General features: G+C 71.9%; 53 protein-coding genes and 2 pseudogenes (1 of these 55 cut by a window edge). 36 read left to right on the forward strand and 19 right to left on the reverse strand.

The genetic code is table 11. The features are described 5' to 3' along the window. Positions 1-91: 91 nt before the first annotated feature. Genes CLV71_RS31675 through CLV71_RS31685 form a run of 3 tightly spaced genes read right to left on the reverse strand, consistent with a single transcriptional unit; the run spans position 92 to position 1,953 of the window. Positions 92-1,051 (reverse strand): Acg family FMN-binding oxidoreductase, encoded by a 960-nt coding sequence (locus CLV71_RS31675; protein ID WP_133906564.1) that lies wholly within the window; start codon positions 1,049-1,051, stop codon positions 92-94. A gap of 27 nt (positions 1,052-1,078) precedes the next feature. Next, positions 1,079-1,687 carry an Rv1733c family protein gene (locus CLV71_RS31680; RefSeq protein WP_133906565.1) on the reverse strand — a complete coding sequence of 203 codons (609 nt, stop codon included), beginning with the start codon at positions 1,685-1,687 and terminating at the stop codon, positions 1,079-1,081. Next, positions 1,684-1,953 (reverse strand): DUF1918 domain-containing protein, encoded by a 270-nt coding sequence (locus CLV71_RS31685; protein WP_133906566.1) that lies wholly within the window; start codon positions 1,951-1,953, stop codon positions 1,684-1,686. The genes CLV71_RS31680 and CLV71_RS31685 overlap by 4 nt, the downstream gene beginning before the upstream one ends. A 172-nt stretch (positions 1,954-2,125) precedes the next feature. Here CLV71_RS31685 and CLV71_RS31690 point away from each other — a divergent pair, with 172 nt between their 5' ends. Continuing rightward, positions 2,126-3,139, forward strand: coding sequence for an Acg family FMN-binding oxidoreductase (locus tag CLV71_RS31690; protein ID WP_133906567.1), 1,014 nt, complete (start codon positions 2,126-2,128; stop codon positions 3,137-3,139). Between the two features lie 4 nt (positions 3,140-3,143). Then, on the forward strand, positions 3,144-4,163 hold the full coding sequence (gene gap, locus CLV71_RS31695) for a type I glyceraldehyde-3-phosphate dehydrogenase (protein WP_133906568.1): 1,020 nt from the start codon (positions 3,144-3,146) through the stop codon (positions 4,161-4,163). Between the two features lie 88 nt (positions 4,164-4,251). Here the strand turns inward: gap and CLV71_RS31700 are convergent, their stop codons facing one another. The 3 genes from CLV71_RS31700 to CLV71_RS31710 form a co-directional block, all read right to left on the reverse strand. Continuing rightward, positions 4,252-6,123 carry a TIGR04190 family B12-binding domain/radical SAM domain protein gene (locus tag CLV71_RS31700; protein WP_166664330.1) on the reverse strand — a complete coding sequence of 624 codons (1,872 nt, stop codon included), beginning with the start codon at positions 6,121-6,123 and terminating at the stop codon, positions 4,252-4,254. Positions 6,124-6,273: 150 nt separating this feature from the next. Further along, complete coding sequence (locus CLV71_RS31705) at positions 6,274-6,912, reverse strand: CBS domain-containing protein (protein ID WP_243866880.1); 639 nt, start codon at positions 6,910-6,912, stop codon at positions 6,274-6,276. Positions 6,913-7,055: 143 nt separating this feature from the next. After that, positions 7,056-7,394 carry an HPF/RaiA family ribosome-associated protein gene (locus tag CLV71_RS31710; RefSeq protein ID WP_133906571.1) on the reverse strand — a complete coding sequence of 113 codons (339 nt, stop codon included), beginning with the start codon at positions 7,392-7,394 and terminating at the stop codon, positions 7,056-7,058. 152 nt (positions 7,395-7,546) lie between these two features. On the opposite strand from CLV71_RS31710, the gene CLV71_RS31715 reads away from it, so the two are divergent. From CLV71_RS31715 to CLV71_RS31735, 5 genes are all read left to right on the forward strand, one after another. Further along, a complete protein-coding gene (locus tag CLV71_RS31715; RefSeq protein WP_133906572.1) occupies positions 7,547-7,840 on the forward strand; it encodes a hypothetical protein in 294 nt (97 codons plus the stop codon). A 119-nt stretch (positions 7,841-7,959) separates the two neighbouring features. Beyond that, on the forward strand, positions 7,960-8,559 hold the full coding sequence (locus CLV71_RS31720) for a DoxX family membrane protein (protein ID WP_133906573.1): 600 nt from the start codon (positions 7,960-7,962) through the stop codon (positions 8,557-8,559). A gap of 88 nt (positions 8,560-8,647) precedes the next feature. Next, the gene (locus tag CLV71_RS31725) at positions 8,648-11,023 is read left to right on the forward strand and encodes a phosphoketolase family protein (RefSeq protein ID WP_243866834.1); all 2,376 of its coding nucleotides are present in this window, start codon (positions 8,648-8,650) and stop codon (positions 11,021-11,023) included. Then, positions 11,023-12,090, forward strand: a complete 1,068-nt coding sequence (locus CLV71_RS31730) for an acetate/propionate family kinase (protein ID WP_133906575.1) — start codon at positions 11,023-11,025, stop codon at positions 12,088-12,090. Before CLV71_RS31725 ends, CLV71_RS31730 begins: the two co-directional genes overlap by 1 nt. A gap of 97 nt (positions 12,091-12,187) precedes the next feature. Then, positions 12,188-12,844: a response regulator gene (locus tag CLV71_RS31735; protein ID WP_133906576.1), complete on the forward strand. Its 657-nt coding sequence runs from the start codon at positions 12,188-12,190 to the stop codon at positions 12,842-12,844. On the opposite strand, the gene CLV71_RS31740 is transcribed toward CLV71_RS31735, so the two are convergent. From CLV71_RS31740 to CLV71_RS31765, 6 genes are all read right to left on the reverse strand, one after another. After that, the gene (locus tag CLV71_RS31740; protein ID WP_133906577.1) at positions 12,835-14,562 is read right to left on the reverse strand and encodes a sensor histidine kinase; all 1,728 of its coding nucleotides are present in this window, start codon (positions 14,560-14,562) and stop codon (positions 12,835-12,837) included. The two genes, CLV71_RS31735 and CLV71_RS31740, sit on opposite strands and share 10 nt — an antisense overlap. Before the next feature lie 60 nt (positions 14,563-14,622). After that, positions 14,623-15,501 carry a universal stress protein gene (locus CLV71_RS31745; RefSeq protein WP_133906578.1) on the reverse strand — a complete coding sequence of 293 codons (879 nt, stop codon included), beginning with the start codon at positions 15,499-15,501 and terminating at the stop codon, positions 14,623-14,625. Next, a complete protein-coding gene (locus CLV71_RS31750) occupies positions 15,498-16,112 on the reverse strand; it encodes a CBS domain-containing protein (RefSeq protein ID WP_133906579.1) in 615 nt (204 codons plus the stop codon). Before CLV71_RS31750 ends, CLV71_RS31745 begins: the two co-directional genes overlap by 4 nt. 21 nt (positions 16,113-16,133) lie before the next feature. Then, the gene (locus CLV71_RS31755; protein ID WP_133906580.1) at positions 16,134-18,806 is read right to left on the reverse strand and encodes a bifunctional acetate--CoA ligase family protein/GNAT family N-acetyltransferase; all 2,673 of its coding nucleotides are present in this window, start codon (positions 18,804-18,806) and stop codon (positions 16,134-16,136) included. Continuing rightward, positions 18,803-19,420, reverse strand: a complete 618-nt coding sequence (locus CLV71_RS31760) for a CBS domain-containing protein (RefSeq protein WP_133906581.1) — start codon at positions 19,418-19,420, stop codon at positions 18,803-18,805. The genes CLV71_RS31755 and CLV71_RS31760 overlap by 4 nt, the downstream gene beginning before the upstream one ends. 142 nt (positions 19,421-19,562) lie before the next feature. Next, complete coding sequence (locus CLV71_RS31765) at positions 19,563-22,151, reverse strand: cation-translocating P-type ATPase (RefSeq protein ID WP_243866835.1); 2,589 nt, start codon at positions 22,149-22,151, stop codon at positions 19,563-19,565. Positions 22,152-22,299: 148 nt separating this feature from the next. Between CLV71_RS31765 and CLV71_RS50200 the strand changes: the two genes are divergently transcribed. From CLV71_RS50200 to cydD, 4 genes are all read left to right on the forward strand, one after another. Beyond that, complete coding sequence (locus CLV71_RS50200) at positions 22,300-23,019, forward strand: CBS domain-containing protein (protein ID WP_133906582.1); 720 nt, start codon at positions 22,300-22,302, stop codon at positions 23,017-23,019. A 105-nt stretch (positions 23,020-23,124) separates the two neighbouring features. Beyond that, complete coding sequence (locus CLV71_RS31775; RefSeq protein WP_133906583.1) at positions 23,125-24,516, forward strand: cytochrome ubiquinol oxidase subunit I; 1,392 nt, start codon at positions 23,125-23,127, stop codon at positions 24,514-24,516. 14 nt (positions 24,517-24,530) lie between these two features. Beyond that, complete coding sequence (gene cydB / locus CLV71_RS31780) at positions 24,531-25,553, forward strand: cytochrome d ubiquinol oxidase subunit II (protein WP_133906584.1); 1,023 nt, start codon at positions 24,531-24,533, stop codon at positions 25,551-25,553. Next, positions 25,550-28,969, forward strand: a complete 3,420-nt coding sequence (gene cydD / locus CLV71_RS31785) for a thiol reductant ABC exporter subunit CydD (RefSeq protein WP_133906585.1) — start codon at positions 25,550-25,552, stop codon at positions 28,967-28,969. The genes cydB and cydD overlap by 4 nt, the downstream gene beginning before the upstream one ends. Positions 28,970-29,024: 55 nt before the next feature. On the opposite strand, the gene CLV71_RS31790 is transcribed toward cydD, so the two are convergent. Then, positions 29,025-29,864 carry a universal stress protein gene (locus CLV71_RS31790; protein WP_133906586.1) on the reverse strand — a complete coding sequence of 280 codons (840 nt, stop codon included), beginning with the start codon at positions 29,862-29,864 and terminating at the stop codon, positions 29,025-29,027. A 191-nt stretch (positions 29,865-30,055) separates the two neighbouring features. Here CLV71_RS31790 and CLV71_RS31795 point away from each other — a divergent pair, with 191 nt between their 5' ends. The 8 genes and pseudogenes from CLV71_RS31795 to CLV71_RS31825 all read left to right on the forward strand — a co-directional run bounded on the left by CLV71_RS31795 (position 30,056) and on the right by CLV71_RS31825 (position 35,249). After that, complete coding sequence (locus CLV71_RS31795) at positions 30,056-30,412, forward strand: hypothetical protein (protein ID WP_133906587.1); 357 nt, start codon at positions 30,056-30,058, stop codon at positions 30,410-30,412. Next, entirely contained in the window at positions 30,409-30,873 is a 465-nt protein-coding gene (locus tag CLV71_RS31800) for a zinc metalloprotease (RefSeq protein WP_133906588.1), read from the forward strand. Before CLV71_RS31795 ends, CLV71_RS31800 begins: the two co-directional genes overlap by 4 nt. Positions 30,874-30,991: 118 nt before the next feature. Further along, positions 30,992-32,293, forward strand: a complete 1,302-nt coding sequence (locus tag CLV71_RS31805) for a ferredoxin reductase family protein (RefSeq protein ID WP_133906589.1) — start codon at positions 30,992-30,994, stop codon at positions 32,291-32,293. 12 nt (positions 32,294-32,305) lie between these two features. After that, a complete protein-coding gene (locus CLV71_RS31810) occupies positions 32,306-32,713 on the forward strand; it encodes an FMN-binding protein (RefSeq protein ID WP_133906590.1) in 408 nt (135 codons plus the stop codon). Position 32,714: 1 nt separating this feature from the next. Next, a complete protein-coding gene (locus CLV71_RS31815; RefSeq protein WP_133906591.1) occupies positions 32,715-33,404 on the forward strand; it encodes an FAD:protein FMN transferase in 690 nt (229 codons plus the stop codon). Between the two features lie 50 nt (positions 33,405-33,454). Continuing rightward, positions 33,455-33,688, forward strand: a pseudogene (locus CLV71_RS50475) (response regulator); the annotation flags it as partial. A gap of 176 nt (positions 33,689-33,864) precedes the next feature. Further along, positions 33,865-34,068 carry a winged helix-turn-helix domain-containing protein gene (locus CLV71_RS50480; RefSeq protein ID WP_341771684.1) on the forward strand — a complete coding sequence of 68 codons (204 nt, stop codon included), beginning with the start codon at positions 33,865-33,867 and terminating at the stop codon, positions 34,066-34,068. Further along, positions 34,065-35,249, forward strand: a complete 1,185-nt coding sequence (locus CLV71_RS31825; RefSeq protein ID WP_133906592.1) for a sensor histidine kinase — start codon at positions 34,065-34,067, stop codon at positions 35,247-35,249. The genes CLV71_RS50480 and CLV71_RS31825 overlap by 4 nt, the downstream gene beginning before the upstream one ends. 53 nt (positions 35,250-35,302) lie before the next feature. Here the strand turns inward: CLV71_RS31825 and CLV71_RS31830 are convergent, their stop codons facing one another. The 3 genes from CLV71_RS31830 to CLV71_RS31840 all read right to left on the reverse strand — a co-directional run bounded on the left by CLV71_RS31830 (position 35,303) and on the right by CLV71_RS31840 (position 37,158). After that, positions 35,303-35,497, reverse strand: a complete 195-nt coding sequence (locus CLV71_RS31830; RefSeq protein WP_133906593.1) for a hypothetical protein — start codon at positions 35,495-35,497, stop codon at positions 35,303-35,305. 270 nt (positions 35,498-35,767) lie between these two features. Further along, on the reverse strand, positions 35,768-36,250 hold the full coding sequence (locus tag CLV71_RS31835; RefSeq protein ID WP_166664332.1) for a pyridoxamine 5'-phosphate oxidase family protein: 483 nt from the start codon (positions 36,248-36,250) through the stop codon (positions 35,768-35,770). An 11-nt stretch (positions 36,251-36,261) separates the two neighbouring features. Beyond that, a complete protein-coding gene (locus CLV71_RS31840; RefSeq protein WP_133906595.1) occupies positions 36,262-37,158 on the reverse strand; it encodes a class I fructose-bisphosphate aldolase in 897 nt (298 codons plus the stop codon). 132 nt (positions 37,159-37,290) lie between these two features. Here CLV71_RS31840 and hypF point away from each other — a divergent pair, with 132 nt between their 5' ends. The 15 genes from hypF to CLV71_RS31915 all read left to right on the forward strand — a co-directional run bounded on the left by hypF (position 37,291) and on the right by CLV71_RS31915 (position 52,482). After that, the gene (gene hypF, locus CLV71_RS31845) at positions 37,291-39,606 is read left to right on the forward strand and encodes a carbamoyltransferase HypF (protein ID WP_133906596.1); all 2,316 of its coding nucleotides are present in this window, start codon (positions 37,291-37,293) and stop codon (positions 39,604-39,606) included. A 5-nt stretch (positions 39,607-39,611) separates the two neighbouring features. After that, a complete protein-coding gene (locus CLV71_RS31850) occupies positions 39,612-39,863 on the forward strand; it encodes a HypC/HybG/HupF family hydrogenase formation chaperone (protein ID WP_133906747.1) in 252 nt (83 codons plus the stop codon). Then, a complete protein-coding gene (hypD, locus tag CLV71_RS31855) occupies positions 39,860-40,963 on the forward strand; it encodes a hydrogenase formation protein HypD (RefSeq protein ID WP_133906597.1) in 1,104 nt (367 codons plus the stop codon). The genes CLV71_RS31850 and hypD overlap by 4 nt, the downstream gene beginning before the upstream one ends. Further along, positions 40,960-42,006: a hydrogenase expression/formation protein HypE gene (hypE, locus tag CLV71_RS31860; protein WP_133906598.1), complete on the forward strand. Its 1,047-nt coding sequence runs from the start codon at positions 40,960-40,962 to the stop codon at positions 42,004-42,006. The genes hypD and hypE overlap by 4 nt, the downstream gene beginning before the upstream one ends. A 12-nt stretch (positions 42,007-42,018) precedes the next feature. Next, entirely contained in the window at positions 42,019-43,143 is a 1,125-nt protein-coding gene (locus CLV71_RS31865; RefSeq protein ID WP_133906599.1) for a 4Fe-4S dicluster domain-containing protein, read from the forward strand. Next, entirely contained in the window at positions 43,136-43,990 is an 855-nt protein-coding gene (locus CLV71_RS31870) for an FAD/NAD(P)-binding protein (protein WP_133906600.1), read from the forward strand. The genes CLV71_RS31865 and CLV71_RS31870 overlap by 8 nt, the downstream gene beginning before the upstream one ends. Continuing rightward, a complete protein-coding gene (locus CLV71_RS31875; RefSeq protein WP_133906601.1) occupies positions 43,991-44,764 on the forward strand; it encodes an NADH-quinone oxidoreductase subunit B family protein in 774 nt (257 codons plus the stop codon). Beyond that, on the forward strand, positions 44,745-46,043 hold the full coding sequence (locus CLV71_RS31880; protein WP_133906602.1) for a Ni/Fe hydrogenase subunit alpha: 1,299 nt from the start codon (positions 44,745-44,747) through the stop codon (positions 46,041-46,043). Before CLV71_RS31875 ends, CLV71_RS31880 begins: the two co-directional genes overlap by 20 nt. Continuing rightward, positions 46,040-46,567 (forward strand): hydrogenase maturation protease, encoded by a 528-nt coding sequence (locus CLV71_RS31885; protein ID WP_133906603.1) that lies wholly within the window; start codon positions 46,040-46,042, stop codon positions 46,565-46,567. Before CLV71_RS31880 ends, CLV71_RS31885 begins: the two co-directional genes overlap by 4 nt. A gap of 21 nt (positions 46,568-46,588) precedes the next feature. Then, a complete protein-coding gene (locus tag CLV71_RS31890) occupies positions 46,589-47,953 on the forward strand; it encodes a wax ester/triacylglycerol synthase domain-containing protein (protein WP_133906604.1) in 1,365 nt (454 codons plus the stop codon). An 89-nt stretch (positions 47,954-48,042) separates the two neighbouring features. Then, positions 48,043-49,839 (forward strand): AMP-dependent synthetase/ligase, encoded by a 1,797-nt coding sequence (locus tag CLV71_RS31895; protein ID WP_133906605.1) that lies wholly within the window; start codon positions 48,043-48,045, stop codon positions 49,837-49,839. Further along, positions 49,836-50,360, forward strand: a complete 525-nt coding sequence (locus CLV71_RS31900; protein WP_133906606.1) for a flavodoxin family protein — start codon at positions 49,836-49,838, stop codon at positions 50,358-50,360. Before CLV71_RS31895 ends, CLV71_RS31900 begins: the two co-directional genes overlap by 4 nt. Before the next feature lie 151 nt (positions 50,361-50,511). Beyond that, on the forward strand, positions 50,512-50,805 hold the full coding sequence (locus CLV71_RS31905; RefSeq protein WP_133906607.1) for a 2TM domain-containing protein: 294 nt from the start codon (positions 50,512-50,514) through the stop codon (positions 50,803-50,805). A 75-nt stretch (positions 50,806-50,880) separates the two neighbouring features. Beyond that, entirely contained in the window at positions 50,881-51,855 is a 975-nt protein-coding gene (locus tag CLV71_RS31910) for a DUF3048 domain-containing protein (protein ID WP_133906608.1), read from the forward strand. 240 nt (positions 51,856-52,095) lie between these two features. Beyond that, on the forward strand, positions 52,096-52,482 hold the full coding sequence (locus tag CLV71_RS31915) for an ABC transporter permease (protein ID WP_481734584.1): 387 nt from the start codon (positions 52,096-52,098) through the stop codon (positions 52,480-52,482). Between the two features lie 75 nt (positions 52,483-52,557). On the opposite strand, the gene CLV71_RS31920 is transcribed toward CLV71_RS31915, so the two are convergent. Continuing rightward, a complete protein-coding gene (locus tag CLV71_RS31920) occupies positions 52,558-53,835 on the reverse strand; it encodes a cytochrome P450 (protein WP_133906610.1) in 1,278 nt (425 codons plus the stop codon). Between the two features lie 46 nt (positions 53,836-53,881). Next, positions 53,882-54,655 (reverse strand): sigma 54 modulation/S30EA ribosomal C-terminal domain-containing protein, encoded by a 774-nt coding sequence (locus tag CLV71_RS31925; RefSeq protein ID WP_243866836.1) that lies wholly within the window; start codon positions 54,653-54,655, stop codon positions 53,882-53,884. A 269-nt stretch (positions 54,656-54,924) separates the two neighbouring features. Here CLV71_RS31925 and CLV71_RS31930 point away from each other — a divergent pair, with 269 nt between their 5' ends. Next, positions 54,925-55,581, forward strand: coding sequence for an SRPBCC family protein (locus tag CLV71_RS31930; RefSeq protein ID WP_133906612.1), 657 nt, complete (start codon positions 54,925-54,927; stop codon positions 55,579-55,581). A gap of 480 nt (positions 55,582-56,061) precedes the next feature. Next, entirely contained in the window at positions 56,062-56,271 is a 210-nt protein-coding gene (locus tag CLV71_RS48785; protein ID WP_208297843.1) for a hypothetical protein, read from the forward strand. 4 nt (positions 56,272-56,275) lie between these two features. Here CLV71_RS48785 and CLV71_RS31940 read toward each other — a convergent pair. Continuing rightward, positions 56,276-57,295 (reverse strand): annotated as a pseudogene (locus tag CLV71_RS31940) (cysteine--tRNA ligase) (it continues 111 nt past the right edge of the window).

The following is a 57,295-nucleotide window of genomic DNA, read 5'->3' on the forward strand; positions in this document are numbered from 1 at the left end:
AAGGCGTCCGCTACGACGAGAACATTCACATTCGCAACCGCTCCAAGGCCCTTCAACCGCCCACAGCGGCCTGAGGTTGACAGAAGGTGTCTCATGACGGCACCTCCGTTCCGAGCGTTGTCACCGCGTCGACCGGTCGACGGGGGGTCAGCGCGGCAGGATGGCCGTAGCCGACGCGCAGTGCGGTCTGGGGTTGCCCACTCAGGTCCAACAGTGTCCGCAGCGCGGTGCGTGTGTGTGGCACCTCGACCGGCTGGGACAGGAACGACGCGCTCAGTCCCACCACGGTCGCGGTCAGCAGCACACGCTGCATGGCCAGCCCGGCACGGAGGTGGTCCCTCGGGGTGTCGCCGTGCGTGACCAGGACGGCCACGAGCGGGTCGCGCTCGTACGGACGCTCCACTGTGGACTCCGGCGGGTACTGGCGCAGTGCGAGCAGCGATCCCACCTCCGGACGTGGGCCACCGGCGGCGCGTGGCACGCCGTCCGCTCCCCCGTCGGTCCAGTCGCGAAGCTCTCGCTGGAAGATCGGGTCCTGCTCCTGGACGTGGTCGGCGCGTCGCAACAAGGTGGCGAAGGTGCCCAGTCCCTTGGGCGTGTCGAGCACGACGAGGTGGCAGCGTTCGACCTCGGCGGCCCGGACCAGCGCCCGGAGGTGGGCCGGCGGGACGGGCCGGTCGTTGAACGGCCTGCGGTTGGTCGCCCGGCGCGTGATCGCGTGCGCGAGCGTCGTCTGCTCGGGGGTCGCGGGTCGCGAGGCACTCACGCGCAGCACGGCCAGCAGGTCCGGGCGAGCGGGATCGGGCAACGGATCCACCACCGCGGCGAAACCGGCTGCCTGGCACGCGAGACGCAGGTTGAACAGCGCCGCGCCGCAGGAGATCCGCGCCTCGCGGCCGGTCGGGTCGACCACGGGCAGTACCCGGTCGCGGTCGAGGTGCAGCTCGACGAGAGGCTGGGTCACCACGAACCGCCACGGCTGCGTGTTGTGGACCGACGGCGCGCGGACGGCCGCGCGCAACGCCTGCTCGATCACCTCGGTGGTGGTCATGGGATTGCTCCTGTGGCTCGTCGTCGCTCAGCGGCTTCGCTGTCGCCAGTCCGGTTCGGTCCGGGCCCATTCGTCGTCCCAGGCTCGGACGCGGTACCGTTCGAACAGCCGGTGCAGGCCGGTGGCGCTCAACGCGAGCAGTCCGACGGCGGTGAGCCAGCCGAACCCGGCCACCAGCACGGCCGCACCCGCCATGTCCACCGTGGACAGAGGCGGGTCCGTGGGCCGACCCGACCCGTCGAGCCACACCCGCACCTCGGTGCCGGCCCTCAGCCCTTCGTCAGCCCAGACCAGTCCGGTGTGGACCGTTCCGTTCAGCGCCCGCCAGCGGGCTGGCACCTTCGCGCCGCCTGCGGCGACGTAACCGGGCGCGCCGGCGGTCTCCTCTGGCACGTGGCTGGTGAGCACGGCGACCACCTGATGCCTGTCGCGAACCTGCCGGGCCTGTTGTGCGGAGAGGTTCTCGTAGGTCAGCGATCCGAACGTCAGCATCACCGGCAACAGCACCAGAGCCAGTAGCGACAACAGAAGCAGGGTGGTCCCCTCGATCCGGTCGACACCGCGCGCCAGTGGGTTCCGGCCGGGCCGCAGCAACCGGACGAGCCGCAGGAACGGGGACGGTGGTGTGGCCTTCATGACGTCGCCTCCGGATGCGCGACGAGCCGCTGGAGCCTGGTGGCCCGGTCGGCTACTCGTGCGTCCAGTGCGGTGAGTTCCTCCTGTGTCAGCACGCGAGCACCGTCACCGGGGAAGACCAGTCCCTCGCGCTCGGTGTCCAGCCACCGCACGGTGAACGGCGGCGTGCCGTCCGGAGAGCCGACGTCCAGAATCCTGGCGCGCCGGGCGGCGTGGTCGGTTCCGGCGATCTCGACGATCAGCCAGTCACCCGGTTTGGCGTGCATCGCTCGTCCTTTCCCCGATCTCTGGGCACCTCAATGCTCCCCGCGAGCCGCGTGCTCCGGCAGAGACGGAGGTCCTCGCCCCGAGGGCCCAAGGCACCTGACACAGGGGCACAACAGCCCTGCCGCGACCACGTCCCACGCACAACTGTGGACGGCAGGAAGGGAGGCTTACATGACTTCCGTCGAACCGGACCGGAACACCGTGCTCGCCGCCGTCGGACTCGCCAACCGCGCCCCCTCGGTGCACAACACCCAGCCTTGGCGCTGGTTGGTCGGCGACACCTCCGTGCACCTCGTGGCCGACCGGACCCGCCACGTGCCGGCGACCGACCCCGACGGCCGGGACCTGCTGCTGTCCTGCGGGGCGGCACTTCACCACCTGCGGACGGCGCTGGTGGCGACCGGCTGGGAGGCGGTCGTCCACTACCTGCCCGACGAGCACGACCCCGACCACCTGGCCACGGTCGTGATGCGGCCGAGCGAACCCACCGACGAGGACATCGCGCTCGCCGGCGCCCTCCCCCGACGCCGCACCGACCGCCGCCGCTTCACCTCGTGGGAGGTGCCCGCCGAACACCTCGACCTGTTGGTGCGGCGCGCCGCCCACGCGGGTGGCCTGCTGGTGCCGGTCACGGACAGCGCGACCCGGTGGCGGCTCACCCGCGCCATCGACGCAGCCGCGCTACACCAGGCGGACGACCCCGACTACCTGCTCGAGGTGGCCTCGTGGAGCCGCAGCAGCTTCGCCGCCCACGACGGGGTGCTCACCGTCAGCGGCACACCCGTTCCCACCCGGCACGACGACACCGCGATGCGCGCGTTCCCCGGCGGCTCGCTTGGTGACGCGCCGACCGGCCGGGGCGAGGAGGACGGTGGCCGGCTCCTGGTGCTCGCGTCGCGGGACGACGACACGCTCGCGGTCCTGCGCGCCGGAGAGGCTGCCAGCGCGGCCCTGCTGACGGCCACCGACCTCGGACTCGCCACCTGCCCGCTGTCGCAACCCCTTGAAGTCACCGACACCCGCACCACCATCCGCGACCAGGTGCTCGACGGCACCGCGTACCCCCACCTGATCCTGCGCGTCGGGTGGGCGCCGACCTCGGCGCCCCTCCTACCGCACAGCCCGGTCCGCAGGACCGAGGACACCGTCGGCTATCTACCGGGCGCATGCCTGTACGAGAGGTGAGAACATGACAGTCCACATCGGTATCAACGGGTTCGGGCGCATCGGGCGGGACCTGCTGCGCGCGGCCACCGAGCGCGTCGACAACGGCGAGCTGGGCATCGAGATCGTCGCGGTCAACGACCTCACCGATCCCGCCACGCTGGCCAACCTGCTGCGCCACGACTCCACCTACGGGCCGTGGCGGGTACCCGTGTACCCCCGGGACGGCGCCATGTCCGTCAACGGCCAGAGCATCCGGGTCACCAGCGAACGCGATCCCGCCAACCTGCCCTGGCGTGACCTGGGTGTCGACCTCGTGCTCGAGTCGACGGGCAGGTTCCGTACCCGCGACGCCGCGGCAGCCCACCTGACCGCGGGCGCGCGCAAGGTCATCATCGCCGCCCCTGGCAAGGGTGTGGACGCGACCATCGTCATGGGTGTCAACGAGGACGTCTACGACCCGGCCGACCACCACGTCGTGTCGAACGCGTCGTGCACCACCAACTGCCTCGCACCGATGCTCTGGGTGCTCCACCACGCGTTCGGCGTGGTGAACGGGGTGATGACCACGATCCACAGCTACACCAACGACCAGAACCTCCTCGACGGCCCGCACAAGGACCCGCGCCGGGCCCGCTCCGCAGCGGTGAACATGATCCCGACCAGCACCGGCGCGGCTGCCGCGGTCGGCGAGGTGCTGCCGGAACTCGCCGGCAGGCTCGACGGCATCGCCGTCCGCGTACCCGTGGAGGACGGTTCGCTCACCGACCTCACCGTCAGGGTCGCGGCCCGCGGTGTCACCGCGGACCAGGTCAACCGCGCGTTCGCCGACGCGGCGAGCGGCAGGCTCAAGTCGATCATGCGGTACACCGACGACCCGATCGTCTCCCGGGACATCATCGGCGACCCGGCGTCGTGCGTCCTCGACTCGTCCCTGACCAAGGTGGAGGGTGATCTCGTCAAGGTGTTCGGCTGGTACGACAACGAATGGGGCTACGCCAACCGCACTCTTGACCTCGCCAACCTGATGGCGCGGGCGATGTGACCATCGTGTGGAGAAGCCCCCGGCGGGTGGCCGGGGGCTTCTCCACGCACTTCGTCCGCGGCGGGACACGAGGACGGACGCCGCCGGGTCAAGGTGGCGGCAGGCAGCGCGGTGTCGCGATGTGGGTGTCGTACCGACCGTGGTAGCGAGCCATGCCACGGCCGGTCTCCCGGGCGAGGGCCTCGGCGAGACGCCGGAGCAGCAGGAAGCTGACCCGGATACCGTTGGCGGTCTTCCACCTCAGCTCGTCCTCGGCGACGAGGTTGGCGCTGTTGGCGGCGCTCAGCGCCTTGGTTACCAGGGCCAGTCGCCGTTGCCGTTCAGGTTCGGACACTGTGGACAGCGCCTGGACCTCGGCCAGGACACGGACCGCGGTCCGCAGGTGGGCGCCGACCGTGGCGTGGGTGGCCTCGTCGATCAGCCCCGCCCGGCGTTTGAGGTCGTTGAGCGCCGCGCCGACCCGGTAGGTGGTGGTGACGATCTGTTCACGGGTCATCCAGTCGGTCTCGTAGGACAGCATGTCCTGCCAGGTGGGTCCGAGCAGCGCGGTGCGGTGCTCGGCCAGGGTCGTGAACCGGCGGCGGAAGCCGAGTCGGGAGGCGTGTTCGTAGGCTCTGCTGCCGGGGTCGAGGAACGGGCCGAGCGGCGCGACGTAGAACTGCAGCCGCGGGTCCGCGCCGAACCTCTCCACCAGGTGGCGGCAGTAGTCGACGGTGCCCATCGCGGACTCGGGTGTCTGCCCGGACAGGCCGACCATGAAGAACAGGTCGAGTTTCCCGCAGCCCTCGGCGAGGGCGGCCGCGATGGTTCGCTCGACGGCTTCGTTGCCACAGGGGAACTTGCCGTTGATCCTGCGCACCAGCCGGTCGTGGGACTCGATGGTGATCTGCAGGCTCCACCCCTTGGTGGCACGGCGAACCATGCGGAAGAAGTCACGGTCTGCGGGGAAGAAGACCTCGGTCACCAGCTCGTTCGGCACCCCGGACGCGGCGAAGAGCTCGAAGAAGCGGCGCGCGCGGGCCATGCCGCCGGCACGCGGGTCGTGCACCATGAAGATCGGGGCACGGGAGAACGTCGAGATCAGCTGGGCGTCGGAGACGAGCTTCTCCGGTGACCGCAGGCCCACGCGGGCCCGGCCGGCGACCGTCGCGTAGCCGGTCCGTCCACCGCCACAGGCCGCGCAGTCGTAGGGGCAGCCGCGGGAGTTGAGCAGCATGGTGGACGGGTAGCGCAGCCACCGCAGGTAGGGCAGGAAGTCCGACAGGCTGCCGTACTTGAACACCGCGTGCAGCATGAACTCGTACGCCGGGACGTCGACCCAGTCCAGGTCGGCGGGCACGAACGACAGCGGGTTCTCCACGACCGTGCCGTCGTCGCGGCGCCAGGTCAGGTTCTGTACCTCCGACAGGGGCGTGCCCTCACGCAGCGCCTGCAACAGCTGCCGGCACGGCTCCTCGGTGGAGTCGCCGCGCAGCACGAAGTCGATCGCCGGGTTGTCCATCAGCTCCCGGTGGAAGTAGCTCGCCGACATCCCGCCCAGCAGGACCTTCGACTCCGGGTGGATCTTCTTGACCAGCTCGGCGATACCCAGGGCGCCGTTGGCGTGCGGCAGCCAGTGCAGATCGATGCCGAACACCGGCGCGCGCAATCGCGCGATCCTGGCCGGCACATCGAAGCCCGGCCTGCTCAGCATGCGGTAGGCGAGGTTGACCATGCGCACGTTGTAGTTGTTCGCCTCCAGATACGCGGCGATGCTCGTCAGCCCGACCGGGTACATCTCGAACTCGGTCGTGGACGGGATCACGTCCGCCAGCGGGCCCGCCACGATGACCTCGTCGCGGAAGTCCCACACCGACGGCGCGTGCAACAACACCATGTCCACGCCGAAAACGCGCCGCAGCCGCGTCATGGTCGTCGACGACCGGGCGCCGGTCGCCGTACCGCGTTCGACATCTCCCATGGTCCTGAGCATTCGGCAGGCAGGACCGGCCGGCCAGAGTCACTGTGCCCACCCGGTATCGACGAACGGCCTGACCGACCGCGCGCATCCCGGGTGAACACGGCCGCGGCCAGCACCACGGGGGTGCTGGCCGCGGAACCCCCGGTCGGGTCACAGCGGGCTGGTCACGGTGTCGTCCAGCTCGTAGCGCACGTTGTTGTGCACACCGACGACCCCGGCCACGGCCTCGGTGAGCTGGCCGGCGATCTGTGCCGTCGTCCGGCGTTCCACCTGACCGTCCAATGTGGCCACTCCGGCGGCGACCTCGACGGTCAGGCTGCCGGGGAACAACCACATGCCCCTCTTGAACACGTACTCCTCCACGTCGGCGCGGATCGCGTCGTCGTCGCGCAGGAACGTGCCGATCACGTCCCGGCGGGACACGACGCCGACCAGCAGGCCGTCGCCGTCGACGACGCACAGCCGGCGGACGTTCCTCTCCGCCAGCAGCCGCGCGGCCGCGGTGACCGTCGCGTCCGCCGCGACGGTGATCGCGGGCGCGGTCATCAGGTCCTTCGCGTCGCGGCCCGTGGCCCGACGCCACCGGTCCCTGCGCCGCCGGCCGAACAGCGGCTTGGTCGCGGTGGTCAGGTGCTCCTGCTTGACGAGCGTGTCCGCCTCGGAGACGACCCCGACCGGCCGGCCCGCGCGGTCGACGACGGGCAACCCGCTGACGCGATGCTCGTTCATCAGTGCGACCAGCTCCTTGAACGCCGTCCCTGGCCGAGCGGTGACGACCTCTCTCGTCATCACGGACTCAACGGTTGGCTCCCACATCACTTCTCCTTCCCCACGGGTCACGGCAAGTCGCCTTCTCTCCCAGGAAAGTCCCACCGCCTGCCCGGCGACAGAGCACCAACGCCCCGAGCCGTGGGACCAAAGGCCCCCGACGGCTAGTGCCGCCGCTGGCGGCGGTGCGCGTGCGGACGGTCGTCCAGCTGCCGGGTGACGCGGTCGACGGCCAGGTCCAGTGCGTCGCGAGCACCTCGTCCGGTGGCGGTCGCGTGCACCAGCCTGCCGTTGACGTCGACGGAGGCGTGGACGGTCACCGGGTCGGCGACGGCGGGATCCGTGTGCCGGTCGAACTCGAAGCGGATCGCCAGCACCGGCTCGTGCGCGTGCTTCGCGATGGTGGCAACCTTTCGCCCGACCACTTCCACCAGCCCGTCGCCGAACTCACCCCGAACGACCAGGACCGGTTCCGGCAGCTCGACCACCTGCTTCGCCGTCATCGCGGCACCGTCCCCTCCTGAAACTGTTTCCCGCATGGTCATCATGCGGCCAGGGTGTCCGGCGGCGCGTACCCGCGAAGCGGTCGAAAGGCCATGCGGGCAGGGACCTTCGTCGCTGTCCGCCCCGGCACGCCACGGCTGATCGTGGAGCCATGGCGACCGACCACAACCCCAGGCCGATGTCCCGCGCGTGGCAACGGCATCGAGCCGCCCGCACAGTTGCCTGCCAGGCACACGACGCCGAGGATCTCGCCCTGCTCCTCGACATGCTGGGGCTGACCGCGTCAGAGGGGCGCGTGTCGCCGGAGGTGTCCACGCCAGAGCCGCCCGTGCCGGAACCGAGGACTCCCCCGCCCACGCTAGACCCGATGAGCGCGTGCCGGCTGAGCAACCTGCTGCGCGACGGGAAGGCGGGCCAGGCCGGGCGACCCGCGTCGCCGGGGTGAGCACACCCCGGCAGGGTCGGAACAGGACCAAAGCCGACGACACGGGGACCTTGGACTCCAGAGCGCGACCGCTCACCCGCCGAGACTTGTATCGAAGGCAAGAGAAAAGGGAGGCAGCAATGTCCATCAAGGACCACCCGCGGCAGCACAGGAACACCCCGGTCCAGCAGACCGCCGAGGCGCAGGCTCCGGCCACCGCGTCGACCGTCGTGGGTCCCGTCGCGGCCGTGCTCCGTGTCGTGACAGGTCTGGTCTTCGTCTGGGCGTTCCTGGACAAGACTTTCGGCTGGGGCTACGCGACCGCCGCCGAGCGGTCGTGGATCAACGGTGGATCACCCACCCAGGGCTTCCTCGGCAACCTCGACCACGGACCGTTCGCCGACATGTTCCGCAGCTGGGCAGGCGCGGGCTTCGTCGATTGGCTGTTCATGCTCGGCCTCGCCGGCGTCGGCATCGCCGTCGTCCTCGGCATCGGCATGCGCGTCGCGGCGGTGTCCGGCGCCCTGATGATGCTGTTCATGTGGCTGGCTGAGTGGCCGCTGGCCCGGTTCACCGACGCCGGCCAGCCGACCATGTCCACCAACCCGATCATCGACTACCACATCATCTACGCACTGGTGTTGATCACGCTGGCACTCGTCGCCGCGGGGAACACCTGGGGATTCGGCAAGGCGTGGGCGAACCTCGACCTCGTCAGGAAGAACCCGTGGCTGCGCTGAGCACCCGACCAACCCATCCGGTTCCGCCGGCCACCCGATGACGGTGGCCGGCGGAACCACGAGCAGGCCGAGATCAGGGAGAAGACCGTTGACCGAGACCTTGACCGCACCACTGAGCCAGGAAGAGCTGCGGGTGCTGGACGCGTACTGGCGGGCGGCGAACTACCTGTCCGTCGGCCAGATCTACCTGCTGGACAACCCGCTGCTGCGCGAGCCGTTGCGCCGCGAGCACATCAAGTCGCGGCTGCTGGGGCACTGGGGCACCACGCCCGGCCTGAACTTCCTCTACGCGCACCTCAACCGCGTGATCCGCGATCGACACCTGACCATGATGAACGTGATCGGTCCCGGTCACGGCGGTCCTGCGATGCTCGCGAACACGTGGCTGGAGGGCAGCTACACATCGGCGAACCCCGGTGTGCCCCGCGACGAGCACGGCATGCGTGAGCTGTTCCGCCAGTTCTCCTTCCCCGGCGGCGTGCCGAGCCACGTGGCACCCGAGGTGCCCGGCAGCATCCACGAGGGCGGCGAGCTGGGCTACTCCCTCGCGCACGCCTACGGCGCCGCGTTCGACAATCCCGACCTGGTGGTCGCCTGTGTGGTCGGCGACGGCGAGGCCGAGACCGGTCCACTCGCGACCAGCTGGCACGCCAACAAGTTCCTCAACCCCGCGCACGACGGCGCCGTCCTGCCGATCCTGCACCTCAACGGCTACAAGATCGCCAACCCGACGGTCCTCGCCCGCATCCCCCAGGACGAGCTGGACGCCCTGCTGCGCGGCTACGGCTACGCGCCCCACTACGTCACCGGGTCGGACCCCGGGCAGATGCACCAGGACATGGCCGCGACGCTCGACGCGGTGCTCGACGAGATCGACGCCATCCAGCAGCGCGCCAGGTCGGGTGACCACCGGCGACCGCGTTGGCCGATGATCGTCCTGCGGTCCCCCAAGGGGTGGACTGGACCGGCCGAAGTGGACGGTGTGCCGGTGACCGGCACCTGGCGGGCACACCAGGTGCCGCTCGCCGGCGTGCGGGACGTCCCGGAACACCTGGCGATGCTGGAGGAATGGCTGCGGTCCTACCGTCCCGAGGAGCTGTTCGACGAGCACGGGCAGCCGGTGGCCGAGCTGCTGGCCCAGGTGCCGGACGGCGGCGCCAGGATGGGCGCCAACCCGCACGCCAACGGCGGGCTGCTCCTGAAACCCCTCCAGCTGCCCGACTTCCGCGCCTACGCCGTGGACGTCGAGAAGCACGGCGCGACGGTGTCCGAGCCGACCCGTGTGCTCGGCCGGTTCCTCCGCGAGGTGACCCGGGACAACTCGACCAGCTTCCGGATCTTCGGACCGGACGAGACGGCGTCCAACCGGCTCGACGCGGTGTACGAGGTGACCGACAAGCAGTGGGAGGCCGAGGTCCTGCCGGTCGACGAGCACCTCGGGCCGGAGGGCCGGGTCGTCGAGGTGCTGTCCGAGCACCTGTGCCAGGGCTGGCTCGAGGGCTACCTGCTCACCGGCAGGCACGGGCTGTTCTCCTGCTACGAGGCGTTCATCCACATCGTCGACTCGATGTTCAACCAGCACGCGAAGTGGCTCAAGTCCAGCAAGAAGCTGCCGTGGCGGCGCCCGGTCGCCTCGCTGAACTACCTGCTCACCTCGCACGTCTGGCGGCAGGACCACAACGGCTTCTCCCACCAGGACCCGGGCTTCATCGACCACGTCATGAACAAGAAGGCCGAGGTCACCCGCGTCTACCTGCCGCCGGACACCAACACGCTGCTGTCGGTCGGGGACCACTGCCTGCGCAGCCGCGACTACGTCAACGTCATCGTCGCGGGCAAGAACGACAGCCCCGACTGGCTGCCGATGGACGAGGCCGTCCTGCACGCCACCCGAGGTGCGGGCATCTGGGACTGGGCCGGCAACGAGCAGGGCTCCGACATCAACACCGAGCCGGACGTCGTGCTGGCCTGCGCGGGAGACGCGCCGACGCTGGAGGTCATGGCCGCCACCGCGATCCTGCGCGAACACCTGCCCGATCTGACCGTGCGCGTGGTCAACGTCGTCGACCTGATGCGCCTGCAGCCGCAAACCGAGCACCCGCACGGCATGACCGACGCCGAGTTCGACGCGTTGTTCACCACCGACAAGCCGGTGCTCTTCGCCTACCACGGCTACCCGTGGCTGATCCACCGCCTCACCTACCGCCGCCACAACCACCACAACATCCACGTCCGCGGCTACAAGGAGGAAGGCACCACCACGACACCGTTCGACATGCTGGTCATCAACGACATGGACCGGTTCCGGCTGGTCATGGACGTGCTCGACCAGGTGCCCGGTCTCGGCGCGCGTACCGCGCTGCTGCGGCAGCGAATGGTCGACCTGCGGGCCCGCCACCACGTGTGGACCCGCGAGCACGGCGAGGACCTCCCCGAGGTCCGCGACTGGGTCTGGCCCTTCTGATGCTCGTCCTCGTCGTCAACTCCGGCTCGTCCAGTCTCAAGCTCGCGCTGCTGGACGAGCCGGACCGGGTGCTCGACTCGGTCACCCTCGAATGGTGGTCCGGCGAGGACGAGACCCGGGACCTCTCGGCGTTCGTCGACCGGCTGCCGGGGGTGGACGCGGTCGGTCACCGGATCGTGCACGGCGGCGGCCGGTTCACCGGTCCGGTCCGCCTCGACGAGGAAGTCCGCGACGCGATCGCGGACCTCGCCGAGCTGGCGCCGCTGCACCAGCCACGCGGGGTGGCCGGCATCGACGCGGTGGGCGCGGTCCTGCCGGGGGTGCCGGCGGTCGCGTGCTTCGACACCGCCTTCCACCACGACCTCCCGGCCGCCGCCGCGACCTACGCCCTGCCCCGCGAGTGGAACGAGCGGTGGGGCCTTCGCCGGTACGGCTTCCACGGCCTGTCCCACGCCTGCATCGCACGGCGCGTGGCCGAACTGGCGGGCCCGGACCTGCGGATCGTCAGCTGTCACCTGGGCTCGGGTGCCTCGCTCGCCGCCATCGCCGGCACGCGCTCGGTCGACACCACCATGGGGTTCACCCCGCTGGCCGGACTCGTGATGGCCACCAGGTCCGGAGACGTCGATCCCGGCCTGGTGCTGTGGCTGCTGCACCACAGCGGGATTGACGCCGACGAACTCTCCGACGTACTCGAACACCGCAGCGGCCTGGCCGGGCTCGCCGGCGGCAGCGGCGACCTCCGCGACATCGCCACGAGCGGCTACCCGGCCGACCGCCTGGCGTTCGACGTCTACGTCCACCGGCTGCGGGGAGAGATCGCGGCCATGGCGGCGGCCATGGACGGGCTGGACGTGTTGGTGTTCACCGGCGGGGTCGGCGAACACCAGCCGGTGGTGCGAGCTGCCGCCTCGGACGGGCTCGGCTTTCTCGGGGTCCGGGTGTCCACGGAGGCCAACGAGGGCGGGGCGACCGACATCTCCGCAGGCGACGCCACCGTCCGCACACTGGTACTGCCGGCTCGCGAGGACGTCGAAATCGCTCGACAGGTTCGGTCGGTTCTGTGAAAGGGACTTTCGTCCCCGTCCGTTGATGCCGTCGGACCACGGCGGAGGGCTTGCGCGTGGGCATACCGTTGCGGCAGACAACAAGGAGGACAACGCGATGACGGTTCGGGTGTTCCTGGTCGATGACCACGAGATCGTGCGCAGGGGCATCGCCGACCTGATCGGCACCGCCAAGGACCTCGAGGTGGTGGGTGAGGCGGCGGGGGTGGCCGAGGCGCTGGCGCGGGCACCGCAGGTCACACCGGACGTGGCGGTGCTGGACGTGCGGATGCCGGACGGTAACGGCATCGAGCTGTGCCGGGACCTCAAGTCGGAGATGCCGGACCTGAACTGCCTGATGCTCACCTCCTACGCCGACGACGACGCCCTGTTCGACGCGATCATGGCCGGCGCGTCGGGGTTCGTGCTCAAGCAGGTGCTCGGCCTCGACCTGCTCAACGCCATCCGCACGGTCGGCGCGGGCGGCTCGCTGCTGGACCCGAGGACCACCGCGGCGCTCATGAACCGCATCCGCCGCGAGCGCGAGGACCAGAACCCGCTGAACAAGCTGTCCGAGCAGGAACGGATGGTGTTCGACCTGATCGGCGAGGGGCTCACCAACCGCCAGATCGGCGAACGCATGTTCCTCGCCGAGAAGACGATCAAGAACTACGTCTCACACCTGCTCAACAAGCTGGGCATGCAGCGCCGCACACAGGCCGCCGCACTCGCGGCCGAGCTACGGACCCGCAAGCACGACGGCGATCACGGCTGAGGCAGCGGCACTCGCCAGACCAGGCGGGTGCCGCCGGTGGGGTTGGGTGCGATCGTGGCCTTGCCGCCGCACTCGGTCGCGCGGCGTTCGAGGTTGAGCAGGCCGCTGCGGGCCACGGTGGCCGGCATGCCGACACCGTTGTCGGTCACACCGACGATCAGCTCGGCACCCGCCTCGACGGTCACCACGATGTCGGACGCACGCGCGTGCCGGATCGCGTTGCTCACGCCCTCACGCAGGACGGCCAGCGCGTGCTCGCCGACCTTCGCGGGCACCAGCGTGTCCACCGCCCCGGAGATCCGGACCGACGGCGACATCTCCGTGTTCGCGCTCGTCTCCGCCACCAGGTCGAGCATCCGCCGCCGCAGGCTCTTCGGGTTCTCCTCGCCGGAGGTGTGCAGGTCGAAGATCGACGTGCGGATCTCCCGCATCGTCTCGTCCAGCTGGCCGACCACGCTGGTCACGCGGTTGCGGGCCTCGGGGTCACCGATCAGCCCCACGATGGACTGCAGGCTCATCCCCGACGCGAAGAGGCGCTGGATCACGTGGTCGTGCAGGTCGCCCGCGATCCGGTCGCGGTCGGCGAGCAGGTCCAGCATGCGTTGCTGGCGCTGCTTGTCCGCCAGCTCCAACGCCAGCGCCGCCTGCGTGGCGAACGACGCCAGCATCGGCAGCTGCTCCCCGGTGAACCGGCGACCGTCCTTGTTCCGCAACGCCAGCAACAACCCGGACGTGCCTGTCGCCGAGCCGAACGGCACCACGTCCGCCGGGCCGAACTCGCTGAACAGACCGGCCTCCGACCCCAGCGCCTCCGCGAAGTCGCCGTAGACCGCCGGCTCGCGGTCGGTGATGACCGTCGTGATCACCGGGATGGCCGCAGACAACGCCCGGCCGATCATCTCCGCACCCCTCGACCCCGCCGCGGCTTCCACACGCAGCGTGTCGCTCGCCTCGCCGGCCAGCAGGATCAGCGCCGTGTCCGACCCGGACAGCTCACACGTGCGGCGCGCGATCAGGTCAAACGCCTCCGCGCGGTCCGCTCCCCCCAGCAGCAACGCGTTGACCTCGCCGGACGCGTGCTGCCAGCGCTCCCGTCGCCTGGCCTGCTCGAACAGCCGCGCGTTCTCGATCGCCACACCGGCTGCCGCGGCCAACGCCTCCAGCACCACGACGTCGTCGTCGTTGAACTCGACCTCACCGTGCTTCTCGGTCAGGTAGAGGTTGCCGAAGATCTCGTCCCGCACCCGCACCGGCACACCCACGAAACTGTGCATGGGCGGGTGGTTGGGCGGGAAGCCGACCGACGAGGGATGCGCGGCCAGGTCACGCAACCGGATGGGAACGGGTTGTTCGATGAGGTGCCCCAGCAGGCCCTTGCCCTCCGGCAGGTGACCCATCTCGGCTCGGACGTCCTCGCTGATCCCCACGTAGACGAACTCCGCCAGCCCGTCGTGGTCGCCGAGCACACCGAGCGCCCCGTACCGCGCGTCCACCAGCTCGACGGCCGTCCGCACGATCCGCCGCAGCGTTCCGGCCAGCTCCAGCCCGGCGCCGACCGCGACCACGGCGTCCAGGAGGCCCTGTAGCCGGTCACGGGTCTTGCCGATCTCGGCGAGCCGGTCCTGCAGCTCGGCCAGCAACTCGTCCAGCCGGAGCCCGGCCAACGACACACCCATCGACGACCGGCGTGGTCCGGCCTCGTCCGCGGTGTCGGGCATGGTGGCAACCCCGCTCTCGCGATGTGAACGAGTCCAGCCTATCGAGACCCGGCAAGACCTCTAGGGACCTTCGGCCCCGTCGTGAGTCGACACGACCGCGACGGGACAGCGCGCGTGCCGCAGCAGGTGCTGGCTGGTCGAGCCGAGCAGCAGTCCCTGGAAGCCGCCTCGGCCCCGGGTGCCGACCACCACGAGCTGGGCGTGCTCGGCGTGTCGCAGCAGCGCGCGGCTCGCCCGGTCTCTGCTGACCTCCCTGGTGACGATCACGTCCGGGTACTTCTCCTGCCAGCCGGCGAGCCGCTCACCGAGCACCTCCTCGGCCTGCTGCGCCAACGGCGCGAAGTCCAGCGCCGCGGCGCCGCCCGCGAACGCCGTCTCGAGCAGCAGATCCGTCCAGGTGTGCACCGCCGTCAGGCCGGTGCCGCGCGCCGACGCCTCCGCGAAGGCGAAACCGATGGCCGCCTCGCCGACCGGCGTGCCGTCGACGCCGACGACGACCGGACCGGCGCGGTGGGCGCCACGCACGACGACCACCGGACACTGGGCGTGCGCGGTCACCTCGACGGCGGTCGAGCCCAGCAGCAACCCGGTGAAGCCGCCGAGGCCGCGAGTGCCGAGCACCACCAGAGCGGCGTGCGCCGACACCTCGGTAAGTGTCGGCACCGCCCCGGCCTTCACGTGGACCGCCTCGACGGTCAGCCCTGCGACGACCTCCTGAGCCGCTCGCCTGGCATCGTCCACCGCGGATCGTCCCGCCGCGGCGAGGGCCTCGTGCAGTGCGTGCCAGTCGACGAACCCCGGCGGGTAGCCGGCGGGGATCTCCTGGGCGTGCACGATCCGCAACGGGGTGTGACGGCGCCTCGCCTCTTCCGCGGCCCAGCGCACGGCCTCGAGAGCGGACTCGGAGCCGTCGACGCCGACCACGACCGGCGCGCTCACCGGTCGTCCCCGTCCCGGGCGGCGAACGCGGTGGCACGGACGACGCCCGGTACGGCCTCGGCGATGACGGTGGCCACGTGTCGGTCGGTCTCGTCGTCGAACTCGTCGGCGATGGTGACCATGCCGTCGTGCACCCCCACCCGCCAGCGCCGGTCGCCGCCGTAGGCCGCCAGGTGGCGGCGGACGTCGGTGGCGATGGTGTCGTCGTCACGGGCGATGACGCGGACGATGTCGCGGCGGGTCACGATGCCGACCAACCGCGCGCCCTCGACGATCGGCATGCTGCGGTGGCCGTCGTCCAGGAACGCCTTGGCCAGCACGGCGACGTCTGTGCCGGGACCCATGCCGGTCACCGGCGTGGTCATCACCTCGCCGACCGTCGTGGTGGCCACGGTGGGCAGGTCCTCGCCGGGGTGGCAGCGGGCTCTCGGGTCCCGTGGGACGCGGTCGCGCACCAGGTCGGCCTCGGTGACGATGCCGACGAGCCGGTCGCCGTCGACCACCGGCAGCGCGGTGAACCCGTTCTCGGCGAGGACGGCGGCCGCCTCCTTGATGGACGTCTCCGCCCCTACCGTGGTCACCGGTGTGGTCATGATGTCGCGAGCACGCATGGTTCTCTCCTTCTCTGGGGTTCAGGCACGCAGCCGGCGCAGGAACGGGTCGGCCGGTGCGCGTGGCACGAGCCGCACCCGTGCGTCCAGCACCTGGCAGCCGTCCTCGCGGACGACGAGGGGGTTGAGGTCGAGCTCGGTGATCTCGGGGACGGTCTCGGCGAGGCGACCGACCCTGGCCAGGATGTCCACGAGCCCGCCGGTGGGCAGTGCGTGGTCGCCGCGGAACAGGGCGGCCGAGGACCGCAGCCCGTGCACCATCTCCGCCGCGTCCGCGTCGGACAGCGGGGTGAGGCGGGCGGCGCGGTCGGCGATCAGGTCGGTGTCGGTGCCGCCGAGCCCGAACACGACGAGCGGGCCGAACGTGTCGTCGGAGTCGACGCCGACGATCAGCTCGCGGCCCGGGGTGGCCATCGGCTGGAGCAGCACGCCGTGCACGGAGGTGCCGAACTGGTCGCGGAACCCCGCGACCGCGGCCAGGAGCTCCTCCTCGGACACCACGTCCAGCACGACGCCACCGACCCTGGCCTTGTGCAGCACACCCGCCGCGACCACCTTGACCGCGACTGGCCCGCTCAGCTCCCGCAGTGCCGCGACGGCGGCCTCGTCGTCGGGCGCGAGGATCGAGCGCACCGCCGGGAGGCCGAACATGTCCAGCAGCCGCGTGGTGAGGTCCGGGGCGAGCCAGCCGCCCTCGGGCTCGGTGGCCAGGAACTCCCGCACGAGCGCGTGCGCCTCGCCCAGCCGGATGTCCGGCGGGAAGGTGGCGGTGCCGTCGGACCGTCGCCGCCACCGCGCGTACGTGGCGATCCGACCGAGCGCGGCCGCCGCGGGCGCCGGGTCGGCGAAGCTCGCCGTGGCCGGTGCCGGATCGGTGTCGTCGCCGAGTCCGGTCACCGAGGCCAGCTGCCCCGGCCGGGCGACGAGCACGGTCTTGCGCCGCCGCCGGGCGATGGAAGGCACCGCGAGGACCGGGTCGCCGACGGCGGTCGGCACACCCGCCGCGAGGACGATGTCGATGTCGTCGTCGGCCAGCAGGATCTCGAGGCAGCCGGCGAAGGTGGCGGCGTCCACACCTGCCGTCGTGTCGATGGGGTTGCCCAGGCCGGCCTGTGGCGGCAGCAGGTTCGCGAGCGCGTCCCTTGTCGCCCGCGCGAGCGGCGCCACCGTGAGCCCGTGGTGGACGCAGGCGTCGGCGGCCAGAACTCCGGCGCCGCCCGCGTTGGACAGGATCGCCACCCGGTTGCCGGCCGGCAGCGGCTGCCACGCGCAGGCGGCGAGCACGTCGGTGGCCTCGCTGACGGTGTCGACCGCGATCACGCCGGCCTGTTCGAACAACGCGTCCCTCGTGACGGCCGGGGTGGCCGCCGCGGCGGTGTGGGAGGCGGCGGCACGTTGCGCGACCTCGCTCTCCGCCGACCGGACCGCGATGACGGGCCTGGTCCTGGCGAGCCCACGGGCCAACCTGCTGAACTTTCGCGGGTTGCCGAACGACTCCAGGTAGAGCACCGCGGCGGAGGTGGCCTCGTCGTGCCGCCACCACAGCAGCATGTCGTTGCCGCTGACGTCGTACTTGTCGCCGGTGGAGACCATGGTCGAGACACCGAGGCCGAGCTGGCGCAGCAGTTCGACGAGCGCGATACCCACGCCGCCGGACTGGGTCACGACGCCGATCCCGCCCTCGGGAACCGACCCGCGGACGAATGTGGCGTCCATGCGGACCGCCGGATCGGTGTTGACCACGCCGACGCAGTTCGGGCCGACCAGCCGCATGCCGTGGCGCCGGACGGAACCGAGCACCCTCGTGGCCAGGTCCGTCCCGGAGAGCCCGGCCGAGATCACGACCACGGCGGGAACGCCCGCGCGGCCGCACTCCTCGACGGTGTCCGGCACGGACTCCGCGGGAACGCAGACCACGGCGAGGTCCGGGGTATCGGTCAGCTCGGCGATCGAAGGCAGGCACGGCACCCCGGCGATCTCCTCCGCGTGCGGGTTCACCGCGGTGAGCCGACCGGTGAACCCGCTGTCGCGCAGGTTGCGCAGCACGGCGTGCCCGATCGAACCCGGCTGCCGGCCCGCGCCGACCACCACGACCGAGGACGGCCGCAGCACGTGCGCCAGGCTGGCCACATCGGCCACCCTGTCCCGCTCGTCGACGGCGGCGGCGAACGTCTCGTCCCCGGACAGGGAGATCTCCACGTGCCGATCGGGCCCGTCGGGAGTCACGCGGCAGGGCAGGCCCGCGTCGACGAACACCTTGATCATCCGGTAGTTCTCGGCGAGCACCTCGGCCACGAACCGGGTCACACCGTGCCGTCGCGCCTCGGACCTGAGGTGCTCCAGCAGCAGCGTGCCGAGACCGTGCGCCTGCACGGTGCCGTCCACGACGAGCGCCACCTCGGCGGTCGGGCCGCCCGACGGCGCCTCGTAGTGGGCCAGACCTGCCAGGGTCCCGCCCAGCCAGGCGCCGACCGCGGCATGCCTGCCGTCGGGCGCCCTGGTGATGCGGTCGGTGATGGTGTGCAGCACCCACGTGCCGCTGCCGAAGAACCGCAGATACCTGTCGCGGTCGGACAGTCGCTCGTGGAGGGAGAGCACCGCGTCGGCGTCCGTGGGAACGATGTCGCGCACCACGACGACACGGCCGTCCGCCAGCAGGGCACGCACACCGCCGGCGTCGATCGCCGCGCTCATCGGTGACCCTCCAGGACTCGCGCGCGGACGGCGTCGTCGAACACGTAGCCGACCCGGTTGAGCACGTCGACCACACCGGGCACGGTCCGCACCCGCTCCGCGAGCGACGCCCGCGCGCTGCGCCACTCGACCCGGCCGAGCAGCAGCACCACCCCGTCGCGCACGCTCACCACCAGTGAGGGCTGGTCCGCCATGACACGCTCGACGTCGGCGCGGATCTCGTCGTCGGCGCGAAGGTAGGTGGTGAGCAGGTCACGCCGCGACACCACACCGGTCAGACGGCCGCGATCGGTCACGTACAGCCGTCGCACCCCGGCCCCGACGAGCAACCGGGCAGCGGTCGGCACCGTCGTGCTCTCGCCCACCGTGTGCGGGTGCGGGTTCATCAGGTCCCGCGCGGTCGATCCAGCGCCATCCCGCCCACCGATCAGGTCGCCCGCCGACACCACGCCGATCAGCACTCCGACGTCGTCCACGACGGGCACGGCGCCGATGGCGTTGCGTGCCAGGACCGCCGCGACGGTCGCGAACGGGGCGCCGGCGCGCACCGAGACCGGGCACCGCGTCATCACGCTCCCGACGGTCGGCACCGGCACTCCGGTGATCACCTTCATCACGCCTCCTCGAACGTCGAACCCTTCTGCCACCAGCCTCGTCGCACGGCGAGGCCGTGATCAGAGGCGGAGGCAACGACGGCTCCGGCGAAGGTCCCGCGACAGGTCCCGGCAGGACGAGGACCTTCGGCCTTGTCCCGGCTCAGGAGCCGGGCCTGCCGTGCCGCAACACCTTGTCCAGCTCGACCAGCACGAAGGCGGTCGCCCCCGCGCCGAGCGCGAGCAGCCACGCACCCGGCCCGACGGGGGCGGTGTGGAAGAGCGTGTTCATCGCGGGCAGGTACGTGAGCAGCAGCTGCAGCCCGACGGTGAGGCCGATGCCGAGCCACAACGCGGGGTTGCGCCCGGGGCGGGCCGACAGCAGCGGGTGGTCGAGCGAGCGGCAGCTGAACAGGTAGGCGATCTGCACGCACACGAACACGTTCACCGCGGTGGCTCTGGCCTCCGCCATCGACCCGCCCGCCGCGATCTCCCACCGGAAGGCGACGAACGCGGCCACGACGAGCAACGCGCCGACCATGCAGATCCGCCACAGCAGGGTCCTCGTCAGCAGAGGGCGGTCCGGTGGCCGCGGCGGGCGCGACATGATGCCGGGGCCCTTGGGCTCGAAGGCCATCGTCAGGCCGAGGAACACCGCGGTGGTCATGTTGACCCACAGGATCTGCACCGGCACGATCGGCAGCGTCGCGCCGAGCAGGACCGCGGCGACGATCACCAGGCCCTCGCCGATGTTGGTCGGCACGGTCCACGCGATGAAGCGGCGCAGGTTGTCGAAGACGCCCCGGCCTTCCTCGACGGCGGCCTCGATCGTGGCGAAGTCGTCGTCGAGCAGGACCATGTCCGCCGCGCCCCGCGCCGCGTCGGTGCCGCCGGCACCCATGGCCACACCGATGTCCGCGCGGCGCAACGCGGGCGCGTCGTTCACCCCGTCGCCGGTCATCGCGACCACGTGACCCCGGTCCTGCAACGCCTTCACGAGTGCGAGCTTCTGTTCCGGCGACACCCGCGCGAACACGTCCGCACCCGCCGCCTCGGCGAGGTCACCGTCGAGGTTCGTGAGGTCAACGCCCGTGAGCACCCTGGCCTCGGCCGCCGAGTCGACGATCCCGACGGCCGCCGCGATCGCCCGTGCGGTGTCGGCGTGGTCCCCGGTGATCATCTTCACCCGCACTCCGGCGGCACGGCAGGCGGCGACCGCCCGGACCGCCTGCGGGCGGGGCGGGTCGTGCATCGCCTGCAGGCCGAGGAAAGTCGCATGTGGACTGTCGATCTGGGTCTCGACGGGCGCGGTGGTCGGGTCGAACGTGGCGAACGCCAGCACCCGGAGCCCGTCCGCGGCGAGTGCGCGCTGGTGTCGCAGCACGGCCTCGGCGTCGAGGTGATCGCAGCGGGCGAGCACCTCCTCGACGGCACCCTTCAGATAGCCGACCCGGGTGCCGTCGTGACGCCGGTGCACCGTCGCCATCAGTCGCCGCGCCGACTCGAACGGCAGCACGTCCGCTCTCGGGAACTCCTGGTGCAGCGCGGCGGGATCCATCCCCGCGGCCCGCGCCGCGGCGAACAGCGCGGTCTCGGTCGGGTCGCCGTCGGCCACCCACTCGCCGTCCTCGTGGTGCAGCGTGGCGCCGTTGCAGAGCACGCCCGCGACAAGGCACTCGTCCTCGCCTCCCGCGGCGGACACCACGGCGGTGACGGTCATGCGGTTCTCGGTGAGCGTGCCGGTCTTGTCGGTGCAGATCACCGTGGTCCCGCCGAGGGTCTCCACGGCCGGCAGGTGCCGGACCACCGCCCTGCGACGCGACATGCGCACCACGCCGATCGCGAGCACGATCGACACCGCCGCGGGCAGGCCCTCCGGGATCGCGCCGACCGCGAGCGCCACCACGGCGGTGAACGCCTCCGCCACCGGCATGCCCCGCGACAACCCGACCACGAAGACCACCGCGGCGACCACGACGATCACCGCGGACAGCTGGCGTGCGAACCCGGCGAGCTTGCGTGTCAACGGCGTCGCCACCGCCTCGGTGCCGGCCACCATCCGCTCGATCGCGCCGAGCTGGGTGGCGGCGCCGGTCGCGACCACGACCGCCAGCGCCGACCCCCGGCTCACCACCGTGCCCGCGTGTGCCGTGTTCGTCCGGTCGGCCAGCCCTGTCGCCCCCGGCAACCGGTCGGTTCCCTTGACCACCGGCAGCGACTCGCCGGTCAGCACCGACTCGTCCACCTCGAACGCCCGCACGTCGACGAGCCGCACGTCGGCTGGCACCTGGTCGCCCGCCGCGAGTGACACCACGTCGCCGGGCACCAGCTCGGCGGCCGGCACCCGGCGGGTCTCGCCGTCGCGGACCACCGCCGCCTCGGCGGGCACCATCCGCGACAACGCGTCCAACGCCTTGCGCGCCCGCGACTCCTGCACGTACCCGATCACGGCGTTCACCACGACCACACCGGCGATCACGCCGGCGTCCACGAGCCCGCCGAAGGCGGCGGTGACCGCACCGGCGACGAGCAGCACGTAGATGAGCGGGTTGTCCAGCTGGGCGAGGAAGCGCCGCACCCGACCCGCGCCGCGCTCCGGCGCGAGGGTGTTCGGGCCGAATCGCACGAGCCTGCCCGCTGCCTCGGTCGAGGACAGACCCCGATCGGCCGAGACGCCCAACCCGGCCATGACCTCCACTGTGGACAACTGGTAGGCGTCGACCGGCGCCGCCGGTGTCTGGATCCCAGGCACAGCCCCTCCTCCTCCGTCGTGCCCTCAGCCTCGCCGCGGAAGCCAGGCACGCGACAGGGACCGAAGTCCCGGTCAACCCGGGCCAACGGACCGCAGCGACAGCACTGGTGGACGCGCACGCTGGGGACACCGAGACGAGGAGGTCGTGATGAGCCACCAGAAGGTCAGGACCGTGATGAGCACGGACGTCACCACGGTCCACGAGGACACGCCGTTCAAGGACGTCGCCCGCGCGCTGGCCGCGCGGGACGTGAGCGCGGTTCCGGTCGTCGGCCGGGACGGACGGGTGGTCGGCGTGGTCTCCGAGGCGGACCTGCTCGTCAAGCAGGGCACGCAGGAGCTGGACTTCTCACGTTCGCTGCTGCGGTGGTGGCGAGACCGGCGCGACATCCGCCGCGCTTCGGCGACCACGGCCGCACAGCTGATGACCGCACCGGCGATCACCGTCACCGGGGACACGACGGTCGCCGGCGCGGCCCGCGTTCTCACCGAGCACAACGTGAAGCGACTGCCGGTCGTGCGGGGCGACGGCACGCTGGTCGGGATCGTCAGCCGCAAGGACCTGCTGGCCGTGTTCCTGCGCAAGGACGAGGACATCCGCGACGAGGTCGTCGAGCGCGTCTTTACCCGGGGCATCGGCATGGCGGTCAACCCGGCCACGGTCACGGTCGACGTCCACGACGGCGAGGTCACCCTCACCGGGCAGCTCGACCTGCGCAGCCAGCTCACGCTCGTCGAGGACATGACCCGGCACATCGACGGCGTGGTCGACGTGACGGTGTCGATGACCTACCAGTACGACGACACCCGCGGCCACATGCCGGACGCGATGGTCGTCGACATCACCCAACCACCCCGCGTCCGGTAAGGACCTTGGTCCCTGCCCATCCGGCCGTTTCGGCACTGACCGCGACGACCACGCCGGCGGATGCTGGCAACCGACATCGAGCACACCTGTACCTGGAGAGGCCGGATGGACGCGTTGGACATCGCACGGTGGCAGTTCGGCATCACCACCGTCTACCACTTCATCTTCGTGCCGTTGACCATCGGACTGTCCTTCCTGGTGGCCGGCATGCAGACGGCCTGGGTCCGCACCAGGGACGAGCGCTACCTGCGCATGACGAAGTTCTGGGGGAAGCTCTTCCTCATCAACTTCGCCATGGGCGTGGTGACCGGGATCGTGCAGGAGTTCCAGTTCGGCATGAACTGGAGTGACTACAGCAAGTTCGTCGGGGACATCTTCGGCGCGCCGCTCGCGATCGAGGGGCTCCTGGCGTTCTTCCTCGAGTCCACCTTCCTCGGGTTGTGGATCTTCGGGTGGGACCGGCTGCCGAAGCGGCTGCACCTGGCCACGATCTGGCTCGCCGCGACCGGCACGCTGCTGTCCGCGTACTTCATCCTCGCGGCGAACTCGTGGATGCAGCACCCGGTCGGCTACCGGGTCAACGGCACGACCGGCCGCGCCGAGCTGACCGACTTCGGCGCGGTGCTCACCAACTCCACGGCGGTCGGGGCGTTCGCCCACACGATCACCGCGTGCTTCGTCACCGCCGGGATCTTCGTCGTCGGGATCAGCGCGTGGCAGCTGCGCCGCCAGAAGGCCGACGACGTGTTCCGGCCGTCGCTGAAGACGGCACTCGTCACCGTGCTCGTCGCGAGTCTCGGCGTGATCGTCACCGGCGACCTCCAGGCACGGCTGATGACCGAGCAGCAGCCTATGAAGATGGCCGCCGCGGAAGCCCTGTGGGACACTGCGGGCCCGGCCTCCTTCTCACTGTTCACCATCGGCACGCTCGACGGGTCAGAGGAGGTCTGGAGCCTGCGTGTGCCGGGTGTGCTGTCGTTCATGGCGACGGGCCACCTCGACGGCACGGTCGAGGGCATCGACGACATCCAGGCGGCACAGGAGAAGGCGTACGGTCCCGGCGACTACCGGCCGAACATCCCGGTCACCTACTGGACGTTCCGGCTGATGATCGGGTTCGGCATGCTGATGGGCCTGCTGTCACTCATCGGCCTGTGGGTGCTGCGCCGCGGGCGGGTGCCGCGCTGGTTCTACGGTGCCGCGATCGCCTCCCTCGCCCTGCCGACCCTCGCCAACAGCATGGGCTGGATCTTCACCGAGATGGGCCGCCAGCCCTGGTCGGTGTTCGGGCTGATGACCACCGCCGACGGCGTGTCCCCCACGGTGTCCGCCGGCACGGTGCTGACCTCGCTGATCGTCTTCACCGTCCTCTACGGCGCGCTCGCCGTGGTCGACGGCGTGCTGATGTACCGGTACGCCAAGGCAGGGCCACCGGACCCGGCACCTCCGGAGTCCGATGTGGACACCGAAGAGCCCGCCCCCGTTTTCGCGTACTGACTCAGGAGTTCTCGATGGCACTCACGGACGTCTGGTTCCTGTTGATCGCGGTGCTGTGGACGGGCTATCTCGTCCTGGAGGGGTTCGACTTCGGCGTCGGCATGCTGCTGCGCGTCCTGTCCCGCGACAACACCGACCGCCGCGTGCTGATCAACACCATCGGCCCGGTCTGGGACGGCAACGAGGTGTGGCTGCTCGTCGCCGGCGGCGCGACCTTCGCCGCGTTCCCGCTCTGGTACGCGAGCCTGTTCTCCGGTTTCTACCTGGCGCTGCTGGTGATCCTGGTCGCGCTCATCGTGCGCGGCGTCGCGTTCGAGTTCCGCGGCAAGATCGACAGTGACCGGTGGCGGCGCGGCTGGGACATCGCGATCATGACGGGTTCCGCGGTGCCCGCCCTGCTGTGGGGCGTGGCGTTCGGCAACATCGTCCGCGGCGTGCCGCTCGACGCCGACCACGACTACGCCGGCACCTTCCTCACACTGCTCAACCCGTACGCACTGCTCGGCGGGCTGACCACGCTGTCGGTGTTCGCCTTCCACGGCGCGGTGTTCGTCGCGCTGAAAACCGAGGGTGAGGTCCGCGCCCGCGCCAAGGCCTTCACCCTGCCGCTCGGTGGCACCGCGATCGTACTCGGCGCGGCGTTCCTGCTGTGGACACAGTTCGCGTACGGCACGGGGTGGACGTGGGCCCCGGTCCTGGTGGCCGCCGTCGCGCTCGTGGCCGCCGTCACCACCGCCCGGCTCGGTCGTGAGGGATGGGCGTTCACGGGCACCGCGCTCGCGATCGTGGCCACCGTGATGGTGCTGTTCGGGTCGCTGTACCCGGACGTGCTGCCGGCGAGCAACGACGCCGCGAACAGCCTGACGACGACCAACGCGTCCTCGACGCCGTACACGCTCGGCATCATGACCTGGGTGGCGGTGATCTTCACCCCGGTCGTGCTGGCCTACCAGGCGTGGACGTACTGGGTGTTCCGCAAGCGCGTCAGCCGGGCACACATCCCGGCGGCACAGGGACTTCCGGCGGGACGCTCGTGAGGCCGCTCGACCCCCGGCTGCTCCGGCACGCCGCCGCGGCCCGGCCGTTCGTCCTCGTCTGCGCGCTGCTGGGGCTGGTGACCGCCGGACTCGTGACAGCGCAGGCCGACCTGCTCGCCGGTGTCATCGCCGACGCGTTCCTCGGCCGGGCAGGCCTCGCCGCACTGACCGTCCCCATCGGACTGATCGCGGCCGTCGTCCTGGCCCGCGCGGCGGTGGCGTGGCTCGCCGAGTCCGCCGCACACCGTGCGTCGGCCACCGTGCTCGGCCAGCTCCGCGCCGCGGTCGTCGACAAGGCCCTCGCGCTCGGCCACCGCCGCCACACCGACCGCTCCCCCGCCGAACTGGCCACCCTGGCCACGCGGGGCGTCGACCGGCTCGACGGCTACTTCGCCCGATACCTGCCACAGCTGCTGATCGCGGCGATCGTGCCGGCCGTGATCGCGGGCCGCATCCTGCTCGCCGACTGGGTGGCCGCCCTGATCGTCGGGCTGACCATCCCGCTGATCCCCCTGTTCATGATCCTCATCGGCCGCTACACCCAGCGCGGCGTGCGACGGCAATGGCGAACACTTTCCTTGCTGGGCAACCACTTCGTCGACCTCGTCGCCGGGCTCGCGGTGCTCACGGCGTTCGGCAGGGCCAAAGCACAGCGTGCCGCCCTGGCCGAGATCACCCGCACCTACCGGCGCCAGACGATGCGGACCCTGCGGGTCGCGTTCCTCTCGGCACTCGTGCTCGAGCTGCTCGCCACGCTGTCGGTTGCGGTGGTCGCGGTGTCCATCGGCCTGCGGCTCGTGGCAGGTGGCATTGACCTGCACACCGCGCTCGTCGTGCTGATCCTCGCCCCCGAGGTGTACCTGCCGCTGCGCGCGGTCGGCGCCCGCTTCCACGACAGCGCGGAGGGCGTGGCCGCTGCCGAGGAGATCCTCGCCCTGCTGGACGAGCCCGACACGGCGGCCGGGACCCGCGTGCCGGCGCCAGACCCGTCCCGCTCGCCCCTGCGGCTGTGCGAGGTCACCGTGACCGGCCGGTCCGCGCCCGTGCTCGACCGGTTCTCCCTCACCGTCGCGCCGGGCGAGGTCCTCGGCGTGACCGGTCCGAGCGGCGCGGGCAAGTCGACGCTGCTCGACCTGCTGCTCGGCTGGTACCCGCCGGACAGCGGGCACGTGTACGTGGACGGCGTCGACCTGGCGTCCGTCGACCGTGACGCGTGGCAGTCACGGATCGCGTGGGTGCCGCAGCGACCGCGGCTCGTGACCGGCACGGTGGCGGACAACATCCGCCTCGGCGCACCCACCGCGTCCGACGAGCGGGTCGAAGCCGCCGCCAAGGCCGCGGCACTGGACGTGCCACTGTCCACCCCGGTCGGTGAGCTGGGCGCCGGCCTGTCGACGGGACAGCGGCGCCGGGTCGCGCTCGCCCGTGCCGTGCTGGCCGACCGCCCGCTGCTCGTCCTCGACGAGCCGACCGAGGGCGTCGACGACGAGACCGAGCAGGCGATCCTCGACCGCCTGCCGCCCCTGCTCACCGACCGAACCGTGGTGCTCGTGACCCACCGGGAGCGCCTGCTTTCCCTGTGCGACAGAGTCGTACGGCTCGCCGGCCGCCCCGTGCCGGCATCAGCCGTACCGCCGGGCCGGGCAGCCGCCGCCCCGGTTGCCCGGCCGGCGCCGAGCGCCGTCGTCACGGACGGCACGGCACCCGAACGTGCCCGCAGCACCTGGCGGTGGCTGCGCACAGCGGTACGCCCGCACCGGACGAGGGTGGCACTGGCCTGCCTGGCCGGCGCCGCGGCACTCGCCAGCGGCGTGGCACTCACCGCGACGTCCGCGTGGCTCATCTCGTCGGCCGCACTGCATCCACCGGTGCTGACGCTGATGGTGGCGATCGTGGCCGTCCGCACGTTCGGCCTCGCCAAGGGCGTGCTGCGGTACACCGAACGGCTCCTATCCCACGACGTCGCACTGCGAGCGCTGGCCGACCTGCGGGTGCGGGTGTGGACCACACTGGTCCGCCTCGGCCCCGCGGTCACCGCCCGCCACCGCCGCGGCGACCTCCTCGACAGGCTCGTGTCCGACGTGGACAACCAGCAGGACGTACTGGTCCGCGGTGTGGTCCCGGTGCTGTCGGCAACGCTGGTCGCGGCCGGCACCGCCCTGGGCATCGGCATGCTGCTCCCCTCGGCCGGCCTGGCCGTCGCCATCGGACTGACGACGGCCGGCGCCGTGGCACCACTGCTGTCGCTGACAGCGGCACGGAAGTCGGAGCACAGGACGACAGCCCTGCGGGCAGGTGTCGCCACCGGCACGGTCGAGCTGCTCACGGCGGCCCCGGACCTGCTGGCATTCGGCGCGGCCACCCCGAGACACGCGATCCTGCGCGCGGCCGACGACGAGCTGACCTCCACACGGCGCCGCGGCACGCTCGCCCGCGGCGCCGGCATCGCGGTCGGCACCCTGTCACTGGGCCTCACGACAGTGGCATGCCTGGTCCTGGGCATCGCGGCGCTGCGCTCCGGCGCCCTGCCGGGCCCCGAACTGGCAGTGCTGGCGTTGACGCCACTGGCGGCGGCCGAGCTGGTGGCGGGCCTACCGGACGCGGCGACCAGACTGCTCGGCGCGACGCACAGCGCGAGACGCCTCGCGGAACTGGACGCCACCCCGACCCCGACCACGGACCCGACGACCCCGGCGCCCCTGCCCACCGCGACCACCCTGACGACCACCGACGTGTCGGTCCGCTGGCCGAACACCCCCCACGACGCGGTGACCGGCGTGAACCTGCACCTGGACGAGCGCCGGGCGGCACTGCTCACCGGCCCGTCCGGCGCCGGGAAGAGCACACTGCTGGCCGCACTCATGCGCGACCTGGACCCGTCGGCAGGCAACATCACGATCGACGGCACCGACACCCGCACCGTCCCCGCCGACGACATCCGGACCCGAATCGCCTGGTGTGGCCCGGAAACCCACCTGTTCGACAGCACCCTGCGCCAGAACCTGCTGCTGGCCAACCCTTCCGCGACCGACGCCGACCTGACCGAAGCACTGACGACCGCGAGCCTCGGCCCGTGGCTGCAAGCCCTGCCCGACGGCCTGGACACCGCACTCGGCGCCCACGGCACCGACGTGTCCGGCGGCGAACGCCAACGCCTCGGCGTCGCCCGCACCCTCCTCGCCGACCGCCCCCTACTCCTGCTCGACGAGCCGACGGCTCACCTGGACCACGAGACGGCGGCAGCCCTCGCTGCAGACCTCCGCACACTGGCCGAAGCCCGGACGGCACTGATCGTCACCCACCACCCGACCGAGTTCCCCGGCCTGCCGGTCTACTCGCTCCGGCCACCGGGCCGAAGGGGACAGTCGTCGGAGCCGTCCGCCGCGCGGCCCCTCGCCACACAGACCCGCGAGTAGCCGCGCGGTAGTGTCACATCGTTCGCCCTGGAACACACCGCGACATCGGAGCCCGTCAGGCGTGATCCGCTCGTACGACCGCGACCGGGCACGGCGAGCAGTGCAGGAGGTGCTGGCTCGTCGAGCCGAGTACCAGCCCGCGGAGGCCCCCTCGGCCGCGGGTGCCGACGACGACCAGTTGGGCGGACGCGGCATGCTCCAGCAACGCCCTGGCCGGGCTGTCGTCCACGACCGCGCGAGTGACCCGGACCTCCGCGTACTTCCGCTCGTATCCGGACAGCAGTTCGGCGAGGCCCCCGCCGGCCGCGTCCCCGTTCCGGTCGCCAGTGCCGCTGTGCACCGCGACCAGGTCGGTGTCGCGCTGCACCGCCTCGGCGAAGGCGAACCCGACAGCGGCCTCGCTGGTCTTGTGGTCGACACCGACCACGACCGGCCCCGCCGTGGGTATCTCGCCCTCGCCACACATCACGACCATCGGGCAGTGTCCCCGAGCGGCGATGGTCACCGCGGAGGAGCCGATCAGCAGACCGGTGAAGCCACCCAGGCCACGTGTGCCGAGGACGACCAGCGACGCCGTGGCCGATTCCCGCACCAGCAGCTCCGCGGCGGACCCGTCCGAGCCGACCACCTCGACGGCCACCTCGGGCGCGGCCGCGACCGCCACCTCGCGCGCCTGTGCCAGCCAGCGGTCACCCTGCGCGCGAAGGAGGTGGCGAATGCGCTTGTCCTCGGCGAACTCGGAATGGTGCCGGGACGGCAACTCGAAAGCGTGGACAAGGCGAAGTCCCACGCCGCGCTGGTACGCACGGGTCGCCGCCCACGCGGTCGCCCGCGACACGGACTCGGACCCGTCGACCCCGACCGCGACCGGACCGACGTCGAGATGACTGGACATCACAACTCCCATCTCTCGGAACCGACGCTCGTCGTACAGCGAGCCGGTCGAACGTCTCGCTGTACGGCCAACACACCCTCACGCTGCGCCTGCGCCACCGGGTCCGGCAGAGCCGGACGTCACCGCGAGCCGGGACCAACTGCCCTGGTCGGACGCGACCCACCGCAGCAGGATCGTCAACCGTGACTCAGGTGACGACGGACCAGGTCCCCTCCGTACAGGTTCAGACGGGCTCCGGCGTGGATCCCGGCGCGATCGACCACGCACTCGTCCAGCTGCGGGCGGTGTGCGCCGGCCACCAGGTGGAATCGGTGCGGGCCCGGCTGACACGCACGGCCACCCCGGGTGGGCCGTCCACGGTCACCGGCGACGCCACGGCGGTGGTACGCGGCCGCTCCGTCCGGGTGGGCGGCACCGGCCACTGCCCCCGGGCGTCGATCGACCAGCTCTGCGACCGGCTGGCAGCCAGACTCCAGGCCTTGGCGACGCCGAACCGCGGCTCGGTCACCGAGTCTACGAAGGCGAGAATCACCCGCTACTCCATGTGACCTCGGCGCGCTTCGCGACCAGTCCGCGCGGCCCGAGAGCGGAGTTCCTCATCTCCGCGGCCGGGCCGACGACGAGCCTGGGAACCGGTCTGCTGTTGCTCACCGTCGCGGGCGCCGGTGCCGGCTCGGGCCTCGAACCGATCGTCACGGCGGCACTGGCGTGGCTGGCGCTGATGCACGGCCTAGTCGTCGTGGAGAACCTGCTGCCAGGTGCGTCGACGGACGGCGGACAGATGATCTACGCGGCACTGCGCCGGCGTCGCGACGCCGAACGTCCCGCGACCATCGTGGTCCGGATGCGCTGCCTGCTGGGCGGTGTCGTGGTCGGCGCGGGCGTCGTCGTGATGTTCACCGTCGAGGTCGTGGGCGGTGTCGTCGTGGCCGCGGTCGGGGCGTTGCTGATCAGCGAGACCGACCGCGCACGGCTGGTGGACGACTCGATCGTGCGCACGTCGCCCTGACCTCCCTCGTCACCGCCACCAAGACGGCGTGCCGGTCACCGCGGTCCCGACCGGGCGCGTGTTCGCCTGTCGCAACGCTCCAAGATTTCACCCAGAAACCCGGCCGAGACTCTGTCTCATGAAACCGGTTCAGTGGTTGTGTGCGCTGGTCGCGCTGAACTTCGTGTGGGTGACGGACCTGTTCGTGCTCGGGCGCGGCTTCGAGCGGCTGGGTGAGCCGGGCGGCCTGCTGACCGCGGTGGGGCGGCTGACCGGGCTGTACGGAGCTTTGGCCCTGGTCGTGCAACTGGTGCTGGTCGCGAGGTTGCCCTGGCTGGAGACCCGGCTGGGCATGGACCGGCTGACCGCCTGGCACCGGTGGACCGGTTTCTGGGTGCTGTGGCTGGTGCTGGCACACCTGGTGTTCGTCACCCTCGGCTACGCCGCCCAGGACGGGAGCCATGTGCTGGGTGAGCTCGACACGCTGGTGTTCGACACCGAGGACGTCGGTCTGGCCACCATCGCCGCGGTGCTGCTGGTCGTGGTGGGGGTGACCTCCGCACGCGGTGCCCGGCGGCGGATGCGGTACGAGTCGTGGCACGCCGTGCACCTGCTGGTCTACCTGGCGGTTCTGCTCGGCTTCCTGCACCAGGTCGGCCTCGGGGAGGACTTCACCTCCTCGCCGGCCGGGCGGCTGTACTGGTGGGCGCTGTACGGGTGCGCGCTCGGCGCCGTGGCGACGAGCCGGGTCGGGCTGCCGGTGCTGCGCAACCTGCGGCACCGCTTGCGGGTGGTGTCTGTGGTGCGGGAGAGTCCTGACGTCGTCACGATCTGGGTCGGTGGGCGAGATCTCCACCGGCTGCCGGCACGGGCCGGTCAGTTCTTCCTGTGGAGGTTCGGCCGGCGCTGGTGGGAGGCGCACCCGTTCTCCCTGTCGGCCATGCCGGACGGGCGGTTCCTGCGGATCACGGTGAAAGCCCTCGGCGACGGCTCCGCCTGGCTGCAGTACGTCCGCCCCGGGACCCGCGTGTTCGCCGAAGGACCGTACGGGGCGTTCACCGGCGCCCGGGCGACCCGCCGCGCGGTGCTGCTGGTCGCGGGCGGCGTCGGGGTCACGCCGATCCGCGCGCTGATGGAGGAGTTCGCGCACGCCCGCGCGGACATCGTGGTGGTGTACCGGGCCGGCGCCCCCCAGGAGGTGGTGCTCGCCGACGAGCTGCGGACGATCGCGCGGCGGTGCGGCGCACGGCTGCACCTCGTGGTCGGGCCACGCGGCGCGCCCGGACTCCAGGGCCTGTCCACGCTGGTGCCCGACGCCAGACACCGGGACGTGTACGTCTGCGGACCACCCGGCATGACCGGAGCCGTCCGGGACACGCTGCGCCGGCTCGGTGTCCCCGACGACCAGGTCCACACCGAACGCTTCGCCTTCGCCGCCTGAGGAAGGGCACTCATGCGTAAAGCACTCATCATCGTCGCACTGCTCTTCGCCGGGTTCGCCCCGCTGGTGCGCTACCATCCCGCGCCCTCACCAGCCCCGGCCGTGGTCACCGCGCCGCCCCAGCCGGGGTCGGGCGGCTCCCAGGCGGCCAGGACGGTCGACGGTTCCGTGGTCGACACCGAGTTCGGGCCGTACCAGGTCAGGGTCACCTTCTCCGGCACCACGATCGCCGATGTCCAGATCATCACCGAGCCGGACGACGGGCACAGCAAGCGCATCGCGAGCCGCGCCGAGCCGACCCTGCGCAGCGAGGCGCTGCAGGCGCAGAGCGCGCACATCGACACGGTGTCCGGCGCGACCATCACCAGCGAGGCCTACGCGCGGTCCCTGCAGGCCGCCGTCGACGCGAACGGGAGCTGACGTGCGGTTCGTCGAACACGTGATGGGAATGCCCGCCTCCGTCGAGGTCCCCCACCGGGACGCCGCCGACGCGGTTTTCGCATGGCTGCGCGACGTCGACCACCGGTTCAGCCCGTTCCGTCCCGACAGCGAGGTCCGGACCGGCCGGCACGGCCGGGACCTGACAGGGTTGCTCGACCTGTGTGCCGGGTACGAACGGGACACGGGCGGCGCCTTCCGGGTCCGGCTGCCCGGTCACCCGCTCGACCCGTGCGGTGTCGTCAAGGGCTGGGCCGTGCAGCAGGCCGCGGACATGCTCCGGGCAGCCGGAGTCACCGAGTTCTGCCTCAACGTCGGCGGCGACATCGCCGCGGCAGGGCGTCGCTGGTCGGTCGGGATCCGCCACCCGGATGAGGCGCACCGGGTGTGTGGCGTGCTGGAGGTCGCGGAAGGAGCCGTGGCCACGTCCGGCACCTACGAACGCGGCCACCACATCGTCGACGGCCGCACCGGCCGGCCCGTGCGCGACCTCGTCAGCCTCACCGTGGTCGCGGCCGACCTCACCACCGCGGACGCCGTCTCCACGGCCGCCTTCGCGATGGGCGCGGAGGGCATCGCGTGGGCCGACGCCCAGCCCGGCTGTCTCGTGTTCGCGGTCGACAGGGACCGCGAGGTGCGCCGGTCCGCCGGCCTGGACAGAATGCTCAGGTGAGCACGCTCCCCCGCCTGTTGCTCGTCGAGGACGACCGGCAGCTGCTGGCGATGCTCGCGACCCTGCTCACCGAGGAGGGCTACCAGGTGGACGTGGCCGCCGACGGTCAGCGGGGCCTGCACCTCGGCCTCACGCACGAGTACGATCTCGTCGTGCTCGACCGCGGCCTGCCCGCGATCGACGGGCTGGACCTGCTCAGCCGCCTACGCCTGCGTGGCATGGTCACCCCGACGCTCGTGCTGTCCGCACTGGCCAACCCGGCGGACCGGGTGGCGGGCCTGGACGCCGGTGCCGAGGACTACCTCGGCAAGCCGTTCGACCTGGACGAACTCCTCGCCCGGCTACGCGCTCTGCGTCGCCGGCACCTCGACACCGCGCGATCTCTCCCCTGCCCGGCGGACGACTCGAACTCGACACCCGTACCGCCTGTCTCGGCGAGCGGGACCCGATCCGGCTGTCGATGCGGGAATGCGACCTGCTGGCGGTCCTGGCGACCCGGCCGGGCACAGTGTTCTCCCGGCGCCAGCTGCTCGCGCTCGTGTTCGACGACGCGGAGAGCGAGACCGTGGTGGACACCTACGTCCACTACCTGCGGCGCAAGCTGGGCCGCGCGGTGGTCGACACCGTTCGGGGGCGCGGCTACCAGCTCGGACGCACCCGGTGAGCCGCGACCCCGACACCCGGCTCGTCCGCCGCACGATGGCGCGGCTCGGCCTGCAGTCCGCCGCGGCCGTGCTCGTCGCCGTGACCCTGCTCGGCGTGGCGGTCGTGCTGATCATCCAGCACACCCAGGTCGAACAGCAGAACAGCCAGCTGGCCACCGCCATCGCGACGGCGGACGACGTGACCGACCCGCCCGCAGGCGTCTGGCTCACCGTGCGACGCGGCGGGCGGACCGTCAGCACCCCGCGTTCGCCGCGAGGCCTGCCGGACGAGGCCTCCCTCGGTGCGGTTGCGGCCGACGGCATGAGCCGCACCGTCGACGTCCACTCCGGACACCACGAGTACCGGGTCCGCACCGACCGACGCGGCGACGCGGTCGTCCAGGCCGCACTCGACCTGCGCTACGCCCACGAGGAACGCGACCGGCTCCTCCAGGTCCTGCTGCTCGCCGGCGGCGTCGGGCTCCTGATCGCCGGCCTCACCGGCGCGTGGGTCGCACGGCGTGCGGTGACCCCGCTCGTCGCCGCTCTCGCACTGCAACGCCGGTTCGTCGCCGACGCGGGCCACGAACTACGCACGCCGTTGACCCTGTTGAGCACCAGAGCCCAGATGCTCCGCCGCCGCATGCCCGCCGAGTCCGAAGTGGACGGACTGGTGGCCGACACCCACGAGCTCGCCGCCATCCTCGACGACCTGCTGCTGGCCGCCGACCCACGCGAGCAGACGCCTCGCCGGCCCGTCGACCTGGCGGCGTTGCTGGGTCAGGCCGTGGCGGCCGCGGAACCCGCGGCGCACGAGCGCGGTGTGCGGCTCTCCCTGACGACCGTGCCCGCGAAGGTCCACGGCTACGAGGGGGGTCTCCGGCGAGCGGTGAACGCCCTGTTGGACAACGGGATCCGACACGCGCAGGCCGCCGTGCGGGTGGTGCTCACCAGCAGTGGCCGGCGGGTGCGGGTGGACGTCGTGGACGACGGTCCCGGCATCGAGGCGGCCCTCCTGCCCACGCTGTTCACCCGGTTTGCCTCCGTACCCGCCGACACCACGCGCGACGAGCGGCGCCGTTACGGCCTCGGCCTGTCGCTGGTCAGCGAGATCGCCGCCCGCCACGGCGGCACGGTCACCGCACGGAACCACGAAGACGGCGGTGCCGTCCTGTCTCTGACCCTCCCGAGAAGCGACTGACCGCGGCATCGGCCCGACCGCGACGACGGGTTCCCCGCCGACGGACCGCCCGATCACGGGAGGTACTGCTCGACGATGGACTCGACGCGGTCGTTGTGGACGGTGAGCCAGAACGGGTCGTGCCAGACGTACTGGTCCTCCGGCGTCGCGTCGTGGGCGAAGTAGGCCGGGAGCTCCTCGAAGGAGACCCTCTCCGGATGGTTGCCGTCACCCAGCCAGACGACCTCGACACCCACGTCCTCACGCACCGGGAGCGTGCGCAGCCGGGAGTTCTCGTCGCGATGTAGAACCCGTTCGGCGGACCTCCGGGGATCTCCGGGTGGTCCTGGTGGAACGTGTGCTCCCGCCGCCTCTCCGGTGAGGTACTGGATGACGTCGAAGGTGACCGTGCGCCCCGGTACGTCGACAGCGGCGCCCGGTGGCCGGTCTCGTACTGGTCGCCATCCGTGCGGCCATCGACAGCGGCTCCGCCGCGGTGGCCACTCCGCCGGCCCCGTCCGTGCACCCGCACCCCGCACTTACACCCCCACCGGGACGCGGGCCCGGGCGGTGGCCGGTGTCCGCATGCGCAGCAGCGGCACACCGATGCCGTAGAGCACGAAGTGGCCCTCCGGCACGATCTCCACGAGCGTGGACGACCTGCGGCGCTCGGGCGGCACCAGCGACACCAGCCGGCTGGGCAGGTCGCCGCCCGCCTTCACGGTGGCGTGGCCGTGGAAGGTGATCGTGGCAGGCGGGATCGGCGCCAGCAGCGCGAGGAGTCCGCCCCGGCGCACCGGCACGGTCACCGAGACCCGGCCGTCTACGGCCAGGTGCCGGGCCTTCCAGCTGTCCTCGGCGACGACCACGTAGAGCCGGTCGTCCTCGGCGACGTACACGACCCCGCCCGACCGGGGCGAACCCGTGGGCGTGACGTGGCTGACCACCGCGAACGAGGCCTTGGCCAGCTGTCGCCAGACCTGCTTCGTGGTCACGACGGGATGTGCGAGTGTTCTGGTCATGGCTGCTCTCCTCATGGTGCGCTGTCGTACTTGGTGAGCACCTCGCGCAGCCGCTCGACGAACCGCAGCGAGTCGTCGTGGTCGCGCTGCCACACGTTGCGGCCGAAGATGAGCCCGGTCGCGCCGGCCTCCATCGACTGCCGGGCCTTCTCGACCATGGCGTCGTCACCGGCCTTCGCGCCGCCGGAGATCAGCACCATGGTGCGGTTGGCCGAGCGGACGACCGCGTCGACGGCCTCCTGCGCTGTGACCGGCGCGCGGTACTGCTCGGGGACGTCGTCCTGCTTGTCGGGGTGCGGGAAGTTCACCTTCACCATGTCCGCGCCCAGCTCGCTCGCCACCCGGGCCGCGTAGTCCACCGCGTAGAAGGAGTTCTTGCCGCCCTTCGCCTCGACGGCCGCGCCGCGCGGGTAGGCCCACACGATCAGCGGCATGCCGAGCCGCTCGGCGTCGACCCGCACCTGCCGGTACTGGGCGAAGTCCTGCTCCTGCGCCGGGGTGCCGACGTAGAGGGTGTAGCCGACGGCGTCCGCGCCGAGCCGCACCGCGTCCGCCACGTCGGCGTGCACCGGGGAAAGCGCCGCGTGGTCCGACGGGATGTCGGTCTTGCCGTTCAGCTTCAGCACCAGCGGCAGCTCACCGGCGAAGTCCCAGTAGAACTTCTCCGCGAGGCCGACCTGCAGGACGATCCCGTTGAACCCGCCCTCCAGCGCCAGCCGCGTCACGTACTTCGGGTCGCTCGCCCCCGGGTTGGCGAAGAAGTCCCGGGGACCGTGTTCGAAACCCTGGTCGTACGGCAGGAACAGTGCCGTACCGTTGCGCAGGCCGTGCTGGTGCAGGATGCGGTGCAGCCTCGCCTTCTTGCCCGTGTCGAGCCCGAGCCGTGCCAGCGGTGGACGTGTGGACATCGCGCACTCCTTTCCTTGTGCAGCAACACCACGCTCCCTCCGGCGACAACGCTCACCCAGTACCGTTCGTCGGTCGCCGCCGGGACCAAGTGCCCTGTCCGTCCTCATCACCCGCCGCCACGCTCGACAACTGTGAGGACACGGGCCGAACCAGGCGCCGCCGCCGAGGCAGCGGTGCGGATCGAGGTGCACGGGACCGTCCAGGGTGTCGGCTTCCGGCCGTTCGTCTACCGGCTCGCGACCGGTCTGGGGCTGCGTGGCGAGGTCCACAACGCGGGCGGGCACGTGGTGGTCCGGGCCGCGGGACCCGCCGTCGCCGTCGACGAGTTCCTCACGCGGCTCACCGGCGAGGCACCCGGGCAGTCCGCCGTCGACCGGGTCGTCGTCACCCGGGAGTCCGGTTCACCGGACGGGAGCGACGCGACGCGCGGCCGGTTCACCATCCGAGCCAGCACCGACGAGCGCTCCGGGCCACGCGAGCTGCCACCGGATCTGGCCACCTGTGACGCCTGCCTGCGTGAGCTGTTCGACCCGGCGGACCGCCGGTTCCGCTACCCGTTCCTGAACTGCACCGGCTGCGGCCCGAGGGCCACCATCGTCGGCGACCTGCCCTACGACCGGGCCAGGACGGCCATGCGCGGGTTCCCGATGTGCGGACCGTGCGCGGCCGAGTACCGCGATCCCGCGAACCGGCGCTTCCACGCCGAGCCGACGGCCTGTCCCGACTGCGGCCCACGACTGCGCTGGTCCACCGACCGGGTTGCGGACGCGCTCGCGGCCGCGGAAGCGGTGATCGCCGCGGGCGGGCTGGTCGCGGTCAAGGGAATCGGCGGCTACCAGCTGGTGTGCGCGGCGGACGCCCACGAGACGGTGCAGCGCCTGCGCACGGCGAAACACCGGCCGCGCAAGCCGTTCGCCGTCATGGTGCGCGACCTCGCGGTGGCCCGCACCCTCGGCGACGTCGGCCCGCACGCCGAGTCCGCCCTCCGCTCGACTGCCCGGCCGATCGTGCTGGTGCCCCGGCACCCGGGCGCCCCGGTGGCCGGCGCGGTCGCCCCAGGGCTGGCCGAGCTGGGCGTGTTCCTGCCCTACAGCCCCCTGCACCACCTGCTGCTGACCGACCTCGACAGGCCGCTGGTGGTCACGAGCGGCAACCGGACCGACGAGCCGATCGCGATCACCGACGACCACGCCGACGCGGTCCTCGGCCCGTTCGTGGACGGCATCCTCTTCCACGAACGGCCCATCTGGTCCCGCTACGACGACTCCGTGGTGCGGGTCGTCGCCGAGCACCCACGCGTCCTCCGGCGGGCGCGTGGCCACTCCCCCGCGCCGATGCCGCTGCCGGCGAGCGCGCCGGCGCCTCTGCTGGCGGTGGGAGCACAGCTGAAGAACACCGTGACCCTGGGGATCGGTGGCCGGGCCGTCACCGGTCCACACCTGGGCGACCTGTCCGATGTGGGCACCTTGGCCGCGTTCGAGGAGTCGATCGCCGCGCTGTCGGGGCTGCACGCGGTCACCCCCGAGGTCGTGGCCCACGACCTGCACCCCGGCTACCTGTCCACCCAGCACGCGCGGAGGTGGTGGTCCGCGCGGGACAGGATCGGGGTGCAGCACCACCACGCCCACGTCGCCGCGACCGCCGCCGAGCACGGCGTCGCCGGGCCGTTCCTCGGTCTCGCCTACGACGGGTTCGGCCTCGGCGACGACGGCACCCTCTGGGGCGGCGAGCTGCTGCTGTGCGACTACACGCGCTACCGCAGGCTCGCCAGGTTCGCCACCGCGCCGCTGCCGGGCGGCGAAGCGGCGGTGCGCGGGCCGGCGAGGATGGCGCTCGGCTACCTGTTCGGTGCCGAGAACCGCCTGCCGGACCACGTCACCGAGGACCACGGCCTGCTCGCGCGGCTCGGCGACCGGCAGGTCACGCTGGTGCGGCGCATGATCGAGGCTGACGTGAACTGCCCGAGGGCGTCCAGTGCCGGCCGGCTGTTCGACGCGGTGGCCGCGCTGCTCGGCCTCTGCGACGAGGCCACCTACGAGGGCGAGGCCGCCGTGCTGCTGGAGGCGGCGGCCGCCCGCGGCGGGCCGTCCACACCACTGCGGTGGCGGCTGGGCAGGCGCGCCGGTCTCTGGGTCTACGACCCGGCACCCACGCTGGTGGACGTCATCACCGCGGACGGTCCTGTCGAGACCGTGGCGCGGCGCTTCCACCGCACGGTCACCGAGGTCTCGGTGGCGATGGTCACCGAGTGCGCACGGCAGACCGGCGTGCGCACGGTCTGCCTCGGCGGTGGCGTGTTCCAGAACCAGCTCCTGGCCGGCGAGCTGACAACCGCGCTCGCCGGTCAGGACCTCGAGGTGCACCTCGGGGCGCTGGTCCCGGTGAACGACGGCGGAGTGAGCTACGGGCAGGCCGCCGTCGCCGCCGCCACACTGCGGGAAGGGTGAGCGTCATGTGCCTCGGTGTGCCGGGCCGGATCGTGGCGATCGACGCCGACGATCCGTGGCTGGGCACGGTCGACTTCGACGGCGTGCGGCGGCCCGTGTGCCTCGCCTACACCCCGGAGGCGCGGCTCGGCGACCACGTCATCGTGCACGTCGGCTTCGCGATCAGCCGGGTCGACGAGGAGGAGGCCGCCCGCACCTTCGCGGTCCTGAGGGCCATACCCGGCGCCCTGGCCGGGGAACTGGGGCCGGAGCGATGAAGTACCTCGACGAGTACCGCGATCCGGCGCTGGCCCGAGGGCTGCTCGCCGAGCTGACGGCCACCGCGACGAGACCCTGGGCGATCATGGAGGTGTGCGGCGGCCAGACGCACACCCTCGTCCGGCAGGGCATCGACGAGCTGCTGCCCGCCGGCATCCGCATGATCCACGGGCCCGGCTGCCCGGTGTGCGTCACCCCGCTCGCGACCGTCGACAAGGCGGTGGCGATCGCGGCGCGCCCGGACGTGGTCCTCGCCAGCTACGGCGACATGCTCCGCGTCCCCGGCACGACGGGCGACCTGCTCGGTGTCAGGGCGCGGGGCGGTGACGTGCGCGTGGTGTACACACCGCTCGACGCCGTGCGCGTCGCGGAGCGCGAACCCGGGCGGCAGGTGGTGTTCTTCGCCGTCGGGTTCGAGACCACCGCGCCGGCCAACGCGATGGCCGTGCTGCGGGCCGACGAGCTCGGGCTCGACAACTTCTCCGTGCTGGTCAGCCACGTGCTGGTACCGCCGGCGATCACGGCCGTCCTCGACGCGCCGGACAACCGGGTGCAGGCGTTCCTCGCCGCCGGGCACGTGTGCGCGGTCATGGGCTTCACCGAGTACGAGCCGATCGCCGAGCGCTACCACGTGCCGGTCGTGGTCACGGGGTTCGAACCGCTCGACCTGCTCGAGGGCATCCTCATGGCGACCCGCCAACTGGAGGAGGGACGGGCCGAGGTCGAGAACCAGTACGTGCGTGCCGTCAGCCGCACCGGGAACACCGCGGCACAGTCGGCGATGCGGCGGGTGTTCCGGCTCACCGACCGCGACTGGCGCGGTATCGGCACCATCCCCACCAGTGGCCTCGCCCTGACCGAGCGGTTCGCGGCCTTCGACGCCGAGACCCGCTTCGCAGTCGGCGACCTGGACACCCGCGAGGACCCCGACTGCGTCGCGGGCGCCGTGCTGCGCGGCGTACGGCTGCCGACCTCGTGTCCCGCCTACGGCACCCGCTGCACTCCGCGCACGCCGCTCGGCGCACCCATGGTGTCCACGGAAGGCACGTGCGCCGCGTTCTACCAGGCCGGCCGGAAGTCCACAGTGGAGGAACGATGAGCACCCTCGACGCACTCACCTGTCCCGTGCCGCACAACGAGACCGAACGCGTCCTGCTCGGGCACGGCTCCGGCGGCCAGCTCATGGCTGAGCTGCTCCGGGACGTGATCACCCCGGCGCTGGGCGGCAGCGGCGTGCTGGAGGACGCCGCAGTCGTCTCCGTCGGCTCGACGCAGATCGTGTTCAGCACCGACGGTTTCGTCGTCACACCGAGGTTCTTCCCCGGCGGGGACATCGGATCCCTCGCGGTCAACGGCACGATCAACGACATAGCGATGCGGGGAGCCGACCCGGTCGCGCTGTCGCTGGCGTACCTGCTCGAGGAAGGCCTGCCGGTGGCCGAACTGCGCCGCATCACCACCTCGGTCGCGGCGGCGGCGGGCGCGGCGGGTGTACCGGTCGTCACCGGCGACACCAAGGTGGTCGAGCGCGGCGGCGTCGACGGCGTCTACGTGACGACGACGGGCATCGGCGTCCGCGCTCCCGGGGTCGACCCGTCGGCCACCCGCTGCCGGCCGGGTGACGTGGTCCTCGTGTCCGGCCCCATCGCCGCCCACGGCATGGCGGTCCTGTCCGCTCGGGAGGACCTCGGCTTCGACTCCGGGATTCGCTCGGACAGCCGGCCGCTGCACCGGCTCGTGTGCACGATGCTGCACACCGCGGGCGCGGCCGTGCACGCCCTGCGCGACCCCACGCGTGGCGGGGTGGCGAGCGCGCTCAACGAGCTGGCCGAGGCGTCCGGCGTGTCGGTCGAGCTGGACGAGACGGCGCTGCCGGTGGCGCGCCAGGTCGCGGCCGCGTGCGAGATCCTCGGCGTGGACCCGCTCCACGTGGCCAACGAGGGCTGCCTGATCGCGATGGTGGCCCCGGAGTCGGCGGACCGCGTGCTCGCCGCCATGCGCCGCCGCCCGGAAGGCGCCGCGGCGTGCGCTGTCGGCCGGGTGGGCGACGGACCGGCCGGTCGCGTCACCGTACGCACGCTCGTCGGGTCCACCCGTGTCCTGGACATGCTCGTCGGTGAGCAACTACCCCGTATCTGCTGAGGGAGGCCGGCCATGGAAGAGAAGGCCGTCGAACACGAAGACCTCGACGTGGTGCTGCGCGTGCTGCGTGACGAGGGGTACACGGTCGTCGGACCGACGGTCCGCGGCGGCGCGGTCGTCCTCGCCGAGCTGGGCGGGGCAGACGAACTGCCCGTGGGCTGGGGAGTCGAGACCGGCCCGGGCCGCTACCGCCTCGTCGAGAGGACGGACGGCGCGGCCTTCGCCCACTCGGCCGGACCGCTGTCGTGGAAGTCGTTCCTGCACCCCGCACGCGAGCCGATCGGCACGTGGGACGAGTCCGGCATGGTGTTCCGCGCCGAGGTGGGACCGGCGCCGCGCTACGCGTTCCTGGGAGTGCGGCCGTGCGACCTCGCCGCGATGAAGGTGCTCGACGGCGTGCTGGCCCTCGGCGCACACCCCGACCCGGGCTACACCGCGCGCCGCGACGGCGTGTTCGTCATAGCGGTCAACTGCACCGAGCCCGGGGGCACGTGCTTCTGCGTGTCCATGGGCGGCGGTCCACGTGCCGGGGCTGGCTACGACCTCGCGCTGACCGAACGGCTCGACGCGACCGGTCACCGGTATGTGGTCGAGGTGGGAACCGAGGCGGGCAGGCGGGTTCTCGACCGCGTGCCGAACCGGTCGGCGAGCACCGCCGAGGTCGACGCGGCCGACGCCGACCTCGCCGACGCGGCCGGGCGGATGGGCCGGGCCATGCCGGACGTCGACCTGCGGCGGCTGCTCGCCGACAGCCGCGAGTCCCCGCACTGGGACGACGTCGCGAGCCGCTGCCTGTCCTGCGCCAACTGCACCATGGTCTGCCCCACGTGCTTCTGCACCACGACCGAGGACGTCACCGACCTCACCGGCGACCACGCGGAGCGCATGAGCCGCTGGGACTCCTGCTTCAACCCCGACTTCTCCTACCTCCACGGCGGAGCCGTCCGCAGCGGCACCGCGGGTCGCTACCGCCAGTGGATCAGTCACAAGCTCTCCACCTGGCACGACCAGTTCGGCATGTCCGGCTGTGTCGGGTGCGGCCGGTGCGTCACCTGGTGCCCGGCAGGCATCGACATCACCGCCGAGGCGGCGAAGCTGGCCGAACTGCTCCCCGAGGAGGCCGGCGGCCATGACTGAGACGCTCGCCCGCTCGCCCGCCGCGCGCAACCCCATGGTGCCGGTCGGGTACGCGGTCGTCGACCGCACCGTCGAGACCCGGGACAGCGCCACGCTCACCCTCGCCCCGGTCGAGGAGTCGCTGCCCCGGTTCCGGCCCGGCCAGTTCACGATGGTCTACGTGCCGGGTGTCGGCGAGATCGCCGTGTCCGTCAGCGGCGACCCGCGTCTCGAGCACGTGCTGGTCCAGACCGTGCGCGCGGTCGGCGCCGTCAGCGGCGCGATCCACGACGCGACCCCCGGCACGGTCCTCGGACTGCGCGGTCCGTTCGGCACCGACTGGGACCTGCCCACCGCCGCGGGCTTCGACCTGCTGCTGGTCGCGGGCGGGATCGGGCTCGCGCCCCTGCGCCCGGTCCTGCTCGGCGCGCTCGCCTGCCGGGCGCGCTACGGGCGGATCACGCTCGTGCTCGGCGCGCGGACACCGGCCGAGTTCCTCTACCGCGACCAGATCCGTGCCTGGGCAGAGCGGGCCGACCTCACCGTGTTGTCCACTGTGGACCACTCGACGCCGGGGTGGCACGGCCGGGTGGGACTGGTCACCGAGCCGCTCGCGAACGCCGAGCTGGACCCGGCCCGGACCGTCGCGTTCCTGTGCGGCCCCGAGGTGATGATGCGGTTCTCCGCCGAACTGCTGTGCGCGCGCGGCGTCCCGGCCAGTCGCGTCCGGCTCTCGCTGGAACGCAACATGAGATGCGGGGTTGGCCTGTGCGGGCACTGCCAGCTGGGGCCACTGCTCGTGTGCCGGGACGGCCCGGTCGTCCGCTATGGGCAGGTCGCGGACCTGCTCCGGGTGAAGGAGCTGTAGATGGACACCCCCACTCTCGCGGTCTGGAAGCTCACTTCCTGCGACGGCTGCCAGCTCACCCTCCTCAACTGCGAGGACGAGCTGCTGCCGCTGGCCGGCCAGGTGCGGATCCGGCACTTCGTCGAGGCGTCCAGCGTCGTCGAACCCGGCCCCTACGACGTGTCGCTCGTCGAGGGCTCGGTCACCACGCCGGAGGAGGCCGAGCGGATCGTACGGATCCGGGACCAGTCAAGGATCCTGGTCGTGCTCGGCGCGTGCGCCACGGCGGGCGGTATCCAGGCGCTGCGCGACTTCGGCGACGTCGCGGAGTTCCGGTCGCTGGTCTACGCCCGACCGGAACACATCGCCACGCTGGCCACGTCGACACCGGTGTCCGCCCACGTGCCCGTCGACTACGAGCTGCGCGGCTGCCCCATCGACCGCCACCAGCTGCTGGAGGTGCTGTCGGCGTTCCTCGTCGGCCGCGAGCCCGACCTGCCCGACGAGAGCGTGTGCACCGAGTGCAAGCGGCGCGGGATCACGTGCGTGATGGTCAGCGAGGGCGTGCCGTGCCTTGGCCCGGTCACCCACGCGGGCTGCGGCGCACTGTGCCCGGCCTACCGGCGCGGCTGTTACGGCTGCTTCGGCCCGGTCCGCGACCCCAACACCGCCGCGCTCACCCACCGACTGCGGGCCTGCGGCATGTCCGATGTGGACGTCGAGCGCGTGTTCCGCACGTTCACCGCGCCGGCGTTCGCCGGCCAGGGAGGTTCCGATGACACACAGGAGCGGTAGCCGCCGCCTCGGCGTCAAGGCCCTCACCAGGGTCGAGGGTGAGGGCGGCCTGCACGTGAGCGTCCACGACGGACAGGTGACGGGAGTGCAGCTCCGCATCTACGAGCCGCCGCGGTTCTTCGAGGCGTTCCTGCGCGGTCGCGGCCACACCGAGCCGCCCGACATCACCGCCCGCATCTGCGGGATCTGCCCGGTGGCGTACCAGATGAGCGCGTGCCGGGCGATCGAGGACGCGTGCGGTGTCCGGGTCGGCGGTCAGCTCGCGGAGCTGCGCAGGCTGTTGTACTGCGGTGAGTGGATCGAGAGCCACGCGCTGCACATGTACCTGCTGCACGCGCCGGACTTCCTCGGCCTCCCCGACGCCATCGCCCTCGCGCGGCGCGACCGCGCCACCGTCGAACGCGGCCTCGCGCTCAAGAAGGCCGGCAACGCCGTCATGGACCTGGTCGGCGGCCGCTCGATCCACCCGGTCAACGTCCGGCTGGGTGGCTTCTACCGCCTGCCGACCCCTCGGGAGCTGGCCACGCTCACCGAGCCGCTGCGCCGCGCACTCGACGACGCGGTCGCCACGGCACGCTGGGCGACCACGTTCGAGTTCCCGGACATGACCGTCGACCACGAGTTCCTGTCCCTGCACGACCCCGGCCGCTACCCGATCGACACCGGCACACTGGTCTCCAGCGGCGGCCTCGCCTTCTCGCCGGCCGAGTACCTGGCACACGTCGAGGAGCACCAGGTCCCGCATTCCACCGCGCTGCACGCGACACTGGACGACCGGACCTTCCTGGTCGGCCCACTCGCCCGCTACACGCTCAACCACCGGTGGCTCTCCCCGGTCGCACGCGAGGTGGCCGGCGAGATCGGACTCGGTCCCCGGTGCCGCAACCCGTTCCGCGGCATCCTCGTACGCGCCGTGGAGACGGTCCACGCGATCGACGAGGCCCTGCGCATCATCGCCGCGTACGACCCGCCCTCGGCGGCGTGCGTCGACGTGCCACCCCGCGCCGGCGTCGGGCACGGGGTGACCGAGGCACCCCGCGGGCTGCTCTACCACCGCTACCGCCTCACCGAGGACGGCACCATCGCCGACGCCACGATCGTCGCGCCCACAGCGCAGAACCAGCCGGCCATCGAGGAGGACCTCCACCACGTGGTGCAGGCCGCGCTCAACCTCGACGACCACGCACTGGCCCACCTGTGCGAGCGCGCCATCCGCAACTACGACCCGTGTATCTCCTGCTCGGCGCACTTCCTCGACCTCACGGTGAGCCGGACATGACCGCCGTCGTCATCGGCGTCGGCAACGAGTACCGCCGCGACGACGGCATCGGACCGGCTGTCGCGGAGCGGCTCAGGCGCCACGTGCCGCCCGGCGTCGAGGTCGTCACCACCGACGGCGAGCCGGCCCGTGTCCTGGACGCCTGGACGGGCAGGCACACCGCGGTCGTCGTCGATGCCGTGGTGTGCACCGGTTCCACACCCGGCCGAGTCCACCGCCTGGCCGTTGACGAGATTCCCCGCGGCACCAAGGAGAACAGCTCACACGGCCTCGGCATCCCGGAAGCCGTCGAACTCGCCAGGGCACTCGACCGCCTGCCCGTCCACCTCGTCCTCTACACCGTCGAGGTCACCGACACCGGCTACGGAACCGGCCTCTCCCCTCCGGTCGCCTCGGCGATCCCGGACATCGTCGCGGCGGTGCTGGCCGAACTCACACCTGGCGACCGCACGACCTCGGGCGGCGACGTCGCGACATCGTCGTCTGGCTCGCCGTCTGGCCCTCCTTCGCCGCCGTGCCAATGAATGCCGTGATGGGAGCAAACGATGTCGACACAGGATGACTTCATGCGGGCGAGCGACGCGTTCACGTGGTACCAGGAGTCCGATCCCGCCATGCGCGCCACCATCGTGACCGTCGCCTGGCTGGACCGGGCGCCGGACTGGGCACGTCTGGTCGACCGGGTGGAAGGCGCGACCCGGCTGGTGCCACGCCTGCGCCAGCGGGTGGCGGAGCTGCTGGTGCCCCTCACCGTGCCGCGCTGGGTGACCGACGACCACTTCGACCTGTCCTGGCACCTGCGGCGTACGACCGGGAGGACGGACGACGCCGTGCTGCGGCTCGCCGCCATCGAGGCCATGACGGACTTCGACCGGGCCCGCCCACTGTGGGTGTTCACCCTCGTCGAGGACCTCCCGGACGGGCGGGCGGCGATGCTCATGAAGCTGCACCACGCACTGGCCGACGGGATCGGGGCGGTCCGGCTCGCGCCGACGCTGTTCGACACGGACCCACTGCCAGACTTCACGCCGCACCCGGACAAGCCGACGAGGACCGGCGGTGGTCTGGTGGCCGCCGGACTCGCGCACACGGCGGGGCAACTGCTCGGTCTGGCCGGGCAGGCGGTCCGCGCCGCCGGCCCGGCCGCGCTCGGACTGCTGCGGGACCCCGTCGGGAGCCTGCGCTCGGCTGTGGACACCGCGGGGTCCGTCGCCAGGACCGTGGCGCCGGTGACCGACATCCGGTCGCCCGTGATGCGTGGCCGAGGGCTCGGTCGACGTCTCGATGTCGTGTCTGTCCCGCTCCTCGACCTCAAGCGAGCCACCACGGCCGCTGGTGTGACGGTCAACGACGGTTTCCTGGCCGCCGTGACCGGCGGCATGCGCCACTACCACCACAAGCACGACGCACCGGTCGACGAGCTGCGGGTGACCATGCCGATCAGCATCCGCACGGCCGCCGACCCGCTCGCCAGCAACCGGATCACGCTGATGCGCTTTCTCGTACCGGTGTCGGAGCCAGACCCGGAACGGCGGATGCGGCTGATCAGCGCCCGTGCCCGCGACGTCCGGCACGCCCGGTCACTGCCCTTCACCGACGCGATCGCCGCGGGCCTCGACCTGCTGCCCACCGCCTTCGTCGGCGGGATGCTGAAACGGGTCGACTTCCTCGCGAGCGACGTGACCGGAGCACCCGTCACGCTCTACCTCGCGGGTGCGAAGGTCACCGCCCACGCGGCCTTCGGACCGACCATGGGCTGCGCGGCGAACCTCACGCTGCTGTCCTACGACGGCACGTGCCACATAGCCACCAACCTCGACACCGCGGCAGTCCCGGACACCGAGGTCTTCGTCGACTGCCTCCGCACGGGTGTCGAGGAGGTCCTGGCCACCTGCCCACGGCGACAGTGATCCCGTGAGCCGCTGTCGCGGTCGAAGGTCCCGCACCGGCCAGACTTTGGGCCCATGACAAGGACTCGGCGGTCACACAGGCTGAACACATGACCGACCTGCCCAAGGAGGCGACCACCGCACCCCGTTACGAGGTCGGTGAGGAGACCAGTGTCACCGACGACCTGACCGCCAGAGCGGCCCGCACACCGGAACGTGCGGCGTTCGCGCGCCAGGACGCCACCGGCTGGACCACCGTCACCTGGGCGGAGTTCGCCCGACAGGTGAACGTCCTTGCGGGGCAGCTGGTCGCGGCGGGGATCCGGCCGGGCGACCGGGTCGCGATCATGTCCGGCACGAGGTACGAGTGGGTGCTGTGCGACTTCGCGATCTGGACGGCCGGCGCGGTCAGCGTCCCGGTCTACGAGACCTCCTCGGCAGAGCAGGTCGCCTGGATCCTCGCCGACTCCGGCGCCGCCGCCGCGTTCGTGGCGGACGAGGGCTGTCGGCGCCTGGTCGAGCCACACGTGCGTCCGGTGTGGACGATGACGGGTCTCGACGCCCTCCCGGCCACCGGTGACACGAGCGCGGTGTTGCGGGAGCGGCGGCGGACCGTGCGCGCGGACTCACCGGCGACCATCGTCTACACCTCCGGCACCACAGGGCGGCCGAAGGGTTGCGTACTGACCCACGCGAACCTCTGCGCCGAGGTCAGCGCGGTCACCACGACGGAGGGCGTCAGCGACTCGGTGTTGACCGAGGATTCCTCGGTCCTGCTCTTCCTCCCCCTCGCGCACGTCTTCGCCCGCGTCGTGCAGCTCGCCGCGATCCGCAACGGCGCACTCACCGCGCACACCGGTGACCTGGCGAACCTGCCGGCGCACCTGCGTTCCTTCCGGCCGACCGTCCTGCTCGGCGTGCCGAGGGTGTTCGAGAAGTTCGCCGCCGCCGCGCGGCGGACCGCCGTCGCCGACGGGCACGCTCGCCTGTTTCAGCTGGCCCAGGCGGTCGCCGTCGCCTACAGCCGCGCCATGGACCACGGCCGTCCGTCGTGGTGGCTGCGTCGTCTGCGCGGGGTGCTCGACCGCGTCGTCTACGTGCGGCTGCGCGCCGCACTGGGTGGGCGGGTGACCCACGCGGTCAGCGGCGCGGCTCCCCTGTCGCCCCGCCTGTGCCACTTCCTCCGCGGCATCGGCGTGACCGTGCTGGAGGGCTACGGGTTGACCGAGACCAGTGCCGGCATCACCCTGAACGCCCCGTCCGCGCAGCGGATCGGGACCGTCGGCCGCCCACTGCCGGGCGGCACGGTGCGCGTCGCGGACGACGGCGAGATCCTCGTCAGGGCACCCATGGTCTTCCGTGGCTACTGGCAGAACCCCGACGAGACCAGGGCGGTGCTCACCGAGGACGGTTGGCTGCGCACCGGCGACCTCGGCCGCCTCGACCCGGACGGCTACCTGACCATCACCGGCCGCAAGAAGGACATCATCGTCACCGCGTCCGGCAAGAACGTCGCACCGGAGCTCCTCGAGAACCGGCTCACGGGCCACCGGCTCATCGACCAGTGTGTCGTCGTCGGCGACCAACGGCCCTACCTAGCCGCACTCGTCACCCTCGACCCGGACGCCCTCGCCGACTGGCGAAGCCGGCACCGCGTCCCCATCGACCTCTCCCTCGCGGATCTGTGCCGCACACCGCACCTGATCGCCGACCTCCAGGCCGCCGTCGACGCCGCGAACGCGGCCGTCTCCCACGCAGAGGCCATCAAACGGTTCCACGTCGTGCCGAACGCCTTCGTCGTGAGCGAGGAGCTCACACCGACCCAGAAGATCCGCCGCGCCCAGGTCCTCGCGAAGTACGCCGACCAGATCGACTCGCTGTACCGCACATCCGGAGGTCAACCATGACACACACCCTCGTGGTGTTCGAGTCCATGTTCGGCAACACCAAGAAGATCGCCGAGGCGGTCGCCGACGGGTTGCGCACGGAGCTGACCGTGGAAGTCGCGGAGGCACGCTCGGCGCCGGCCGTCCTGGGCTCCGAGGTGGACCTCCTCGTGGTCGGTGGCCCGACCCACGCGTTCGGCATGAGCAGGCGGTCCACCCGCGCCGACGCCGGCAGGCAGGGCGCCGACCGGGAGGCCGCCGCCGGCACCGGCCTGCGTGAGTTCGTCGAGGGGCTGGCCGCGGGCACCGCCCGCCCGGCGGTGGCCGCTTTCGACACGAAGGTCAGCCGGCCGCGGCTGCCCGGCTCGGCGGCTCGCGCCGCCCGGAACCGGCTGCGGCGCGCGGGGTTCCGGACCGTGTCGCAGGCGGAGAACTTCCACGTCTCCGGCACGCCGGGGCCGCTGCTGGACGGTGAGCTCGCGCGCGCTCGAGTCTGGGGTGAACAGCTCACCCGCCACGCCCACACGCAGCGCTCCGGGTGACAGGCCGGCGACGGCGCCCGCGGTCCTGGGCAGCCGTGGCGCTTCCGCGATCAGGGACCTCGGTCCCGTCGGCCGGTTACCGAGGTCCCTGTGGCGGCGCAGGCCGGGGGTCGAGGCTCACAGTGCAGTCGAGTCAAGGAGGTGTTGAGGCATGACCGACGCATCCGACGACGTGCGTGCGACCGCGCGCAAGCGGCTGGAGGAGCGTCGCGGCTTCGTCCCGCATCTGATCATGTTCCTCGTTCTCAACGCGGGACTGGTCGTGATCTGGGCGGCGACCGGGACGGACAACTTCTTCTGGCCGGTCTTCTCGCTTCTTCTCTGGGGCTCCGGCCTGGTGATGCACGCCTGGAGCGCCTTCCTCGCCAAGCCGATCACCGATGCCGAGGTGGACCGTGAGGCACGGCGTCTCGACCATCCCGCCGACCGGCACGAGCAGACGTAGTCACCACGTCGCCCGTCACAGGGTCGGCAGACTGTCCACAGTGGAGTGGACGGCTCCGTACGAGGAGGCGATCTGATGGGGACGACCAGGAGGCAGCCGCGGAAGTGGCTGGTGTGGGAGATCGTCACGACGCTGTTCGTGGTGACGGTCGTGGCCGGTGTCCTTGTCGCGGTCGAGAGGAACGGTGACTCAGGGAACCCGGGCGCACCACCCGCTCCCCCGGCCACGTCCCGGGACCGCGCACCAGCTTCCACCGAGCCGGCGCCGTTCACGGCACCCGCACTCGTCGTGAAGATCGACAACGTGCCTGCCGCGCGACCCGCGACAGGGCTCGGCGCGGCCGACGTCGTGTACGTCGAGCCGGTCGAGGCGGGACTGACCCGGCTCGTCGCCGTCTACACCGGCACGCCCCCCGCGGTGGTCGGGCCGGTGCGCAGCGCCCGGCTCACCGACGTCGAGCTGCTCGCCCAGTACGGCAGACCGGCGCTGGCCTACTCCGGTGCCGCACCGGAGCTGCTGCCGGCCCTGCACGCGGCGGACGTGGTCGACGCGTCACCGGCACGGGCGGCCTCCGCGTTCTACCGCGATCGCGGGCGGCGAGCTCCGCACAACCTCTACGTGCGGCCCGCCCGCCTGCCCGGCGGCGCCAGGGGCCCCGCGGTCTCGCCGCTGCTGTTCGGCCCGGCACCGGACACCGGCACGCCGACCGCGACCTACCGCGTCGGGTACCCGGCTGCGACGTTCGCCTTCACCTGGTCCGCGGCCGTCGGCCTGTGGTCGGTGTCGCTTAACGGAACTCCGCTGTGCTCCACCGACACCGGCCGAGTCGGTGCGGCAACCGTGGTGTGGCAACGGGTCCAGGTCACCTCGGACCGGAGCCCGGTCGCGCACACCGTCGGCGCGGGCGACGCGGTCGTGCTGCGGGACGGCCGGCAGTTCACCGGCACCTGGTCACGGCCGACCCCACGGTCACCGACGACCTTCCGCCTGGCCGACCGCCTGGAACTCCCACTGGCACCTGGGCAGACGTGGGTGCTGCTCACGGCGTGACGGCATCGGCGACAACGCGCCCGAACGGTGACCTTGCCCGCGAACGCAGGGACCTTGTGCCCTGCCACCAAGGAAAACGCTGTGCATAGCGTTCGACCGAGAGGTAAATCTGGGGAAGGAGAACAACATGCCCCGACTGAGATCAGTTCTCATCTCGCTGTCTGTCATGGCACTCGCACTGCTCGGCATGTCGTCGTCCGACGCGGTGGCGGCGCCGTCCAGGTGGCGGTGGTCGTCGCGGTGACCCTGTGGCTGGGCCTGTCCATCACCGGCTCCCTGTGGCTGCTGCTGGTGATCGCGGTGCTCGATGCCCTGCTCGGCACGGCGCTCGGCCTGTTCGTCAGCGCCTTCGCCCGCACCGAGTTCCAGGTCGTCCAGTTCATGCCGGCCATCGTCATGCCGCAGATCCTCCTGTCCGGGCTGTTCGTCGCCCGCGACGAGATGGCCCGGCCGCTGGAACTGCTCTCGGACGTGCTCCCGCTGTCCTATGCCGTCGACGCGACCAACGACGTGACCACCTCCGCCGAGTTCACCGGCGCCCTCACCCGCGACCTCCTCGTGATCACCGGCGCCGCGGCTCTCGCCCTGGTCCTCGGCGCGGCCACCCTGCGCCGCCAGACCCGCTGACCACACCCGCGGTCGGCGGACGGCGGCGACTCTTCTGCTGGGAGGGGTCCGTCCGGCTGGGCCGTTGCACACCGGTCAGCCCAGGTACACTGGCAGGGCGTCGACGCCGTGGACGAGCGAGAGCTCCCGTAACGACAGCTCCTCGGGCGGGACGGCCAGCCGAAGGCGGGGGAAGCGGTGCGCGAGGGCGGGGAGGGCGATCCGCAGCTCCATCCGGGCGAGCTCCGCGCCGAGGCAACGGTGCACGCCGTGGCTGAACGCCAGGTGCTGGGTGGGTGCGCGTCCCGGCACGAGGTGCTCCATGTCCTCGCCGAGCACCGGGTCGCGGTTCGCTCCGCTCAGCGAGCAGAGGACGACGTCGCCCTTGGCGACGACGGTCGCGCCGATCGTGACGTCCGTACGGGCGAAGCGGGGGAAGGTGATCTGCACGACCGAGAGGTGTCGCAGCAGTTCCTCGACGGCCCGGTGGACCTCGTCCTCGCCGCCGGCCACCTGTCCGAAGAGGACGGGGTCGCGCAGCATGGCCAGCGCGCCGAGCGCCAGCATGCTCGCGGTCGTCTCGAACCCGCCGGTCAGCAGGCCGTCGGCGAGGCCGGTCAGTTCGTCGTCGTCGAGTTCGTCGCCGTGCCTGCGGACCAGCCGGCCGAGCATGCCGTCGGTCGGCGCGGCGCGCTGGCGGCGGGCCAGGCCGCGCAGGTAGCGCAGCGACTCCGAGACCGCGCCGATGGAGGCGCCGGTGCCGCCCGCGACGTCGAACCGCGCCATGGCGAGACGCTGGAAGTCCGCCCGGTCGGCGTAGGGCACGTCGAGCAGCTCGCAGATCAGCAGTGACGGGATCGGCAGCGCGAACTCCCGCACCAGGTCCACCGGTTGGGGGGCGCTCGACATCCGGTCGAGTCGATCGGCCACGATGGAGTCGATGCGTGGCGCCAGCTGCCTGAGGCGGTGGATGGTGAACTCGGGCATCAGCATACGGCGCAGCCGGCTGTGTTCCGGCGGGTCGCGGAAACCGAGGCCACCCGGGTCCTGCTCGGGGGTGAGCCCGACCGCACCGAGGTTGGCGAAGTCGTTGCTGAACGAGGTGTCGTCGGCGAGGACGGCCTTCGCCTCCGGATAACCGGTGACCAGCCACACCGTCATGCCGAACGGCAGCGGGAGCCGGCTGACCGGCTGTTCGGCGCGGACGCGGCCAAGTTCCGGCACCGGGTCCAATCCGTCGCGCCGCAGGGGAAACCTCGCGGCCTCCGGGACAGGGAGATGGCCCAGCCGGGTGAAGCCGCGCCGCCTCAGGCGCTTCAGGTAGACCCTCCCCACCCAGCCCCGGACATGCCCCAGCACGCCACCCGGACTCATCGGAACCGCTCCGGCCGCGAGGCGACCGTTTCCGGCTCGGCCGCCGTCACAATGGCTCCACAGTGGACTCTTCGGGTGAGATCAGACCGTAGTGGCCGTCGTAACGCCGGTAGAGCACGCAACCGCGACCGGTACCCGCGTCACGGAAGAACCGGTAAGGCAGCTCGGTATCGTTGAGCCGCTCAACCGCCTGCGCCGCCGTCAGCTCGGGCACCGGGTACACGTTGATGGTCAGCGGAACCGACGTCCGCCCGGCCGGCGGCGCCATGCCGACGAGCCGGGCGAGCCGGTAGCCGGTCGGGCCGACCCGGCAGATGACGCTGTCCTGCCCGGTGTCGGCGTCGACGAACAGGTGGAAGTCGTAGTCCAGCACGTCCATCGTCAATGCGGCCCGGTCGGGGGTGCACCGGGCGAGCGGATACGCCTTGTACCGCACGACCTCGCGCTCCCCGACTGGCCGGGGGACCGGCTCCGGGCGGACCACGTCCACCGGCCACGGACGGGGCACAGCGGGTTGGGACAGCCGTGTCACCTGCTGCCCCAACCGTTCCCGCAGCAGGCGGCTCGCCTCGTGGAAGAACGCCGCCGCGACCTGCGTCCGCACCAACTGCCCGTCCACCTCGACATTGGCCTGCGCCAGAGCCGGCCAACGCACGCTCGGCCGCGCGAACACCGTCAACTTGACCCGCGCCGCCGCCAGCCGCCCGGACAGACCCGCGCAGAACCCGGCGACCTGCCTACGCGCATACTCCCGCGCGCCGTCCAGCACGTCGCCAACCGTCTCCACCACGACCCGACCCGACGCTCGCTGCCGGCTCAACCCGACCTCCCTCATCTCCCGCCTTCCCGCACAGATCACCCTCGCGGAGGCGAAAAGTCCCGGACAGGGCACAAGGTCCCCGCGGACCAGAGACCAACAGCCCGCCGCGGCGGCAGAGGTGGCAGGGCATACCCGAGCGGGCGACAACGGCGCGCAGGGTCCTGCCCCGGGCAGACCACGGGTGCGGTCGGCGGTGCGACCAGGTGGCCCCACACCCCCGGGACCTTCGCCTCTCGTCGTGGAGTCCGCGGAGCGCCGACGGTGGAGTCATGACCATCGTGGACCGGAACAGGGCGGGGCGAGCGGCGATCGCCGTCGCCGGTGTGCTCGCCGGATATCTGGCGTTCGCCAGGGACAGGCAACTGCGGTGGGGTGCCACCGATGACGAGGTGAGCGGTGACCTGCCGGGCGACGAGCTTCTCGCAGGCGCCGACCTGGTCGCCACGCGAGCCGTCACCGTCGCCGCCACGCCGAAGGAGGTGTGGCCGTGGATCGTCCAACTCGGTCAGTCCCGTGGCGGGTTCTACTCCTACGACGTGCTCGAGAACCTCGTCGGCTGCCGGATCCACAACGCGGACCGGGTCGTGTCCGAGTGGCAGCACATCGCCGTCGGCGACGAGGTGCGGCTGCATCCCGAGGTCGCGTTGACCGTCGCCGCGGTGAGTCCCGGCCGGGCACTGGTCCTGCGCGGTGGCGTGCCGATGGACGACGTGCCGCCACCATACGACTTCACCTGGGCGTTCGTCGTCGCCGAGCGCCCGGACGGCACCACGAGACTCCTCGTGCGGGAAAGGTATGCCTACACCCGCGGGTGGGCGGCCCTGCTCGTCGAACCCGTCGCGGTGATCAGTTTCCTGATGAGCCGGAAGATGTTGCGCGGCATCCGGGACCGCGCGGAACGAACCTCGACGATCGGTCGTCCGTGACGCGCCCACCGCGCGACCGCCGCCGGGCATACCCCCGGGGGTGGTCGACGAGTCGTTGTCCCATCCACACAGGGTCCGGAGCCCACCAGAGGTGGGACCGGTGAACCGTTGGACGCTCGGCACTCGAGCCGCGTGAGGCCCACATCAGGGCTGTCCACTCCGTACTGCACCGACAAGGAGGAGATCGACGATGACTCTCCCACTCATCCGGCAGGCCCTCGTCGTGGTGGCCCACGCCGACGACGAGTCGTTCGCCCTCGGCCGGCCCGCTACACGGCTGGACACACCGTTCGCGGACACGGTCCAGTGAACGAATGGACAGGGCTCGGCGTACTCACCGAGACCGACGTCCGGGCCGCCCTGTGCGAGAAGATCGGCGAGCGGATCGACGACTACCTCATCCTCGGCGCCTGCGACCCATGACTGGCCCATCGCGCTCTCGGTGTCGACCGGCGGGTCGACCTGCCGCCGCGGTGCGACGTGGTCGTGCGTAGCGAGGGCGCGCAGACCCTCGTCGAGGCGATCGACCCGGCTGCCACGGTCACGATCACCGACGAGCAGGCACTCGAACCGGTCGCCGACGAGCCCGCCCGTCTGCCGCCCTCGACGCGCTCGAGCACGCGGCGCCGAACCGGTGACACCACGAGTCCGCTGCTCGGCCGACCGACGGTCCGCGAGTGGCGCGGGTGAATGCTCAGGCAAGACCCAGGACGGAGATGAGTAGCCGGGCGGCGTCCCCACCTGCCTTGACCGCGGTCGCGAGTGCGGCCGGCACGTCGAGGTCGTCGGCCAGCAGGTGCCGGATCTCCGCGAGCGCGTCCGGGTCGCCCAGGCCCGGGCGCGCGGCGGCCTCGTGCAGGTCCCGGACCCGGGCGGCGGCGGTGTCCAGCAGGTCCGGGTGGTAGTCCCAGCTCCGGTGCCATGGCCGGTGCAGGATCATCATCCGCACCGCCGCCCAGGGATGCTCGGTGAGCAGGTCGGCAAGCAGCACCAGGTTGCCGGTGGACTTGGCCATCTTCGCGCCGCCGACGGTGACCGTGCCGACGTGGAACCACGCGCGGGTGTGCGGGGCGACACCGGTGAACGCCTCGGCGATCGCCGCGTGGTAGGCGTGGTGCGGGAAGGCCAGGTCCGCGCCGCCCGCGTGCACGTCCGTCCCGACCCCGAGCACCGACAGCGACATCGCGACGCACTCGGCGTGTCACCCCGGCCGGCCCGGCCCCCACGGCGACGGCCACATCTGGTGGTCGTGTTCGGTCGCCTGCCACAACGGGACGTCGAGCGGATCGTCCTTGTCCGGGTCGTCCGGGTGGCCGCCGAACTCCGTCGCCAGCGCCAGCGCGGTCGTGCGGTCCAGCCCGGCCCGCTCCGGCACGCCTGCGCCGCGGAAGTACACCGTGCCGGACCGCTCGTAGGCGGCCCCCGCGGCGAGCAACGCCGCGGCGAGCCGGACCACCGCGTCGACGTAGCGGTGCGCCCACGGCTCGAAGTCGGGGCGGCGCACGTGCAGTGCTGTCATGTCGCCCTCGAACTGGAACTCCTGGAACGCGGCGAAGTCGTCCGCGCGCGTGCCGGCTCGCATCGCCGCACCGTCCAGCACGTCGTCGACGTCGGTGACGTTGCGGCACACCACGGGCTCGACCGCCATGCACCGACGCAACACCCGGGCCAGGGTGTCCACCCACACGAACGTCGCCGCGTGCCCGAGGTGCGT

The organism is Actinophytocola oryzae, from assembly GCF_004364325.1.
In the GTDB taxonomy this organism is placed as follows: domain Bacteria; phylum Actinomycetota; class Actinomycetes; order Mycobacteriales; family Pseudonocardiaceae; genus Actinophytocola; species Actinophytocola oryzae.

Coding starts and splice junctions, on each gene's coding strand:
- CLV71_RS31675 (WP_133906564.1), bottom strand. CDS start 1,051: ATGACCACCACCGAGGTGATCGAGCAGGCGTTGCGCGCGGCCGTCCGC.
- CLV71_RS31680 (WP_133906565.1), bottom strand. CDS start 1,687: ATGAAGGCCACACCACCGTCCCCGTTCCTGCGGCTCGTCCGGTTGCTG.
- CLV71_RS31685 (WP_133906566.1), bottom strand. CDS start 1,953: ATGCACGCCAAACCGGGTGACTGGCTGATCGTCGAGATCGCCGGAACC.
- CLV71_RS31690 (WP_133906567.1), top strand. CDS start 2,126: ATGACTTCCGTCGAACCGGACCGGAACACCGTGCTCGCCGCCGTCGGA.
- gap (WP_133906568.1), top strand. CDS start 3,144: ATGACAGTCCACATCGGTATCAACGGGTTCGGGCGCATCGGGCGGGAC.
- CLV71_RS31700 (WP_166664330.1), bottom strand. CDS start 6,123: ATGGGAGATGTCGAACGCGGTACGGCGACCGGCGCCCGGTCGTCGACG.
- CLV71_RS31705 (WP_243866880.1), bottom strand. CDS start 6,912: ATGACGAGAGAGGTCGTCACCGCTCGGCCAGGGACGGCGTTCAAGGAG.
- CLV71_RS31710 (WP_133906571.1), bottom strand. CDS start 7,394: ATGACGGCGAAGCAGGTGGTCGAGCTGCCGGAACCGGTCCTGGTCGTT.
- CLV71_RS31715 (WP_133906572.1), top strand. CDS start 7,547: ATGGCGACCGACCACAACCCCAGGCCGATGTCCCGCGCGTGGCAACGG.
- CLV71_RS31720 (WP_133906573.1), top strand. CDS start 7,960: ATGTCCATCAAGGACCACCCGCGGCAGCACAGGAACACCCCGGTCCAG.
- CLV71_RS31730 (WP_133906575.1), top strand. CDS start 11,023: ATGCTCGTCCTCGTCGTCAACTCCGGCTCGTCCAGTCTCAAGCTCGCG.
- CLV71_RS31735 (WP_133906576.1), top strand. CDS start 12,188: ATGACGGTTCGGGTGTTCCTGGTCGATGACCACGAGATCGTGCGCAGG.
- CLV71_RS31740 (WP_133906577.1), bottom strand. CDS start 14,562: ATGCCCGACACCGCGGACGAGGCCGGACCACGCCGGTCGTCGATGGGT.
- CLV71_RS31750 (WP_133906579.1), bottom strand. CDS start 16,112: ATGCGTGCTCGCGACATCATGACCACACCGGTGACCACGGTAGGGGCG.
- CLV71_RS31755 (WP_133906580.1), bottom strand. CDS start 18,806: ATGAGCGCGGCGATCGACGCCGGCGGTGTGCGTGCCCTGCTGGCGGAC.
- CLV71_RS31760 (WP_133906581.1), bottom strand. CDS start 19,420: ATGAAGGTGATCACCGGAGTGCCGGTGCCGACCGTCGGGAGCGTGATG.
- CLV71_RS50200 (WP_133906582.1), top strand. CDS start 22,300: ATGAGCCACCAGAAGGTCAGGACCGTGATGAGCACGGACGTCACCACG.
- CLV71_RS31775 (WP_133906583.1), top strand. CDS start 23,125: ATGGACGCGTTGGACATCGCACGGTGGCAGTTCGGCATCACCACCGTC.
- cydB (WP_133906584.1), top strand. CDS start 24,531: ATGGCACTCACGGACGTCTGGTTCCTGTTGATCGCGGTGCTGTGGACG.
- CLV71_RS31790 (WP_133906586.1), bottom strand. CDS start 29,864: ATGTCCAGTCATCTCGACGTCGGTCCGGTCGCGGTCGGGGTCGACGGG.
- CLV71_RS31805 (WP_133906589.1), top strand. CDS start 30,992: ATGAAACCGGTTCAGTGGTTGTGTGCGCTGGTCGCGCTGAACTTCGTG.
- CLV71_RS31810 (WP_133906590.1), top strand. CDS start 32,306: ATGCGTAAAGCACTCATCATCGTCGCACTGCTCTTCGCCGGGTTCGCC.
- CLV71_RS50480 (WP_341771684.1), top strand. CDS start 33,865: ATGCGGGAATGCGACCTGCTGGCGGTCCTGGCGACCCGGCCGGGCACA.
- CLV71_RS31835 (WP_166664332.1), bottom strand. CDS start 36,250: ATGACCAGAACACTCGCACATCCCGTCGTGACCACGAAGCAGGTCTGG.
- CLV71_RS31840 (WP_133906595.1), bottom strand. CDS start 37,158: ATGTCCACACGTCCACCGCTGGCACGGCTCGGGCTCGACACGGGCAAG.
- CLV71_RS31850 (WP_133906747.1), top strand. CDS start 39,612: ATGTGCCTCGGTGTGCCGGGCCGGATCGTGGCGATCGACGCCGACGAT.
- hypD (WP_133906597.1), top strand. CDS start 39,860: ATGAAGTACCTCGACGAGTACCGCGATCCGGCGCTGGCCCGAGGGCTG.
- hypE (WP_133906598.1), top strand. CDS start 40,960: ATGAGCACCCTCGACGCACTCACCTGTCCCGTGCCGCACAACGAGACC.
- CLV71_RS31865 (WP_133906599.1), top strand. CDS start 42,019: ATGGAAGAGAAGGCCGTCGAACACGAAGACCTCGACGTGGTGCTGCGC.
- CLV71_RS31870 (WP_133906600.1), top strand. CDS start 43,136: ATGACTGAGACGCTCGCCCGCTCGCCCGCCGCGCGCAACCCCATGGTG.
- CLV71_RS31875 (WP_133906601.1), top strand. CDS start 43,991: ATGGACACCCCCACTCTCGCGGTCTGGAAGCTCACTTCCTGCGACGGC.
- CLV71_RS31880 (WP_133906602.1), top strand. CDS start 44,745: ATGACACACAGGAGCGGTAGCCGCCGCCTCGGCGTCAAGGCCCTCACC.
- CLV71_RS31885 (WP_133906603.1), top strand. CDS start 46,040: ATGACCGCCGTCGTCATCGGCGTCGGCAACGAGTACCGCCGCGACGAC.
- CLV71_RS31890 (WP_133906604.1), top strand. CDS start 46,589: ATGTCGACACAGGATGACTTCATGCGGGCGAGCGACGCGTTCACGTGG.
- CLV71_RS31895 (WP_133906605.1), top strand. CDS start 48,043: ATGACCGACCTGCCCAAGGAGGCGACCACCGCACCCCGTTACGAGGTC.
- CLV71_RS31900 (WP_133906606.1), top strand. CDS start 49,836: ATGACACACACCCTCGTGGTGTTCGAGTCCATGTTCGGCAACACCAAG.
- CLV71_RS31905 (WP_133906607.1), top strand. CDS start 50,512: ATGACCGACGCATCCGACGACGTGCGTGCGACCGCGCGCAAGCGGCTG.
- CLV71_RS31910 (WP_133906608.1), top strand. CDS start 50,881: ATGGGGACGACCAGGAGGCAGCCGCGGAAGTGGCTGGTGTGGGAGATC.
- CLV71_RS31920 (WP_133906610.1), bottom strand. CDS start 53,835: ATGAGTCCGGGTGGCGTGCTGGGGCATGTCCGGGGCTGGGTGGGGAGG.
- CLV71_RS31930 (WP_133906612.1), top strand. CDS start 54,925: ATGACCATCGTGGACCGGAACAGGGCGGGGCGAGCGGCGATCGCCGTC.